Consider the following 54,226-nt stretch of genomic DNA (forward strand, 5'->3'; position numbering starts at 1 on the left):
TAGAACTGGTTCCGGTGCTACCCATGGTAGCGATTTTTTGCCCCGCCTTAACTTCTTGTTGTTCCCGGACCAGCATTGTGTCGTTATGGGCGTAGGCACTCAGGTAATCATCGTTATGTTTGATGATAATCAGATTACCGTAACCGCGCAGCGCGTTACCGGCATACACAACGCGTCCGTCTGCGGTCGCGATGATAGCCTGTCCTTTACTGCCTGCGATATCGATCCCTTTGTTCCCACCCTCAGAGGTTGCGAAGTTCTCGATAATCTTGCCGTCGGTTGGCCAGCGCCATGCGGTGATGGACGAACTGGCATTCTGACTGCTTGCAGTCGGTTCAGTAGAGCTAACCACAGGTGCCGTGGTCGGTGCTGTGACAACAGTCGCAGTCCCTTTATTATTCGGCAACATTTTGTTAGCAGTCTGATCACCTGAATCCTCAGAATACGTAATTACAGGTTGTGAAGCAACCACCGTGGTGGATTTTTGTGCAGGCTTAACGCTGTTATTTTGAGCCGTCACATCGGCCGCTGAAACCGTATTGCCAGGCGTCAGTGGCGTACCCGTTGCGTTGCCCACCTGGAGCGTTTGGCCAACTTCCAGAGCATACGGGGCCTGGACGTTATTGCGCTGCGCGAGGTCACGGAAATCGTTCCCGGTGATCCAGGCAATGTAGAACAGCGTATCGCCGCGCTTCACGGTATAGGTGCTGCCGCCGGTATAGCTGCCTTTCGGAATGTTCCCATACTGGCGGTTATAGACTATGCGGCCATTTTGGGTCTGAACAGGCTGTTCAACTGGCTGAATCTGCGTTGGCTGTGTAACAGGATGTTGCACAGGCTGAATTTGTGGTGTTTGCTGCGGCGCAGCAGTACCCATTTTAGGCGGAGGCGTGATTAACATTCCGCTGGACGTGTTACCGGAGCCGCTGTTTCCCCCGACGGAACTGACGGGCGCAGGCGCGTTGTTGGAACTTGTACAGCCTGCCAGCCAGAGCGAAACCAGTGATAATGCCGCAACACGGCTGATGGTGAATTTAGGGCTTCCCGCGCTCATTTATCCCCCAGGAATGTGTTAACTACCAGTGACTTAAAATTTACCGTGATGACACGAATCTTTCGCGCCACACCATACGCTGAATTTGCCTTAATAACCCTGGATAAATCCGAGTCTCAGGCCAACTCCCCCTTTACCAGAGGCACAAAGCGCACGGCTTCCACGGTGTCAATAATATACTCGCCGCCGCGCCGACGAACGCGCTTTAATAGCTGCTGCTCGTCCCCGACAGGCAGAACAAGAATGCCCCCCTCATCCAGCTGCGACAAGAGCGCTGCGGGAATTTCAGGCGGAGCCGCCGTCACGATGATAGCGTCAAACGGGGCGCGAGCCTGCCAACCCTGCCATCCATCACCGTGTCGTGTCGAAACATTATGTAAATCAAGTTGTTTCAGGCGACGACGCGCCTGCCATTGCAAACCTTTGATCCGCTCTACGGAACAGACATGGTGTACCAGATGCGCCAGGATGGCGGTCTGATACCCCGACCCGGTGCCAATCTCCAGCACGCGTGAGTCGGGCGTGAGCTCCAGCAGCTCCGTCATCCGCGCCACCATATAAGGCTGCGAAATCGTCTGGCCTTGCCCGATGGGCAGCGCTACGTTTTCCCACGCTTTGTGTTCAAACGCCTCGTCTACAAATTTCTCACGCGGGACCTGAGCGAGCGCTTCAAGCACGTGCTCGTCGCGGATCCCCTGTGCGCGAAGTTGTTCCAGAAGAGTTTGTACACGTTTGCTTACCATTGCGCGTTCACTCCTGCGCGATCCAGCCAGCCCGACACCACATCATGCGCGCTATACGCGGTTAAATCTACGTGCAGCGGAGTGACCGAGACATAGCCATCATCCACGGCGGCAAAGTCGGTGTCCGGACCCGCATCGCACTTATCGCCAGGAGGCCCGATCCAGTAAAGGGTGTTGCCGCGAGGATCCTGCTGCGGGATCACCTGATCGGCCGGATGCCGGCTTCCGCAGCGCGTAACGCGAATGCCCTTAATTTCATTGAGAGGAAGATCCGGCACGTTGATGTTGAGAATGCGCCCGGTACGCAGCGGCTCGCGGCCTAGCGCCCGCAGGATCGAGCAGGTTACCGCGGCGGCGGTATCGTAGTGCGTGTGGCCGTTTAACGAGACCGCCAGCGCCGGGAACCCCAGATGGCGCCCTTCCATTGCCGCCGCTACCGTTCCGGAGTAAATCACGTCATCGCCGAGGTTCGGCCCGGCGTTAATGCCGGAGACGACGATATCCGGACGCGGGCGCATCAGCGCGTTCACGCCCAGAAACACGCAGTCCGTCGGCGTGCCCATCTGCACGGCAATATCGCCATTTTCAAAGGTAAAGGTGCGAAGCGACGACTCCAGCGTCAGTGAGTTAGACGCTCCACTGCGGTTACGATCGGGGGCCACGACCTGCACATCCGCAAATTCACGGAGGTGCTTCGCCAGGGTCTGAATGCCCGGCGCGTGGATCCCGTCATCGTTACTCAGCAATATTCGCATAATCACCCGAGGTGTTGATTAGTTCCCTGACAACACTGGTGGCAAAGCTACCTGCCGGCAGCCAGAAGCGTAACTCGACGGTCACGTCATCCCACCAGTTCCAGCTTAACTGCTGCGGATAGAGCAGCATCGCGCGGCGCGCTGCTTCGACTTTTTCCCGCACCAGCAAGGATTGTAATTCCGGCGCATCCGCCACGGCGGACTGCTCAGCGCTCAACGCGTCGCCCTGGGTGCCCCAGTCGCCTGAGCCCGGCAAAGCTGCGGTAATCATCAGCGCTTTGGCATCCACGCGCGACTGCACATCGGCCATTTCTTCGGCCGTTGCCACAAACCAGCTTCCGCGTCCCGCTAATTGTAGCGCATCGCCAACAACAACTTGATTCGCGTCCGGTTTTTTCAGCCTTTCGCTCACAATCTGATTAAACAACGCGCTGCGGGCCGCCGACAACCAAAAACTGCGTTTATTCCTGTCGCGCACCGGCGCATCGCTTTGCGCCCAGCGCAGCGCGCCCTGCAGGTTGCTGCCGCCAATGCCAAAGCGCTGCGCGCCAAAGTAGTTCGGAACGCCGCGTTCATTAATGGCGTTGAGACGTTTTTCAACGTCTTCACGGTTAGTCACTTCGCGCAGCACCAGCGTAAACGCGTTGCCTTTCAACGCCCCCAGGCGCAGCTTGCGCTTGTGGCGGGCGTACTCCAGCACCTTACAGCCTTCAAGCTCAAATTTGCTTAAATCAGGCATCGCATTGCCGGGTACGCGGGCGCAGAGCCACTGCTCGGTGACGGCGTGTTTATCTTTCTGCCCGGCAAAGCTCACTTCCCGGGCGTGAATTTTGAGGAATTTTGCCAGCGCGTCGGCCACAAAGCGGGTGTTGCAGCCGTTTTTCAGAATACGCACCAGGATATGTTCGCCTTCGCCATCGGGCTCAAAGCCCAGATCCTCCACCACGAGGAAATCTTCCGGGCTGGCTTTCAGCACCCCGTTCCCCTGCGGCTTGCCGTGCAGGTATGTCAGATTATCGAAGTCCGTCATTTTACCGCCTTCACCAGCAGCGCCACGGCTTCACAGGCAATCCCTTCGCCACGACCGGTAAAGCCCAGCTTCTCCGTGGTGGTGGCTTTGACGTTGACGTCGTCCATATGGCAGCCCAGATCTTCAGCGATAAATACGCGCATCTGCGGAATGTGCGGCAGCATTTTCGGGGCCTGGGCAATAATCGTCACGTCGACGTTGCCGAGGGTGTAACCTTTCGCCTGAATACGGCGCCACGCTTCGCGCAGCAATTCGCGGCTGTCCGCCCCTTTAAAGGCCGGGTCGGTGTCCGGGAACAGCTTGCCAATATCACCCAGCGCGGCAGCGCCGAGCAGCGCGTCGGTCAGCGCATGCAGCGCCACGTCGCCATCAGAATGCGCCAGCAGCCCTTTTTCGTAAGGAATACGTACGCCGCCAATGATAATTGGGCCTTCTCCGCCAAAGGCGTGTACATCAAAACCGTGTCCAATTCGCATTATGCCTTCTCCTGATGGGTCGAACGGGTAAGATAAAATTCCGCGAGCTGTAAATCTTCCGGGCGCGTCACTTTTATATTATCAGCGCGCCCTTCAACAAGCGTGGGGTGAAAACCGCAATACTCCAGCGCGGAGGCTTCGTCCGTGATGGTCGCGCCTTCATTAAGGGCACGCGTTAAGCAGTCGTGGAGCAGTTCGCGGGGGAAAAATTGCGGCGTCAGCGCGTGCCATAAGTCGACGCGCTCAACGGTGTGGGCGATAGCACGCTTACCCGGCTCGGCACGCTTCATGGTGTCGCGCACCGGCGCGGCCAGAATGCCGCCCACTTTACTGGTTTCGCTCAGCGCCAGCAGGCGTGCCAGGTCGTCCTGATGCAGGCACGGACGTGCCGCGTCATGGACCAGCACCCACTGGGCGCTTCCGGCAGCCTGAATGCCCGCCAGCACGGAATCGGCGCGCTCGGCGCCGCCATCAACGACGGTAATCTGTGGGTGGTTTGCCAGCGGCAACTGCGCAAAGCGGGCATCGCCGGGACTGATGGCGATGACCACGTGCGTCACCCGCGGGTGCGCCAGCAGCGCCGCCACGGCGTGCTCAAGGATCGTTTTATCGCCAATTGAGAGGTACTGCTTGGGACATTCTGTCTGCATGCGCCGGCCAAAACCTGCGGCCGGCACCACGGCACATACGTCCGAAAAAGTTGCTGCCATGTCGTAATCCTGGGCCTGATTATCGATTGTTTTGTGCTGAGCCCTGATTGCGTTTAGACGCATCCGGAACCAGACGATAAAAGGTTTCGCCCGGCTTAGTCATACTGAGTTCATTGCGTGCGCGCTCCTCAATCGCCTCCTGGCCGCCATTGAGGTCATCAATTTCAGCAAAGAGTTGATCGTTACGCGCCTTAAGTTTGGCATTTGTTGCCTGCTGAGCCGCGACGTCATCGCTCACCCGGCTGTAGTCGTGCAGCCCGTTCTTACCGAACCACAACGAATATTGCAGCCAGACCAGCAAAGCCAGCAACAGCAGCGTTAGTTTACCCATCCTGCCCCCTGAAAAAACGGCATCATCATCCCATAACTTTCCGTTCGACTCTACTGCGGGGTTTTAATTATGTCGCAAGTTAGCCCATCAGCCATAAAAACAGCAGGCCAAAGATGACGACAACAGTGGCAATCGTGATAACCGTACTGTACAGGAGCTTGCCGTTGAAAAGGGAGTGCAGCGCAACCCCGACAACGACCGCAACGGGCATCAGCGCCAGGAAGAAGGGCCAGGTGTAGAGAAAGAAGAAAAGGGTGTTACCACCGTAGATCAAAAACGGGATACCCAGCGCCAGTAACCACGACGCAAAGCCGACTATCGCCCCAGGGAAGGACCAGGTCGTCTCATTGTCGGTGGTTAACGGTTCCGACCCGGTGGTGATAATGTAGTTTTCACTGTTGCGCATAGCTAATCCTGTGACCGTGACTCATCGTTCGGGAAGACAGCTCCCGAACGATACCGCCTCAGGATCTGATAATATCGTCCCGTCTGAGCAGGTCTAATAATTGGCTTACTAAATTTGTTACCAATTGTTGACCTTCCAGGTGAATCTCAGGCGATTCAGGCGCTTCGTAAACCGAGTCAATTCCGGTGAAGTTTCGCAGCTCGCCGGCACGCGCTTTTTTGTACAGCCCTTTCGGATCGCGCGCTTCGCAGATCTCCAGCGGCGTATCGACAAACACTTCGATAAAGCGATCCTGACCCACGCGCTCGCGCACCATCTGGCGCTCTGCGCGGTGTGGCGAGATAAACGCCGTCAGCACCACCAGCCCGGCGTCTGCCATCAGGCTGGCGACTTCGCCCACCCGGCGAATGTTCTCTTTGCGGTCGTCGTCGCTGAACCCCAAATCGCTGCACAGGCCGTGACGCACGTTGTCGCCATCCAGCAGGTAGGTACTTACTCCCTGCTGATGCAGCGCCTCTTCCAGCGCGCCCGCCACCGTGGATTTACCGGAGCCAGACAGCCCGGTAAACCACAGCACCACCCCACGGTGGCCGTGAAGCTGTTCGCGCTGGGCGACGGTGACCGGATGAGGATGCCAGACGACGTTCTCATCATGGGCGGCCATTACTTGCCTCCCAACAGATCGCGTGCGCCCCAGTGCGGGAAGTGCTTACGCACCAGCGCGTTCAGCTCCAGCTCAAACGCGCTGAACTCAGAGGTCACGCTCGCCTGCGCGTTAGGCTTGCGCACCATGCCCGCGCCGACGGTAACGTTGGTCAGGCGGTCAATAAAGATCAGCCCGCCCGTCACCGGGTTCTGCTGATACGGATCCAGCACCAGCGGCTCGTCAAAGGTCAGATCGACCAGACCGATGCCGTTCAGTGGCAGCTCGCTCACATCACGGTGGGTCAGGTTGTTGATGTCCACCTGGAACTGAATGCCGTCCACGCGGGCACGGGTTTTCTTCCCGGCAATTTTGATGTCGTAGCTCTGGCCTGCGGTCAGCGGCTGTTCGGCCATCCACACCACGTCCACGGAAGCGCCCTGCACCGCCGCCAGCGTCTCCTGCGCGTCGACCAGCAGGTCACCGCGGCTGATATCAATTTCGTCTTTCAGCACCAGCGTGACCGCTTCCCCCGCACCGGCCTCAGGCAGATCGCCGTCGAAGGTCACGATACGCGCAATTGCTGACTCCACGCCGGATGGCAGTACCTTAACGCGCTGCCCCACCTTCACGGAACCGGAAGCAATAGTGCCGGAGAAGCCGCGGAAATCGAGGTTTGGACGGTTCACGTACTGCACCGGGAAGCGCATTGGCTGAGTGTCGACCACGCGCTGAATTTCAACGGTTTCGAGCACTTCCAGCAGCGTCGGGCCGCTGTACCACGGCATGTTCGCGCTCTGGGAGGCGACGTTATCCCCTTCCAGCGCCGAGAGCGGCACAAAGCGAATATCCAGGTTGCCCGGCAGCTGTTCGGCAAAGGTCAGGTAGCTCTGGCGGATCTCCTCGAATTTTTCTTCGCTGAAGTTCACCAGATCCATCTTGTTGACCGCCACCACCAGGTGCTTGATCCCCAGCAAAGTGGAGATAAAGCTGTGGCGACGGGTTTGATCCAGCACGCCTTTACGGGCGTCCATCAGCAGGATCGCCAGATCGCAGGTGGATGCGCCGGTCGCCATATTGCGGGTGTACTGCTCGTGCCCCGGGGTGTCGGCGATAATAAACTTGCGCTTCTCGGTGGAGAAATAGCGATAGGCCACGTCAATAGTGATGCCCTGCTCGCGCTCCGCCTGCAGGCCGTCCACCAGCAGCGCCAGGTCAAGTTTTTCGCCCTGGGTGCCGTGACGCTTGCTGTCGTTATGCAGGGAAGAGAGCTGATCTTCATAAATCTGGCGCGTGTCGTGCAGCAGGCGGCCAATAAGGGTACTTTTCCCGTCATCCACGCTGCCGCAGGTCAGAAAGCGCAGCAGGCTTTTATGTTGTTGGGCGTGCAGATACGCTTCCACGCCGCCTTCGTTGGCAATTTGTTGAGCAATAGTGGTGTTCATGGCGGCTCCTTAGAAATAACCCTGACGTTTCTTCAGCTCCATGGAGCCTGCCTGGTCGCGGTCAATCACGCGCCCCTGTCGCTCGCTGGTGGTGGACACCAGCATCTCTTCGATGATCTCCGGCAGCGTCTGCGCGTTCGATTCCACCGCGCCGGTCAGCGGCCAGCAGCCGAGGGTACGGAAACGGACCATCTGTTTTTTGATCACTTCACCCGGCTGCAGGTCGATACGATCGTCGTCAATCATCATCAGCATGCCGTCGCGCTCCAGCACCGGGCGCTCGGCGGCCAGGTACAGCGGAACAATCTCGATGTTTTCAAGATAGATGTACTGCCAGATATCCAGCTCGGTCCAGTTAGAGAGCGGGAAGACGCGAATGCTTTCGCCCTTGTTGATCTGGCCGTTGTAGTTGTGCCACAGCTCCGGGCGCTGGTTTTTCGGATCCCAGCGATGGAAGCGGTCGCGGAAGGAGTAGATTCGCTCTTTGGCGCGGGACTTTTCTTCGTCACGCCGCGCGCCGCCGAAGGCCGCGTCAAAACCGTACTTGTTCAGCGCCTGCTTCAGCCCTTCGGTTTTCATGATGTCGGTATGCTTGGCGCTGCCGTGGACGAACGGGTTAATGCCCATCGCCACCCCTTCCGGATTTTTGTGCACCAGCAGCTCGCAGCCGTAGGCTTTGGCGGTACGGTCGCGGAATTCGTACATTTCGCGGAATTTCCAGCCGGTATCCACGTGCAGCAGCGGGAACGGCAGCGTGCCCGGATAAAACGCTTTACGCGCCAGGTGCAGCATGACGCTGGAATCTTTACCGATGGAGTACATCATCACCGGGTTAGAGAACTCGGCGGCCACTTCGCGGATAATATGGATACTTTCCGCTTCGAGCTGCCGCAGATGAGTAAGTCGTTTTTGGTCCATAACCGTTCCTTAAGCCAAATTTACAACAGAAGAACCAAAGCCTTCTGTATCGGTTGTGTGTTGGAACCAGGCGAGGGTGCTGTGCAGCTGCACCACCTCTCCCACCACGATCAGGGCAGGCATCGGGGCGTCTTTCGCCAGGGTTGCAAGGTCTTGTAATGTGCCGATAGCGACATGCTGATCGACGCGCGTACCGCGAGAAATGACGGCAACGGGCGTCGTCGCCTCGCGACCGTGCTGAATAAGCTGTTCGCTGATGTCCGCAGCCTTCATCGTGCCCATGTATATCGCCAGCGTTTGTCGGCTCTGGGCGAGGTGCGACCAGTCGAACGGCGTGCTGTCGGCTTTATAGTGCCCGGTCACAAAGGTGACGCTCTGGGCGTAATCGCGATGGGTCAGCGGAATGCCGGCGTAGGCCGTCACGGCTGACGCCGCCGTGATGCCGGGCACCACCTGGAACGGCACGCCAGCCTCGGCTGCCGCCTGCAGTTCTTCACCGCCGCGACCGAAAATGAACGGGTCGCCCCCTTTCAGGCGCACCACGGTTTTGCCCGCTTTCGCGGCGTCAATCAGCATCTGGTTGGTATCGTGCTGCGGCACGGAGTGTTCCCCCGCCCGTTTGCCGACGCAGATTTGCTCCGCATCGCGACGGATCAGCTCGCGCACGCCATCGGTGACCAGGTGGTCGTAGAACACCACGTCCGCATCCTGCAGAACCTGCAGGCCGCGCAGCGTCAGTAAACCGGCATCCCCCGGCCCGGCTCCCACCAGAATAATTTCCCCGCCCGTTCTGCCGGGGTTATCCAGTTCGTCTTCGAGAATTTTCTGCGCCGCCGTCTCATTGCCCGCCTGCATCAGGCTGGCAAAGCGGCCGCGAAATACGCGCTCCCAGAAGCGACGGCGTTCCGTCACGCTGGTCAGGCGGTTTTTTAAATGGTTGCGCCAGTAGCTGGCTTTCTCCGCCATGCGCCCGAGGCTGGTCGGCAGCAGCGCTTCGATCTTTTCCCGCAGCACGCGCGCCAGCACCGGCGCGGTGCCGCCGGAGGAGATCGCCACCAGCAGCGGCGAGCGGTCAACGATCGACGGGAAGATAAACGAGCATAAAGGCTGGTCGTCCACCACGTTCACCAGACGGTAACGGGCCTGGGCCGCGTCGGAGACCCGCCGGTTAAGTTCCCGATTTTCAGTCGCCGCAATCACCAGCACCACGCTGTCGATCTGTGACTCGTCGAAATCCGCCTCTTCAACAACCCGCACCTGTGCCCCTGCGCGCTGCAAAAACGCGATTTTGCGATCGGCAATTTCTCCCGTGCCGACAACCAGTACCGGTCGGTCTTTTAAGGCGGCAAAAAGGGGCAGATAGTCCACAGGCAACAACTCACTAACAACGAGGAATAGAGGGACTATAGGGGGCGGCTTAGATCGAATGAAATTACGAATTGGAATGAGTAGTTACTCAATGGAATAACGCCGTGAAAAAGCAAATACCAAAAAATGCTTAACACGCGAAATTTCGGGCATTTAAGAGCAATTCAAATTGTGTATGGACGATCACAGTTTCATACTATGCACGTTATTATTTTGCTCTGTTTTTAAGGACTCACTATGTTTTCCGCAACGCGCCACCGTATTGCTGCCCTGGCGCTCGGCGTTTGCTTTATCCTTCCGGCTCAGGCAAAAAATCAACCTTATGGTGAAATCGCCACTATGCAGGCGCGACATATTGCGACGGTTTTCCCCGGCCGCATGACCGGTTCACCCGCGGAGATGCTCTCCGCCGACTATATTCGCCAGCAGTTTGCACAGATGGGCTACCAGAGTGACATACGCTCGTTTCACAGCCGCTACATCTATACCTCACGCAATAAAACGCAGAACTGGCATAATGTGACCGGCAGCACGGTGATTGCGGCGCATGAGGGGAAAGCAGCTGAGCAGATTATTATCATGGCGCACCTAGATACCTATGCGCCAATGAGCGACGCCGATATTGATAATAACCTCGGGGGACTGACGCTGCAGGGCATGGACGATAACGCAGCGGGTCTCGGTGTGATGCTTGAACTGGCTGAACGCCTTAAAAATATTCCGACGAAATACGGTATTCGCTTTGTGGCGACCAGCGGCGAAGAAGAAGGAAAACTCGGCGCTGAGAATCTCCTTAAACGGATGAGCGCTGAGGAGAAGAAAAATACGCTGCTGGTGATTAACCTAGATAACCTGATCGTGGGCGATAAGCTCTATTTTAATAGTGGACAGAGCACGCCGAGCAGCGTGCGTAAACTCACCCGCGACCGTGCGCTGGCGCTTGCCCGTACGCATGGCGTCTATGCCGCAACAAACCCAGGCGGTAACCCGGATTATCCAAAAGGCACTGGCTGTTGTAACGACGGGGAAGTGTTTGATAAGGCAGGCATTCCGGTGCTGTACGTCGAGGCGACGAACTGGGCGCTGGGCAAAAAGGATGGCTATCAGCAGCGCGCTAAATCGAAAGCGTTCCCGGACGGGACCAGCTGGCATGACGTGCGGCTGGATAATCAGCAGCACATTGATAAAACGCTGCCGCAGCGGATTGAACACCGCAGCCGCGACGTGGTGAAAGTGATGCTGCCGCTGGTGAAGGAGCTGGCGAAAGCGGGCAAAGCCTGAGGTTTTTAAGTATAGCGGGGCCTGATGCCCTCACCCCAACCCTCTCCCTGTGGGAGAGGGAGGATAAAGGATCACCCTTCGTGCAGCCCGCACTCGCGCTTCAGCCCGAAGAATCGCGTCTCTTCTTCCGCCATTCCCGGCTCCCATTTGCGCGTGGTGTGGGTGTCGCCCACGGACAGGTAGCCCTGATCCCACAGCGGATGGTACTTGAGCCCGTGTTTTTGCAGGTACTGATACACCGTGCGGTTATCCCAGTCGATAATCGGCAGCACTTTGAACACGCCGCGCTGTACCGCCAGTACCGGTAAGGTTGCGCGGCTCCCGGACTGCTCGCGGCGCAGGCCGGCAAACCACGTCTGGGCGTTCAGCTCTTTCAGCGCCCGATTCATCGGCTCAACTTTGTTGATCTCATTGTATTTTTCAATGCCCTCAACGCCCTGCTCCCACAGCTTGCCGTAGCGCGCCTCCTGCCAGGCCGCGCTTTCCGTTGCGCGGTAGACTTTAAGGTTCAGCCTGAGCTTGTCCGTCAGCTCGTCGATAAACTGGTAGGTTTCCGGGAACAGGTAGCCGGTATCGGTGAGGATCACCGGTATGTCCGGACGGATCTGATTCACCAGATGCAGGCTCACAGCCGCCTGAATACCAAAGCTCGACGAGAGCACATACTCTCCCGGCAGGTTTTCCAGCGCCCACGCCACGCGCCCTTCGGCGTCCAGCTTTTCAAGGTGGGCGTTAGTTTCTGCCAGGGCCAGAATGCGTTCGACTTTTGGCAGGTCATTAAGGGCGTTTAGATCGAGTACGGACATAATTACCTCTCGTGGTTACTCCCAGAAATCCCTGGCGGGATCGAGCACCGGGCGAATGATGCCCGCACGAACCGTAAAGTCGCCGAAGCCTTCACCCGCTTCGCGCTCTTTCGCCCAGCGCCCGACAAGCTCGTCGATGGAATCAAGAATTTCCGGCTCGGTGATGTTCTCGCGGAACATGCGTGGAATACGCGTGCCGATACGGTTACCGCCCAGGTGCAGGTTATAACGACCCGGCGCTTTCCCCACCAGTCCCAGCTCGGCAAGCATCGCGCGACCGCAGCCGTTCGGGCAGCCCGTCACGCGCATAACAATATGCTCGTCCGGAATACCGTGTTTTTCCAGAATCGCTTCCACTTTGTCGGTGAATGACGGCAGGAAACGCTCGGCTTCGGCCATCGCCAGCGGACAGGTCGGGAACGACACGCAGGCCATCGAGTTTTCACGCTGTGGCTTCACCGCATTCATCAACCCGTGCTCGCGCGCCAGTTCCTCAATTTTCGCCTTTTCGCTTTCCGGCACGCTGGCGACGATCAGGTTCTGGTTAGCGGTGATACGGAACTCGCCTTTGTGGATCTTCGCGATTTCCAGCAGACCGGTTTTCAGCGGGCGGCCCGGATAATCCAGAATACGGCCATTTTCAATGAACAGTGTCAGGTGCCAGTTATTGTCGATGCCTTTCACCCAGCCGATGCGATCGCCGCGACCGGTGAATTCGTAAGGGCGGATCGGCTCAAATTTGATCCCCGCACGACGCTCCACTTCCTCTTTGAACGTTTCAACGCCCACGCGCTCCAGAGTGTACTTGGTTTTCGCGTTTTTACGGTCGGTACGGTTACCCCAGTCGCGCTGGGTGGTCACTACCGCTTCCGCCACGGCCAGCGTGTGCTCCAGCGGCAGGAAGCCGAACTCGCTCGCGGTGCGGGCGTAGGTTTTCTTGTTACCGTGCTCAATAGACAGGCCGCCGCCCACCAGCAGGTTAAAGCCAATCAGCTTGCCGTTTTCGGCAATCGCCACGAAGTTCATGTCGTTGGCGTGCAGATCGATGTCGTTCTGCGGCGGGATCACCACCGTGGTTTTGAACTTACGCGGCAGGTAGGTCTGACCGAGGATCGGTTCTTCGTCGGTGGTGGCGACTTTCTCCTGATCGAGCCAGATCTCCGCATAGGCGCGGGTACGCGGCAGCAGGTGCTCGGAAATTTTCTTCGCCCACTCATACGCTTCGGCGTGCAGCTCGGACTCGTACGGGTTCGAGGTGCAGAGCACGTTACGGTTCATGTCGTTGGCGGTCGCCAGCGCGTCCAGACCCACGGAGTGCAGCATCTGGTGCACCGGCTTCACGTTCTTCTTCAGAATCCCGTGGAACTGGAAGGTCTGACGGTTGGTCAGGCGGATGCTGCCATAAATCGTGTTTTCACCCGCAAATTTGTCGATCGCCTGCCACTGTTTGGTGGTGATCACTCCACCCGGCAGGCGGCAGCGCAGCAGCATCGCGTGACGCGGCTCCAGCTTCTGTTCTGCGCGCTCGGCGCGGATATCGCGGTCGTCCTGCTGATACATGCCGTGGAAACGGATCAGCAGGAAGTTGTCGCCTTTGAAACCGCCGGTCAGGCCGTCATTCAGATCTTCAGCAATGGTGCCGCGCAGATAGTTGCTTTCCAGCTTCATGCGCTCGGCGTCTGTCAGTTTACCTTCGACCACCAGTGGCCCTGGATGTTTTTCGCTCATTAGTAGACATCTCGCTGATAACGGCGCTCAACGCGCAGCTCACTTAAAAATTCATCCGCCGCTTCGGCATCCATACCGCCGAATTCGGCAATCACTTCCAGCAGTGCCTGCTCAACGTCTTTCGCCATGCGATTGGCGTCGCCGCAGACATAAATGTGGGCACCGTCATTGATCCAGCGCCACAGCTCTGCGCCCTGTTCGCGCAGTTTGTCTTGTACGTATACTTTTTCTTTCTGATCGCGGGACCAGGCCAGATCGATGCGGGTCAGTACGCCCTCTTTGACGTAGCGCTGCCACTCAACCTGGTAGAGGAAATCTTCGGTAAAGTGCGGGTTGCCGAAGAACAGCCAGTTTTTACCCGGCGCGTCGTCCGCGGCACGCTGCTGCATAAAGGCGCGGAACGGCGCGATGCCGGTGCCCGGGCCAATCATGATCACCGGGGTCTCCGGGTTCGCCGGCAGGCGGAAGTTGTCGTTGTGCTCGATAAAGACGCGCACCTCGCCCTCTTCTTCCACGCGGTCCGCCAGGAAGCTTGATGCCCCACCCGCGCGGGCGCGGCCTTCGATGTCATAGCGCACCACGCCGACGGTAACGTGAACTTCGCTTTCCACTTCCGCCTGGGAAGAGGCGATAGAGTACAGGCGTGGGGTCAGCGGACGCAGCAGACCGATCAGCGCATCGGCATCCAGCTGTGCCGGAGAGAAACGCACCATATCGACAATCGGCGTCGTCGCGGCGTAATGCTGCAGCTTCGCTTTGTCGCCCACCAGCGGCAGCAGGGATTCGCTGCGCGTTAGGGTGGCATAATTCTCGACGATATTCGGGGTGTTCACCGTCAGCTCGAAATGCCACTGCAGCGCCTCTGAAAGTGGCTGGGTTTTGCCGTCAACGGTGACGGGCTCGTCACCCTTCAGCCACAGCAGTTCCACCAGCTCTTTCACCAGCGCCGGATCGTTCTGATACCAGACGCCCAGCGCATCGCCAGGCTGATAGCGCAGGCCGGAGTCGCCAAGATCGATTTCAATATGGCGCACGTCTTTTTCCGAGTCGCGGCCCGTAATTTTCTGGTTCACCGACAGGCTCGCCGTCAGCGGCGACTCTTTGGTGTACGGGCTGGTGTGGATCTCATTGATGGTGCCCGCAGCGGTCACCGCGGCCTGTGCTGGCGTCTCTTTCGGGACGCGGGCTTTCAATACCTCAACGATGCGCGCACGCCATTCAGCGGCGGCAGTCTGGTATTCCACATCCGCGTCCACGCGGTCCAGCAGGCGCTCCGCGCCCAGCTCCGCCAGCTTGCTGTCGAAGTCTTTACCGGACTGGCAGAAGAATTCATAGGAGGTATCGCCCAGGCCAAAGACGGCAAACGCCGTGCCGTTCAGCTTCGGCGCTTTTTTCGAGAACAGGAACTTATGCAGCGCCACCGCTTCTTCAGCGGGTTCACCTTCACCCTGGGTCGAGGCGACCATCACCAGCAGTTTTTCTGACGCGATTTGTTTGAATTTATAATCCCCGGCGTTGACCAGGTTCACGTTCAGTTTGGCGGCCAGCAGATCATCACGCAGCGCTTCGGCCACGCGGCGGGCGTTGCCCGTCTGCGAGGCGCTAATCAGCGTAATGGCAGGAATTTCCACGGCCGTTGCCGGTGCGCCAGCCACAGCGCCAGGCTGCTGATTGAGCATTCCCCAGAAATAACCGGAGACCCAGGCAAGCTGAGTGGGAGAAAAATCAGAGGTGGCAGCCTGAAGGCGCGCCAGTTGCTCCGGGTTAAGGGGAAGCAAATTTGAAGGTGGGGCCTGTGTTGTCATGCGTCGTTATGTTCCAGTAGCCAAGCGGACTTTAAGCGAATAAATCCAAACTGAAGATAAGGTTAACGGCGTGGATAATAACAATTAAAGAAGGGATGGAAATAATAAATAACCAAATGGACTAACCTGTTTTAGTTATCGTTCTTAGCGATAAAAACGATTGAATAACCATTTGAAATAAAAGAATAAAAACCAATAATCACCCTGAATACCGGGCGTTCACCGTTCAGAGCCGTTTTAGTTAATGCTAAAAATTGTGCTTTCCGGTACTATGCGGCGGTTTTTTCCGCATTACTGAGAGCGATCATGTCCACCACACTGTTTAAAGATTTCACCTTCGAAGCCGCCCACCACCTTCCGCACGTTCCTGCAGGACATAAATGCGGCCGCCTACACGGGCATTCGTTTATGGTGCGTCTTGAGATCACCGGTGAAGTTGATCCGCATACCGGTTGGATCATGGACTTTGCCGAGCTGAAGGCCGCGTTTAAGCCGACCTACGATCGTCTGGATCACTACTATCTCAACGATATTCCGGGTCTGGAAAACCCGACCAGCGAAGTGCTGGCAAAATGGATCTGGGATCAGATGAAGCCGCTGGTACCGCTGCTGAGCGCGGTGATGATCAAAGAAACCTGCACGGCAGGCTGCGTGTATCGCGGAGAGTAAAAAAAGCCCGGCAAAACCGGGCTTTTTTCTAGGCAATATTCAGATACTTGTGCGTCTGCATCGACAGGCGCCAGTTGCGCGCAATGCAGGTTTCAATGCACAGGCGCGTCGCATCCTCTTTCTGGCTGATCGGCTGCAGGGCGATTACCCGCTGCTTCTCGTCCGTCAGCGTCGCCAGCAGTTCATCCAGCGCTTCGATATCACGTACGCGTCCTACCGGATGCTTAATTTCATCCGCGCGCTCCAGCGCCTGAGACAGCACGTCATACCCGCCACGCATATTCACTTTTGGCGATACCGTCACCCAGGTGGTGTGTGAACAGCGCACTTCATGGGTGCCGCTGGTCTCAATCTGGCAGCTGTAGCCGTTCTTTTCGAGCAGCTCGGTCAGCGGCGTCAGATCGTGAATGCAGGGTTCGCCGCCGGTGATGACGACGTGGCGAGCCGTCCAGCCCTGGCGACCAATAATGGCCAGCAGGTCTTCTGCACTGCCCGCGCCCCACTTATCGCTCTCTTTGGTTTTCGCCAGAATGCTAAACAGCGACACTTCCCGATCTGCGAGCTTATCCCACGTATGTTTGGTATCACACCAGGCACAGCCAACCGGGCATCCCTGTAAACGAATAAAGATAGCGGGAACGCCGGTAAAGTAACCCTCGCCTTGCAGGGTCTGGAACATCTCGTTAATCGGGTACTGCATAGTCATCTCAGTAAAGGGGATAAACGATAAGTATCGCAGATCCCCGTCGGATGGTCATGCTCCATCGGTGCTTTGCGCGCTTATCGCCGCCATAAAGCGCGCGGTAATTTGCTGTGGGCGGGTGATCGCCCCGCCGACAACGACCGTATGCGCGCCCAGCGCCAGACACCGGGCCGCGCGCTCGGGCGTATCCACGTTGCCTTCGGCAACCACGGGGACCGTCACGGCCGCCAGCACCGCTTTCAGGAACGCACAGTCATTCTCCGGAAGCGTATGGCCTGCCGTTTCCGCCGTATAGCCGTACAGCGTGGTGCCAACGCAGTCAAAGCCAAGCGTCTGCGCCGTCACGGCTTCGTCTACGGTGGAAATATCTGCCATCAGCAGTACCGAGGGGTAACGTGAGCGGATGGCCGTGACCAGTGTTTCCAGGGATTCACCGTCAGGACGTTCCCGCGCCGTCGCATCAAGGGCAATGATTTCCGGAGAGACGGCCATGAGCTCATCCACCTCTTTCATCGTAGCGGTGATAAATACTTCGCTCCCTGGATAGTCCCGTTTGATGATGCCGATAACCGGTAAAGACACCTGCTGTTTAATGGCCTCGATATCCACCACGCTGTTGGCGCGAATGGCGAAGGCTCCACCCTGTGCCGCCGCCAGCGCCATTCGCGACATGATAAACGGGCTGTGCAGCGGTTCGTTTTCCAGCGCCTGACAGGAGACGACCAGTTTTCCCTTCAGGTTATCCAGTACATTTTTCATTACGATAAGATCTCTTCCACTTCGTTTTTGATAATTGTGACGTGCGGGCCATAAATGACCTGTACACCGTTACCGCGCACGATAACGCCTCGCGCGCCGGTGGCTTTCAGCGCCGCGTCATTCACTTTGCTGCCGTCTTTGACCGTCACGCGAAGGCGCGTGGCGCAGCAGTCCACCTCTTCCAGATTGTCTTTTCCGCCCAACCCGGCGATCACCGCCGCAGCGCGCTCGCTTTGCGGCAGGCTGACGTCATCAACCATCGCCTCCTTTTCACGGCCCGGCGTGGCGAAATCAAAGCGGTTAATCAGGTAGCGGAAAGTGAAGTAGTAGAGGAAGAACCACGGCACGCCGACCAGCGGAACGAACATCCAGTTGGTTTTGGCCTCCCCCTGCAAAATGCCAAACAGCACGAAGTCAATAAAACCGCCGGAGAAGGTCTGCCCGATGGTGATGTGCAGCATGTGCGCGAGCATAAACGCCAGCCCGTCAAACAGCGCGTGAATGACGTAGAGCACCGGGGCAATGAACAGGAAGGAGAACTCGATGGGCTCGGTAATTCCCGTCAGGAATGAGGTTAACGCCGCGGAGAGCAGCAGCCCGGCAACGCGCTTTTTGTTCTCCGGTTTCGCCGTATGATACATCGCCAGGCAGGCACCGAGCAGGCCAAACATCATCGTGATAAAGCGCCCGGACATGAAGCGTGACGTGCCTTCATAGAAATGCTGCGTGTTCGGGTCGGCGAGCTGAGCGAAGAAGATCCGCTGCGTGCCCTCAACCAGGTGGCCGTTGACGATCTCGCTGCCGCCGAGCGCGGTGGTCCAGAACGGCAGATAGAAGATGTGATGCAGACCAAACGGGCCAAGCATGCGCAAAATAAAGCCGTACAGCAGCGTGCCAAGATAACCGGTGGCATCCACCAGCCCGCCCAGACCAAAAATAAGCTTCTGGAAATGCGGCCAGACCACGGTCATGATCGCGCCAACGAGTATCGCCGCCAGCGAGCTGATAATCGGGACAAAGCGCGAGCCGCCAAAAAAGCCCAGGAACTGCGGAAGCGCGATCTTGTTAAACCGATGATGCAGCGCGCAGGTCACGAGACCAATCACCACGCCGCCAAACACCCCGGTTTCCAGCGTCTGAATACCCAGCGTCATGCCCTGCCCTACAGCGCCCGGGTTCTCGTGCGCCAGTTTGCCGGTGAGGATCAGCAGCGCGTTGATGGTGGCGTTCATCACCAGAAACGCGAGTAGCGCTGCCAGCCCCGCCGTGCCCTTATCGTTTTTTGCCAGCCCGACGGCCACCCCAACCGCAAACAGCACCGAGAGGTTCGCAAACACAATCGAACCCGCACTGCTCATGATGGTGAAAATGGCCTGCAGCCAGCCCACATCTAAAAACGGATAGGCCGCCAGCGTATTAGGGTTCGATAACGCCCCGCCGATACCGAGCAGCAGACCCGCCGCGGGCAATACGGCGATAGGCAACATAAAGGATTTGCCAAAGCGCTGCGCTTTTTCAAACCATCCACCCGACGAAGCGCCACTGAATATTTGCATCATTTTTTCATCCCCCCATTAAAAGATGAAAATTTTTACCATATAAATATTTTATAGTGAAAATTATCATCACAAACCAGGAGGCCGATCATACTTTTTTAAAATGACTGGCATCTTTCCCCCGCTTTCCGCCACACTAGTCGCAGTGAAACACATTAAGGACGTGGCATGTCGGACCATGAAAACCTGCTGCTGAAGCTCCGCCAGGAGGCTTCCGGGTACAGCCCAACGCAACAAAAACTCGGTGAGTTTGTCCTCAGCGACCCTGCCCGGGTGCTCTACCTGACCATCACCGAACTGGCGCGAGAGAGCCACACCAGCGAGGCCAGCGTGACGCGTCTTTGCCGGACGCTGGGGTGCAAGGGGTATAACGAATTCAAAATGGCGCTGGCGCTGGATATTCAGCAGGGTCAGCCCGCGCGTCAGGCGGGGGATGAGATTGACAGCGTGGTGGATGAATCGGTGCAGGCTCTGCAGGATACCGCGAGACTCCTCGACCGCGCGCTGCTTGAAAAAGCCGCACTGGCGCTGCATCAGGCGCAGTCCGTGCAGATTTATGGCGTCGCGGCCAGCGCAATCCTCGGGGAGTATCTGCATTACAAGTTATTAAGGCTGGGTAAATCCGCACAGCTGTTTAGCGATATGCACCGCGCAGCCATGAATGCGACCACGCTTTCGGCAGAGACGCTGGTGGTGGCGATCTCCAGCTCCGGTTCAACGCGAGATTTACTTCACGTGGTGAAACTTGCCCGCAAGCGCGGGGTGAAGGTTCTGGCGCTCAGCAACACGCCCCGCAGCCCGCTGGCGTCTCTTAGCGATATGCTGCTGGTGGCCGCCAAGCCAGAAGGCCCTCTTAGCGCGGGCGCGCTCAATGCCAAAGTTGGGGTGATGCTGCTGGTCGAATTACTTACGACATCCATGATTGCGCTGGATGGTCATTACGCTGACGTCAGCCAGCAAACGGCCAGCGCCACGCTTCCTCTTCTGCTCTGAAAACCCTTCGCAGGCTAAATAAAATAGCCTGCGTTTTATTTTGCTCAATTTTACTTAAGCAGGGCTCAATTCATTTATATGATAAATGTTTGGTGTAACAAATTATTTTGTTTATTACAGTTTGAATTATTTCCATCGCGCTACCCAAGAGACAAAAACAGATTAAAATCATTAAGTTAAAATAAAAACATGAATAAATTGAATTTTTCCGCCTTCTGCAATGTCCAATATTTTCACCTGATTTCCTTTCCTTAAAATAAGCTTAAGACGCTGTCGGTCCCGGCGTTTTATTATTTAAACGCCGTTTACTTTTGCGCGCCTACAATCCGCCTCATCAATCATAATGAGACGGTAATAATGAAGATGTTATTAATTACAGGCGTGACCGGGTTTCTGGGCGGTGCAGTACTTGAAAAAATCCTGACCAGCGATCAATCTGTAAAACTCCTTTTGCTTGCCCGTGCCGGCGATCCGCAAAGCGGGCTGGCGCGCGTGCAGGAGAACATGCGTAAGTTCAAAATTTCAGAGGAGAAACTGGCCTCCCTGAGCGTGGATAATATCCTCATCGGCGACCTCAGCCAGCCGGAAGCCTTTCTGAACGATCCCCGTCTGGACCAGGTTACGCATGTCGTTAACTGCGCGGCAGTTGCGTCTTTTGGCAATAACCCGCTGATCTGGAAGGTGAACGTAGAGGGTACGCTAGCGCTGGCGCGCCGCATGGAGCAGGTCGCAGGGCTGCAGCGTTTCCTGCATGTAGGCACCGCAATGTCATGCACGCCGGAGCAGGATTCGCTGGTCGCCGAAAGTGCGGAATTCAGAGAAAACGCTGAGCACCTGGTGGAATATACGTATTCGAAGTCAACCATCGAAAAGCTGATGCGCCAGGAATGTCCTAACCTGCCGCTGCTCATCGCCCGTCCGTCCATCGTCGTCGGCCATACCCGCCACGGCTGCACGCCGTCGAGCAGTATCTTTTGGGTCTTCAGCATGGGCCTGATGCTGCAGAAGTTCATGTGCTCGATGGAAGACCGGATCGACGTTGTCCCGGTAGATTATTGCGCCGACGCAATGTTAATGCTGCTGAGCAGCAACGCGCGTCCGGGGGAAGTGGTACACATTTCTGCCGGGGAAGAGAACAGCGTTCGCTTTGCGGATATCGATCGGGCAATGGCGCAGGCGCTGGAGAAAGCGCCCGTTGGCGATAAGTACGCGCAGGTCAGCTACGAAACGCTGGTCAAAATGCGCCGTGAACTGAAAACCATTTTTGGTCCGTGCAACGAACGTCTGATGCTGAGAGCGATGCGCTTATACGGTGCCTTTGCCACGCTGAACGTGCGCTTCAGCAACGATAAGCTGCTCAGCATGGGGATGCCGAAGCCACCTCGTTTTACGGATTATATCGCCCGCTGCGTGCAAACCACCCGGGGACTAACCATTCCCGAGCAGATGGCGGTCGATTTTAAATAACCAAAAAAAATGCCAGTCATTCGACTGGCATTTTCATGTTAAGGCTTAAGCAATTATGCCTGGCCTTTGATCTCTTTACGACCGTTGTAAGGTGCTTTTTCACCCAGCGCTTCTTCGATACGAATCAGCTGGTTGTATTTAGCAACACGGTCAGAACGGCTCATAGAACCGGTTTTGATCTGGCCAGCAGCGGTACCAACAGCCAGGTCAGCAATGGTCGCGTCTTCAGTTTCGCCAGAACGGTGAGAGATAACAGCGGTGTAGCCAGCGTCTTTCGCCATTTTGATCGCAGCCAGCGTTTCGGTCAGAGAACCGATCTGGTTGAATTTGATCAGGATGGAGTTAACGATGCCTTTCTCGATGCCTTCTTTCAGGATCTTGGTGTTGGTTACGAACAGATCGTCACCAACCAGCTGGATTTTGTCGCCCAGTACTTTGGTCTGGTATGCAAAACCATCCCAGTCAGACTCGTCCAGACCGTCTTCGATAGAAACGATTGGGTACTGTTTGGTCAGGTCTTCCAGGAAGTGAGTGAACTCTTCGGAGGTGAACGCTTTGTTGCCTTCGCCAGCCAGAACGTATTTACCGTCTTTGTAGAATTCAGATGCTGCACAGTCCATCGCCAGGGTGATGTCTTTGCCCAGCTCGTAGCCTGCTGCTTTAACCGCTTCAGCGATAACAGCCAGTGCTTCTGCGTTAGAACCCAGGTTTGGCGCGTAGCCACCTTCGTCACCAACAGCAGTGTTCATACCTTTAGCTTTCAGAACTTTAGCCAGGTTGTGGAACACTTCAGAACCCATACGAACCGCTTCTTTCAGGGTTTTCGCGCCAACTGGCTGAATCATGAATTCCTGAATATCAACGTTGTTGTCTGCGTGCTCACCACCGTTGATGATGTTCATCATTGGTACAGGCATAGAGTATTTGCCTGGGGTGCCGTTCAGTTCAGCGATGTGCTCGAACAGTGGCATACCTTTAGCAGCGGCTGCTGCTTTGGCGTTCGCCAGGGAAACGGCCAGGATTGCGTTCGCACCGAAGTTAGATTTGTTTTCAGTACCGTCCAGATCGATCATGATCTTGTCGATGCCAGCCTGATCTTTGGCATCTTTGCCAACGATAGCCTGAGCAATAGGACCGTTAACAGCGCCAACCGCTTTCAGTACGCCTTTGCCCATGAAACGGGATTTGTCGCCATCACGCAGTTCCAGCGCTTCACGGGAACCCGTAGAAGCACCTGATGGAGCAGCTGCCATACCGACGAAACCACCTTCCAGATGAACTTCGGCTTCAACGGTCGGGTTACCACGGGAGTCGATGATTTCACGACCGATGACTTTAACGATTTTGGACATTAGATTTTCCTCAGTACAAGTTAAACTAAAACTCCAGACAAACAACGCGTACCGTTGGTACGCGTTGCCGTTCTAACTTTTTTACTTCGCCTGACGCTTCTGGTACTCGCTGGCGGCTTTCACGAAGCCTGCAAACAGCGGATGTCCATCACGCGGCGTTGAAGTAAATTCCGGGTGGAACTGGCAGGCAACAAACCACGGATGGTTTGGCACCTCGATGATCTCGACTAACTGATCGTCCCCGGAGCGACCCGCAACACGCAGGCCCGCGGCTTCAATTTGTTTCAACAACATATTGTTGACTTCATAGCGGTGACGATGGCGCTCGGTGATGACCGGCTCGCCGTACAGCTTGCGAACCACGCTATCGTCGGACAGCTGGCAGGCCTGCGCGCCAAGACGCATAGTGCCACCCAGATCGCTCTTCTCGGTACGGACTTCGACGTTACCGTCTTCGTCGCGCCATTCCGTAATCAGCGCCACGACAGGGTACTTACAGTCTGGCACAAATTCCGTAGAGTTCGCGTTTTCCATTCCCGCTACGTTGCGCGCAAATTCGATCAGCGCAACCTGCATACCCAGGCAGATGCCGAGGTATGGAATATTGTTTTCACGCGCATAGCGTGCAGTGGCGATCTTGCCTTCAACACCACGGTAGCCGAAGCCGCCAGGGATGAGGATAGCATCCAGATCTTTCAGAATTTCAACGCCACGTGTTTCAACATCCTGCGAATCAATCAGCTTGATGTTCACGGAGACGCGGTTCTTCAGACCACCGTGCTTCAGCGCTTCGATAACGGACTTATAGGCGTCCGGCAGTTCGATGTACTTGCCGACCATACCGATAGTCACTTCGCCTGCCGGGTTCGCTTCTTCATAAATAACCTGTTCCCATTCAGACAGGTTAGCTTCCGGACAGTTCAAGCTGAATCGTTTACAAATATAATCGTCCAGACCCTGTGATTTCAACAGGCCCGGGATTTTATAAATGGAATCGACATCTTTCATTGAAATAACGGCTTTTTCAGGCACGTTACAGAACAATGCAATTTTCGCACGTTCGTTCGCTGGAATGGCACGATCGGAACGGCAAACCAGGATGTCAGGCTGAATACCGATGGAGAGCAGTTCTTTAACGGAGTGCTGAGTCGGTTTGGTTTTCACTTCACCTGCCGCCGCCATGTAAGGCACCAGCGTCAGGTGCATGAACAGCGCGTGTTCACGACCAATGTCTACCGCCAGCTGACGAATCGCTTCGAGGAACGGCAGGGATTCGATATCACCCACGGTACCGCCGATTTCAACCAGCACAACGTCATGCCCTTCGCCACCGGCAAGAACACGCTCTTTGATGGCGTTAGTGATGTGTGGGATAACCTGCACGGTCGCGCCCAGGTAGTCACCGCGGCGCTCTTTACGCAGAACGTCAGAGTAGATGCGGCCAGTCGTAAAGTTGTTACGACGGGTCATTTTGGTACGAATGAAACGCTCGTAGTGGCCAAGATCCAGATCGGTTTCAGCGCCGTCTTCAGTAACGAACACTTCCCCGTGTTGGGTTGGGCTCATGGTGCCAGGATCGACGTTGATATACGGATCCAGTTTCATCATGGTCACATTGAGGCCACGGGCTTCAAGAATGGCTGCGAGGGAGGCTGCGGCAATGCCTTTACCCAGAGAGGATACGACCCCGCCGGTCACAAAAATATAGTTCGTTGTCATGCTGAACCTGAGAAGTTAGGGTGAAACGATGGAATAACCAGGACGGGAAAGTAGTATACCCGAACACGGCGAGCGCCACAAACTTTCATTCTCCGTCTCCATTCCAGGCCATGACAAACATAAGGAGTGAGAAAATAGCCCCTTTTGGGTAAATGTTTTTGACGCAAATCAAGCGCTTGTCATTTAAAAAATCACACAAATTGCGCTTGATCGCAAAATTCCGTTAGAGATCAGATTCCTGGCGTTTTACTTCCTGCCAGACTTCTTCCATCGCGTCGAGGTCAATTCCGGTCATTTCCAGGCCGCGCGAGGCCACAATCCGCTCGACTTCACGAAAGCGTCGTTCGAATTTCAGGTTGGCTTTTTGCAGCGCGGTTTCCGCTTTTACCCCTAGATGGCGAGAAAGATTAACGGTGGCGAACAGCAGGTCGCCCATCTCTTCCTCCAGCTTTGCTTCATCGACCACCGCCTGCTGCGCTTCGTGCATCACTTCGTCGATCTCTTCATGCACTTTATCCAGCACGGGTCCCAGGGAATCCCAGTCAAATCCTACCGCCGAGCAGCGCTTTTGAATTTTGTGGGCGCGCATCAGCGCGGGCAGGCTCAGCGGGATGTCGTCCAGCGCAGAGTGTTGGGACTTTTCAGCGCGCTCGGCGCTTTTAATCTGCTCCCAGCGGGCCAGCACCTCTGCGCTGTTTCCTGCGGTGGCATCGCCAAAGATATGCGGATGGCGGCGCTCCAGCTTGTCGCTGATAGCGGCACAGATATCGTCAAAGTTAAAGCGCCCTTCCTCCTGCGCCATCTGGGCGTAGAACACTACCTGGAACAGCAGGTCGCCGAGCTCACCGCGCAGGTCATCGAAATCCTCGCGTGAAATGGCGTCCAGCACCTCATAGGTCTCTTCGAGGGTATAGGGTGCGATGGTCGCGAAAGTCTGCTCCTTGTCCCACGGGCAGCCGTTTTCCGGGTCGCGCAGGCGTTTCATGATGCCGAGCAGGCGGTCGATTTGAGTCATAGTTCTGTCCTGATGAAAAAATGCCGGGTGGCGGCGTTGCCTTACCCGGCCTACGGAAGAGGATGTTTAGCCGCCGTGCAGACGACGCGCGTCAATCACATCCGGCACCTGGTTCAGTTTGCCCAGCACGCGGCCGAGCACCTGCAGGTTGTAGATTTCGATGGTCATATCGATGGTGGCAAGCTGCTCGCGGGTATCGCTGCGGCTGGCGACGCCCAGCACGTTGACCTTCTCGTTGGCGAGAATGGTGGTGATGTCGCGCAGCAGCCCGCTGCGATCGTTGGCAGTGACACGCACCACCAGCGAGTAACCGGCGGAGTAGCTCTCCCCCCAGACCGCTTCCACGATACGCTCCGGCGCATGGGACTGCAGCTCGGCAAGCTGGTCGCAGTCGGAGCGGTGGATCGAGATCCCGCGCCCCTGGGTGATAAAGCCGACGATATCGTCCCCCGGAATCGGCTGGCAGCAGCGGGCAATATGGTGCATCAGGTTACCCACGCCCTCGACCACCACGCGGCCGTTGTCTTTGCTGCGCTGCTGCGGGGCATAGGTTTTCTGCTGCAGCTGCTTCAGCGCCGCCGCGTCCTGCTCTTCCGCGCTAGGCTTGTTGAACTGGGCCTGCAGGAAGTTGACCATCTGATTCAGACGGATATCACCGCCGCCAATCGCCGCCAGCAGCTCGTCCAGCTCGTTGAAGTTGTAGCGCGGCAGCAGGAATTTCTCTGCTTCTTTCAGGCTGATCCCGATATGCTCCAGCTCGTCGTCAAGGATCTGGCGACCGGCAAGAATGTTTTTGTCACGATCCTGCTTGCGGAACCAGGCGTGAATTTTGGAGCGTCCGCGGCTGGTAGTGACGTAACCGAGGTTCGGGTTAAGCCAGTCGCGGCTCGGGTTTGGCTGCTTCTGGGTAATGATTTCAATCTGGTCGCCCATCTGCAGCTGATAGGTAAACGGCACGATACGTCCGCCGATCTTCGCCCCGATGCAGCGGTGCCCCACGTCGCTGTGGATGTGGTAGGCAAAATCGAGCGGCGTGGAGCCAGCCGGCAGGTCGACAACGTCCCCTTTCGGGGTAAAGACGTAGACGCGGTCATCAAAGACCTGACTGCGCACCTCGTCGAGCATTTCGCCGGAGTCGGCCATCTCCTCCTGCCACGCAATCAGCTTGCGCAGCCAGGCGATGCGGTCTTCGTGGCCGGAGCGTGCCCCACCAGAAGTGCCCTCTTTGTACTTCCAGTGCGCGGCTACGCCCAGCTCGGCGTCTTCGTGCATCTGTTTGGTGCGGATTTGAATCTCGACCGTTTTGCCGCCGGGGCCAAGCACCACGGTATGAATGGACTGGTAGCCGTTCGGTTTTGGGTTCGCGACATAGTCGTCAAATTCATCCGGCAGGTGGCGGAAGTGAGTATGTACTATCCCCAGCGCGGCGTAGCAGTCCTGCAGACGCTCCGCCACGATACGCACGGCGCGCACGTCAAACAGCTCGTCAAAGGCGAGGTGTTTCTTCTGCATTTTGCGCCAGATGCTGTAGATGTGCTTAGGCCGACCGTAAACTTCGGCACGCACATTCTCTTCTTTCATGGCCTGGCGCAGCCCGCTGACAAACTCGTCGATGTAGTGCTCACGATCGATACGGCGCTCATGCAGGAGTTTGGCAATGCGCTTGTATTCTGCCGGATGCAGATAGCGGAAGCAGTAATCTTCCAGCTCCCATTTCAGCTGACCAATACCTAAGCGGTTCGCCAGCGGCGCATAGATGTTCGTACACTCTTTGGCGGCCAGCACGCGCTCGTCTTCCGGCGCATCTTTCACTTCACGCAGATGGGCAATACGCTCGGCCAGCTTGATGACCACGCAGCGAAAATCATCCACCATGGCCAGCAGCATCCGGCGGACGTTATCAACCTGCTCAGAGGAGACGGAATCGGTATGCGCGGCTTTTAGCTGGCGAATGGCCGCCATATCGCGCACGCCGTGGATCAGCGCAACGACGGATTTGCCGACGCTGTCGCGCAGCACATCCTCGCTGACCACATCCGCATCCGCGAGGGGGAACAGCAGCGCGGCCTGCAGCGTTTCGATGTCCATGTTCAGCATGGACAAGATTTCAACCATCTCCACGCCGCGCCATAAGAGCAGATCGGCATCCGGGTGTCCCTGCGTGGTGCGCAGACAGTAGGCCCAGGTTTCGGTTAAGCGTTCACACGACTGCTGGCTGGAAATTCCCAGACTTGCGATCCATTTTTGTGGGTCAAACTCCCCAGCTTTATTGAGATGTGCACTTCTTACCGCAACCATTGTCCTCTCCTTTAGGGACCAGGGCCTGTCGAAGTCGACAAGCCAAACAAATTAGATGTGCTCGAACAACGCCATCGATTCCAGATGTCCAGTGTGCGGGAACATGTCCAGCATTGCCAGACGCCGAATCTGGTAACCCGCGCTGTTTAACGCCTCACTGTCACGGGCAAGCGTTGCCGGGTTACAGGAAACATAGACCACACGCCTGGGCGCGAGTTTAATAATATGCGCCATGACGCCTGGGGCACCTGCACGCGCCGGGTCGAGCAGGATTTTGTCGAAACCCTGCTTTGCCCACGGCTGTTGAGTGACATCTTCCTCAAGATTTTGATGAAAGAATGTCACATTTTGCAAGCCGTTCTGCTCTGCGTTTTCCTGGCCTTTGACCACCAGCGCCTCAACACCTTCCACCCCGACCACGCTTGCCGCTCTGCGCGCCAGCGGCAGGGTAAAGTTACCCATGCCGCAGAACAGATCGAGCACACGGTCAGTGGGCTGTACGTCAAGCCATTCCAGGGCCTTCGCCACCATTTGCTGGTTTATGCCGTCGTTGACCTGGATAAAATCACGCGGACTGAACGTTAAGCGTAGCCCGTCTGACGCATACCAGGGAGCTTCGCCCGATACCTGTTGAAGTATCTCGCTTTGAGGCGCGAGGAAAAGCGCAAGCTCATGAGAATGCGAAAAGCGTTCCAGTTTTTCGCGATCTTTTTTCGACAGCGGCACGGTGTGGCGCAGCACCATCAGCGGGCCGTTGTTCGCCAGCACCAGTTCAACGTGGCCCAATGAACGCACCCCGTCGAGCGATGCAAGACAGCGGTGCACGTCCGGAAGTAACGCCTCAAGATGGGGCACCAAAATGGGGCACCGCTTCACGTCAACAATATCGCTGGAGGCCGCTTTGCGAAAACCCATCTCCAGCCGCTCCGTTTTGGGCTGATAGCTCAGGCTCAGGCGCGCGCGGCGGCGATAGCCCCAGGGCTCATCGGCGATAATCTCGTTAACTTCGTGTTTAAGAAGGCGCGCCAGCGCGCGGCTTTTACTTTTTTGCTGTAATTCTGTGCTCGCATGCTGTTGCTGGCAGCCTCCGCACACGCCAAAATGTGGACAGCGGGGCTCCACGCGCTCCGGGCTCGCGTTGAGGCGACGCTTCACCTGTCCGCGCGCGTACTGACGCTTGTCTTCCGTCAGCGTAATTTCTGCTCGTTCTCCTGGCAGCAAACCTGTTATAAACAGAGTCTTACCGTTGTGACGAGCCACTCCCTGACCAAACGGATCAAGGTCCGTGGCTTCAACAGTAATGATTTGACGCGTCGTCACGCGTCGCTTTGCAGAGTAGAATTGCGCCATCGCCGAGATTTTTCTCACATAAACATAATTATCTTAATTGTCCCATAACGGAACGCCATGACCAACTACAGCCTGCGCGCGCGCATGATGATTTTGATCCTCGCCCCCACCGTTCTCATCGGTTTGCTGCTGAGTATCTTCTTTGTGGTGCACCGCTATAACGATTTGCAGCGACAGCTGGAGGACGCGGGCGCCAGCATTATCGAACCGCTCGCCGTCTCAAGCGAGTACGGGATGAACCTGCAAAACCGTGAATCCATTGGGCAGTTAATCAGCGTGCTCCACCGCCGCCACTCGGATATCGTCCGCGCCATTTCCGTCTACGACGAACATAACCGCCTGTTTGTCACCTCAAACTTTCATCTCGATCCGGCGGCCCTGAAAATCCCGGACGGAACGCCATTCCCGCGCCACCTCACCGTACTGCGGCGCGGCGATATCATGATCCTGCGCACGCCGATCGTGTCGGAAAGCTATTCACCCGATGAGTCTGCGCAATCCGATGCCAAATCCAGCAATAACATGTTGGGATATGTAGCGCTTGAGCTGGATCTCAAGTCGGTACGGCTGCAGCAGTACAAAGAAATTTTTATCTCCGGCGTGATGATGCTGTTCTGCATTGGTATTGCGCTGATCTTCGGCTGGCGTCTGATGCGCGACGTCACGGGCCCCATCCGCAACATGGTTAATACCGTTGACCGCATCCGCCGGGGACAGCTCGACAGCCGCGTGGAAGGGTTTATGTTGGGCGAGCTGGATATGCTGAAAAACGGCATTAACTCGATGGCGATGTCGCTTGCGGCCTATCACGAAGAGATGCAGCATAACGTTGACCAGGCCACCTCTGACCTGCGCGAAACGCTGGAGCAGATGGAGATCCAGAACGTTGAGCTGGATCTGGCGAAAAAGCGCGCTCAGGAAGCGGCGCGTATTAAGTCTGAGTTTCTGGCCAATATGTCGCACGAGCTGCGTACGCCGCTCAATGGCGTGATCGGCTTTACCCGCCTGACCCTGAAAAGCGAGCTGAATCCTACTCAGCGCGATCACCTGCACACCATTGAACGTTCGGCCAATAACCTGCTGGCGATCATTAACGACGTGCTGGACTTCTCCAAGCTGGAGGCCGGCAAACTGATTCTGGAGAGCATCCCGTTCCCGCTGCGCAGTACGCTCGATGAAGTAGTGACTCTGCTCGCGCACTCGTCGCACGACAAGGGCCTTGAGCTAACGCTCAATATTAAAAACGACGTGCCGGACAACGTTATTGGCGATCCGCTGCGCCTGCAGCAGGTCATTACCAATCTTGTCGGAAATGCGATTAAATTCACCGAAAGCGGCAACATCGACATCCTGGTAGAAAAACGCGCCATCAGTAATAACAAGGTGCAGATTGAGGTTCAAATCCGCGATACCGGTATCGGCATTCCGGAGCGGGATCAGTCGCGTCTGTTCCAGGCGTTCCGTCAGGCGGACGCCAGCATCTCCCGCCGTCATGGCGGCACCGGTCTGGGGCTGGTGATCACGCAGAGGCTGGTAAACGAGATGGGCGGCGATATCTCTTTCCACAGCCAGCCAAACCGCGGCTCAACCTTCTGGTTCCATATTAACCTCGACCTCAATCCGAACGTGCTGACCGACGGCCCGGTGACGGACTGTCTGAAAGGTAAGCGCCTGGCCTACGTCGAGCCTAACGCGGCAGCGGCGCAGTGCGCGCTGGATATCTTAAGCACCACGCCGCTGGAGGTGGTTTACAGTCCAACCTTCTCAGCCCTGGCCGTTGATCATTACGACATTCTGCTGATGGGGATCCCGGTGACCTTCACCGGCGAGCTGACCATGCAGCAGGAGCGGCTGGCGAAAGCCGCGTCGATGACCGACTATCTGCTGCTGGCGCTGCCCTGCCACGCCCAGCTTAATGCGGAAGAGTTGAAAAACGACGGGGCGGCCGCGTGCCTGCTTAAACCACTCACCGCGACCCGCCTGCTGCCCGCCCTTACGGAGTATTGCCGTCTTAGCCAGCACGCACTGCCGTTGATTAACGACGAGCAAAAACTGCCCATGAGCGTGATGGCGGTGGATGATAATCCGGCAAACCTGAAGCTAATCGGCGTATTGCTGGAAGACCAGGTTCAGCATGTTGAGCTGTGTACCAGCGGCGCCCAGGCGGTTGAACTGGCTAAACAGATGCAGTTCGATTTAATTCTGATGGATATTCAGATGCCGGGTATGGATGGCATTCGTGCCTGCGAGCTGATCCACCAGCTCCCGCATCAGCAGCAAACCCCGGTGATTGCGGTCACAGCGCATGCGATGGCCGGTCAGAAAGAGAAGCTGTTGAGCGCCGGGATGAATGATTACCTGGCGAAACCTATCGACGAAGAGAAGCTTCATAACCTGCTGTTACGCTATAAGCCGGGGCACATTGGCGGAACATATACGGTTTTCAGCGAGCCGGTTGAGGTTAGCGTTAATCAAAATGCGACCTTTGACTGGCAGCTGGCGCTGCGCCAGGCGGCAGGGAAACCCGATTTAGCACGCGAGATGCTGCAAATGCTGGTCGCGTTTCTGCCGGAGATCCGTAATAAGGTTGAAGAACAGCTGGTGGGCGAGAACCCGGAAGAGCTGCTGGAAGCGATCCACAAGCTGCATGGCAGCTGCGGCTACAGCGGCGTGCCGCGGCTGAAAAACCTCTGCCAGCTGCTGGAGCAGCAGCTGCGCGCGGGTACGCCGGAATCGGAGCTTGAACCGGAGTTCCTGGAACTGCTGGATGAGATGGATAACGTGACGCGGGAAGCGATGAAGGTGTTGGGTAGCTGAGGTAAAAGCCCGGTAGCGCTACGCTTACCGGGCCTACAGGTGCGCTAACGTAGGCCGGGTAAGGCGAAGCCTCCACCCGGCAATCACAGTTAAAATGCCTGCCCTACTTTCAGCACCGCCGCGATATTCCTTGCGGCCATCTGTACATTCGCGCTGGCATTTTCCAGCGCGTCCTCCAGCGAGCAGATGGTGTAGATCACGCTAAACACCGCGTCTAAGCCGTGATCGTGTACCACGCCAACATCCGCCGTCAGGCTACCTGCAATGCCGATAACGGGCTTATTAAAGCGTTTCGCCACTTTCGCCACCCCTACCGGCACTTTGCCGTGGATCGTCTGACTGTCGATGCGGCCTTCCCCGGTGATCACCAGATCCGCATCGGCCACCTGGTCGGCCAGGTGTAGCGCATCGGTCACAATCTCAATGCCCTGGCGCAGCTGTGCACCACAAAAAGCGTACAGCGCCGCGCCCATGCCACCCGCCGCACCGCCGCCAGCAAGGTTGAGCACATCAATGTCCAGATCCCGGGCAATGACTCTCGCATAGTGCGCAAGCGCGTTGTCCAGGGTGACGATCATCTCGGGTGTGGCGCCCTTTTGCGGGCCAAATACCGCTGACGCGCCATCCTTACCGGTGAGCGGATTCGTCACATCGCAGGCGACTTCTATCCGGCACTCCGCCAGACGCTGGTCGAGGCCGCTCAGGTCGATCCGCGCAAGCTTATCCAGCTCGCCCCCACCCTGCCCCAGCGGCTGTTCATTGTCGTCCAGCAGCTTCGCCCCCAGCGCCTGCACCATCCCGGCGCCGCCGTCATTGGTGGCGCTGCCACCGATACCGATGATGATATGCTTAACGCCCGCATCCAGCGCGTGGCGGATAAGTTCCCCCGTGCCCCAGGAGGTCGTTTTCAGAGGGTCACGCAGTGAAGGGGCTACCAGTTCCAGACCGCTTGCCGCCGCCATTTCAATAAAGGCGCTCTGCTCGTCACCGGATATCCCAAAAAACCCATCCACGCGCTCGCCCAGCGGACCGGTCACCGGAACGTGCACAATGCGTCCCCGGGTTGCCGCGATCATCGCCTCAACCGTGCCTTCACCGCCATCAGCGACCGGCAGTTTGACGTACTCCGCCTCAGGGAAAATCTCGCGAAAACCGCGCTCGATCGCTGTCGCAACCTCAAGCGCACTCAAACTTTCCTTATACGAGTCCGGTGCGATAACAATTTTCATAAGCCATCCTTACGCATAGTCGTTACGTTAAGCATACACCACGTAGGAAACCGCTCATGGGAGCGGTCCCAATGCGTTTATCGTACCATGCACGGACGTTTATTGTCGAATGTCCAGTCAGGGATCAGGTACTGCATCGCCATCGCGTCGTCGCGCGCGCCCAGACCGTGTTTTTGATACAGCTCGTGTGCTTTCATTACCTGATCCATATCCAGTTCAACGCCCAACCCCGGCGTGGACGGCACCTGCACCATGCCACCTTTGATCTCAAACGGCTCTTTGGTGAGGCGCTGGTTACCCTCCTGCCAGATCCAGTGCGTGTCGATAGCGGTAATGGTGCCCGGCGCGGCGGCGGCGACGTGGGTAAACATCGCCAGCGACACGTCAAAATGGTTGTTGGAGTGCGAGCCCCAGGTCAGGCCAAACTCGTGGCACATCTGCGCCACGCGCACCGAGCCCTGCATTGTCCAGAAGTGCGGGTCCGCCAGCGGGATATCCACCGATTGCAGAGAGAGCGTGTGCCCCATCTGACGCCAGTCGGTGGCGATCATATTGGTCGCGGTCGGTAGCCCCGTAGCGCGACGGAATTCCGCCATGACTTCGCGGCCCGAAAAGCCTTGCTCAGCCCCGCACGGATCTTCCGCGTACGCCAGCACGCCTTTCAGCTGCTTGCCAATATCGATCGCTTCATCAAGCGACCACGCGCCGTTCGGATCCAGCGTCACGCGCGCCTGCGGGAAACGTTTTGCCAGCGCGGTAATGGCTTCCGCCTCCTCTTCCCCCGCCAGCACGCCGCCTTTCAGTTTGAAATCATTGAAGCCATATTTTTCGTACGCGGCTTCTGCCAGCCGCACCACCGCATCCGGGGTCATCGCTTCTTCGTGACGAACGCGGTACCAGTCGCATTGGTCATCTGGCTGGCTCTGATACGGCAGCGGCGTCAGCTTGCGGTCGCCGACAAAGAACAGATAGCCGAGCATCTCCACTTCACTGCGCTGCTGGCCCTCGCCCAGCAGCGACGCGACGTTAACGCCCAGGTGCTGGCCCAGCAGATCCAGCATCGCGGCTTCAATGCCGGTCACCACGTGGATAGTGGTACGCAAATCGAAGGTTTGCAGACCGCGGCCGCCGGCATCGCGATCGGCAAAGGTGTTGCGCACGGTGTTGAGGACATTTTTGTACTCACCCAGCGTTTTGCCCACCACCAGCGGAATGGCATCCTCCAGCGTTTTGCGGATCTTCTCCCCGCCCGGAATTTCACCCACGCCGGTATGGCCGGCATTGTCTTTGATAATGACAATATTGCGCGTGAAGAACGGCGCATGCGCCCCGCTCAGGTTCATCAGCATGCTGTCATGACCTGCGACCGGAATGATTTGCATGGAGGTGACGACAGGGGTCGTAAAAGTACTCATCGTGTAATCCTTTTATCAGTGACGTCCAAAAACAGGGCGCTTACGGTCAAATGTCCAGCCGGGGATAAGGTACTGCATCGGGCCCGCGTCGTTACGCGCGCCGCCCGGTAGCTTTTTATACGCCTCATGGGCTTTATGAACCTGATCCCAGTCAAGCTCCACGCCCAGCCCCGGCGCATCGGGTACGGCAATTTTACCTTTTTTGATCTCCAGCGGATTTTTCGTCAGGCGAGCTTCGCCTTCCTGCCAAATCCAGTGGGTGTCGATGGCGGTCGGGTTACCCGGCGCCGCCGCGCCAACGTGGGTAAACATTGCCAGCGAGATATCGAAATGGTTGTTGGAGTGGCAGCCCCAGGTCAGGCCCCAGTCATCGCACAGCTGCGCCACGCGCACCGCGCCGGAGAGCGTCCAGAAGTGCGGGTCTGCCAGCGGAATGTCGACGGCGTTTAGCATCACCGCGTGGCCCATTTCGCGCCAGTTGGTGGCGATCATATTGGTCGCAACCGGCAGCCCGGTTGCGCGGCGGAATTCGGCCATCACCTCGCGGCCTGAGAAGCCCTGCTCGGCGCCGCACGGGTCTTCCGCGTAGGTCAGCACGTCCCCGAGACCTTTACACAGCCTAATCGCCTCATCCAGCAGCCAGGCGCCGTTCGGGTCAACGGTGATGCGCGCCTCCGGGAAGCGTTTTTTCAGCGCCCGGGCCGTTTCAATCTCCTGCTCGCCGGGCAGCACGCCGCCTTTCAGCTTGAAATCCTTAAAGCCGTAGCGATCCTGCGCAGCTTCAGCCAGCCGGACCACCGCCTCGCCGGAGAGCGCTTCCTGATGGCGCAGCTGATACCAGTCGTGGTCGCCCGGTGAGCGAGCCAGATAGGGGAGATCGGTTTTATTGCGATCACCAACGTAGAACAGATAGCCCAGCACGGTGACCGCATCGCGCTGTTTGCCTGGCCCCAGCAGTTCACAGACCGGAACGTTAAGGGCTTTACCGAGTAAATCCAGCAGCGCCGCTTCCAGGGCGGCGACCGCATTGACGCGCAGTTCAAACGTCCACGCGCCCTTGCCGAAGGTATCAAAGTCCGCCGACTGATTGCCCTTATGCACCCGCTGAACCACCTTGTTCAGACGAGCCATTTCCTGACCCACGACCTGTGGAATAGCCTCTACCAGGGTCTGGTAGATCACTTCCCCGCCGGGGGCTTCCCCTACCCCGGTATTGCCTGCACTATCGGTGAGCACCACGATATTGCGGGTAAACCATGCGTTATGCGCGCCGCCAATATTGAGCAGCATGCTGTCCTGACCGGCCACCGGGATAACTTTCATTTCCGTGACGACAGGGCTTGATTGTGTTGTCATCATCCGTGCTCCACGACAGGTTTAAGTTCGACGCGTTTAATATCGCCCACCAGCACCAGGTAACTCAGCACCGCCACCAGGGCATGCACACCAACGTAGATCAGCGCGCCGTTGAAAGACCCCGTGGTGCCGACGATGTAGCCGATAGCGATAGGTGTAACAATCCCGGAAACGTTGCCGAACATATTGAACAGACCGCCGCTCAGGCCGCTGATCTCTTTCGGTGCCGTATCCGCCATCACCGCCCAGCCCAGCGCGCCAATCCCTTTGCCGAAGAAGGCCATCGCCATAAAGCCGATAATCATCCACTCGGCACTGACGTAGTTACAGAACACCATGGTCATGGAAAGCAGCATGCCGAGCACAATCGGCGTTTTACGCGCGATGTTCAGCGAACCCGTGCGGCGCATCAGCCAGTCGGAAATGACCCCGCCAAGCACGCCGCCGATGAAGCCGCAGATTGCCGGGACCGAGGCAACAAACCCCGCTTTGAGGATCGACATGCCGCGCGCCTGCACCAGATAAACCGGGAACCAAGTGATAAAGAAGTAGGTTAAAGCGTTGATACAGTACTGGCCGAGATAGATACCGATCATCATGCGCGAGCCGACGAGCTGCTTGATCTGCGCCCATTTCTGGCTGAAGGGGACTTTTGCTTTGTCAGATTTCTGATCCATATTGATCAGCGCCCCGCCCTCAGCAATGTATTCCAGCTCCTTCTTGTTCACGCCAGGGTGCTGATTCGGTTCGTGGATCACTTTCAGCCAGATAAAGCTGATGACGATCCCAAGCCCGCCCATAAAGAAGAAGACGTGCGACCAGCCCACCTCATGCGTCAGCCAGCCCATAATGGGTGCAAAGATCACCGTTGCGAAATACTGGGCGGAGTTAAAAATTGCCACCGCTGTTCCCCTCTCCTGCGCAGGAAACCAGGCCGCGACAATGCGGCTGTTGCCCGGGAAGGAAGGGGCTTCCGCCAGGCCTACCAGAAAGCGCAGCGTAAAGAGCGCCACGATAATGCCAAAGCCGCTGAAGATATCGACGAAACCTTGCAAAAGGGTAAAAGCAGACCAAATAAAGATGGACCAGAAATAGACGCGTTTAGAGCCAAAACGGTCCAGCAGCCAGCCGCCAGGAATTTGGCCGATGACGTAGGCCCACGAGAATGCAGAGAAAACGTAACCCATGCCCACCGGATCAAGGCCGATGTCTTTTGCCATCTCCGAGCCGGCAATCGACAGCGTGGCGCGGTCACCATAGTTAAAGGACGTGACGATAAACAGCATCACCACTATCCAGTAGCGGGCGTTAGTGCGCTTTTCAGCGCTGCTCGCTGCGTGGCTTAATGTACTCATTGTTGCACTCCTGAAACATAGCTTTCGCCTGTTCATTCTGTACAGCACCGGTAGGGTAATCAGAATGAGATAAGTTTTGTCGTTTTAGTACGGCGTGAAGCCGTTTTATTGTGACCGGAAAAGTATATGAAGGAGTGACAGGTTCGCTCACCGTGCAGAAACACAACATTGAGGAGTGTGGGGAACGTGGTTTGAGGCATAAGCCCAAAGCAGTGGAAGATACTTCACGGAATTGAGGATTTGATGCGGCTTTGTTGCCGGGTGGCGGCTACGCCTTACCCGGCCTACGAAACTATTTAAGAAGCGTTGCCCAGTGTTCAACCCACGGGTTCGACTCGCTTTCGGGTTCAGGATGCTCACCGGCATCAATCAACAGCATCTCGCCGACGCGCTGGGCGCTCTGTTCCTGAAGAAGCGCATCGAACTGCTTGCCGCCGCCGCAGAAGTTGGCGTAAGAGCTATCGCCGAGGGCAATAATGCCGTAGTGAACGTCCGGCTGGTAGCCAAGCCGATCTTTAATGCCCTGGAAAAGCGGCACGATACTGTCCGGGAGATCGCCCTGACCGGTGGTGGAGGTCACTACCAGAATGTATTTATCTTTATACTTTTCCCAGTCCGCCAGTTCCGGGTCTTCATAGACCGTGGCTTTATGGCCCTGGCTTGTCAAAATCGCCTCAGCCTCTTCCGCTACCAGCAGCGAGTTGCCATACATCGTGCCGACAAAAATGCCTACTTCAGCCATGCTTTGCTCCCGTAATTATTGCGCTTACCGTTCATCCTGAACGTTGCCTGATACAAACTCAACCCTTTCATTTTCGGGGAGTTGTCCCCGCCAGCCAAACTGTGACAACGCCTGCATCCAGACGTCGTCCAGCCCGGCACGAATAATCAGTGCTTCACCGGTAAACGGGTGAGTCAGGCTAAGCTCGCTGGCGTGAAGCATCAGTCTGTTACAGCCAAAATGCTCTGCCGCGCTGCGGTTCTGGCGCAGATCGCCGTGCTTGCTGTCGCCAATAATCGGGTGGCGCAGGTGCGCAAGATGACGGCGAAGCTGGTGCTTGCGTCCGGTTTTGGGCAAAAGCTCAACCAGGCTGTAGCGTGTGGTGGGGAATTTGCTGGTTGCTACCGGCATTTCCGTTGTCGCCATGCCGCGATAATCCGTCACCGCGGGCTGCGGGCCTTTGTCATCGCGGGCAAATTTATCGGCGATTTTGTCCAGCTCCTCCACCAGCGGATAGTCCAGCGTGGCGGATTCGGTCAGCCAGCCACGAACGATCGCGTGGTAGCGCTTCTGGATCTGGTGCTGTTCGAACTGCTGCGCCAGCAGGTGGCCCGCCTCGCTGGAAAGCCCCATCAGCAGCACGCCGGAAGTCGGTCTGTCGAGGCGGTGCGCGGTAAACACATGCTGACCAATCTGGTCGCGCACGGTTTGCATCACCACCACTTTCTCATCGCGATCCAGCCAGCTGCGGTGCACCAGCCAGCCAGACGGTTTATTCACCGCCACCAGCCACTCGTCCTGATAGAGGATTTCCAGCGTCATGCCTCTTCACCGGCAAACAGGGCGTCCAGTTTTTCCAGCTCAACCAGCATCACATCGCGCGCAGGGTGCGTCGCCTCAAGCGCCATTTCATAGTAGGGAGAAACGGCGAACGCCTGCGGCAAAGGGTGGCCGCCTTCCAGCAGCGCGTGCATGCGCGGAATTAATACCCACTGGAGCCACTCGAACGGTGCCAGCGTATCCAGGCAGAATGGCTGGGTACTGGCAAACGCTTCCGGATTCGGCGCGGTCTCCTGCCACAGCTGATGCTGGCGCAAAAGGGCTTCGATGGCGTGCAACTGAGCACGAACGCTATCGTGTTGCGTCATAGTAACCTCAACTGAAAAAGTGAACGGCGCGCAGCATAGCATTGCGGAAGACAGAAATAAAAAAGGGAGCACTGTAAAAACAGTGCTCCCGGTTCGTTTCGCAGCATTCCAGCTACAATTCGTGCTCCCTGCTCTTCCGTGACAACTTTTCCTGATGCCCGAAGGCCTGGTCATCCTTATACCTTTTGCATCCTGCACACATCTTCCTGACGTGTTTGTTTCATCCTGAAACGTCCTGGCCTTCCTGACCCACCGACCATCCTGTTCGGTTCTCGTTCTCCTTCCTGGAGGTGTCCCTTACGCGTCCTGCGTTATCCTTTTGCTTCATCCTGAAGCCTTCCTGCAGCGCCATCCTGACGTGTCCTGAGTAAGAAACGCCATCATCCTGATGTTCGTTTCTCGTGTCGGCGTCCTGTCGACGGAGATAGAATCCGCTATTCCGCTTCGTCTTACAACCCACCCTTGCAGCACTGTAAGCCGTAAGAAATCCCTAAAAAAGATGCGATGAACAACTAATTCTTTGAAAAACAGAGTGATATTAATCTGAATTAAATAAGGCAATACTGAATGATCCAGCGATCTCTCACAAACCTTGTAAGAGATCTCTCACACGCGTCGTAGCATCATGGATTACAGAAGTGGCTCAAGCCGGGTAAGGAAATCCGCAAGAGAGGGGGCGAGCGTTTCGCGATTGCGGGTACCGATGGTCTCTTTAATCACTTCCCCGGACAGGTTGCAGACGGATATCACATCCAGTTCGCTGTCCAGCGTGGCAATAAAGAGCGTCGGAGAAAGCTTAAGGCGTTTTTGCGTGACCAGATGACCAATCAGGTTTTCCTGAACACGCTGCAGATCGTCTTCGCTCCAGGTCTGCAACAGCGTCAGCGTCAAATCACCCAAGCGCGCGGGCATATCCCCTGCAAACTGCGTGGCATAAAACGCGTGAACCGCTGGTTGTACCACAAGGTCCATAGCCCGTTCAACCGCATTTACATTTTGCTCAGCGGTATTGGGCTTCGGCTGCCAGATAACATAGTCATCCTGCGAAGAGATAATGCACGGCGACGGCACGCCATATAAATCAGCGCTTTGCGGCCATGTTCCGTGCTTTTCATGCCACGCGTTGCAATAGCGGGTTGTGAAGGTAGTAAGGGCATTTGCAGTTTCGATGTCCACCGATTTCTCTCTTCTTGTAAGACAGGATAAACTCTGCCCATAAGTGTACCTGTAAAGTGGCTATGAAACATGTCTTACGAAAATCATCAGGCGTTAACCGGCCTAACGCTGGGTAAATCGACCGATTACCGCGATACCTACGATGCAAGCCTGCTGCAGGGCGTGCCGCGCAGCCTGAACCGCGATCCTCTTGGACTGCATGCGGACGCATTGCCGTTTGTCGGCGGCGATATCTGGACGCTGTACGAACTCTCCTGGCTTAACGCGCGCGGTCTGCCACAGGTGGCCGTGGGCCACGTTGAGCTGGACTATGCCAGCGTGAATCTGGTCGAGTCCAAAAGCTTTAAGCTCTATCTCAACAGCTTCAACCAGACCCGATTCAACAGCTGGGACGAGGTTCAGCAAACGCTGGAGCGGGATTTAGCCGCCTGCGCGCAGGGGAACGTGTCCGTCTCGTTATACCGCCTGCACGAGCTGGAAGGACAGCCCATCGCCCACTTCCACGGAACCTGCATCGACGAGCAGGACATCGAGGTGGAGAATTATGAATTCAGCGCCGATTACCTCGAAAACGCGGCGAGCGGAAAAGTGGTTGAAGAGACGCTCGTCAGCCATTTGCTGAAGTCCAACTGCTTGATTACCCACCAGCCGGACTGGGGTTCGGTGCAGATCCAGTACCGCGGCCCGAAAATTGACCGGGAGAAACTGCTGCGCTATCTGGTGTCGTTCCGCCATCACAACGAATTTCACGAGCAGTGCGTGGAGCGTATTTTTAACGATATTCAGCGTTTCTGCCAGCCGGAGAAACTGAGCGTTTATGCACGCTATACCCGCCGTGGCGGGCTGGACATTAACCCGTGGCGCACCAACACCGATTTTGTGCCAGCAACGGGCCGGCTGGTGCGTCAATAATATAAATATTTTCACAATATGCGTGCGGTATTCCGCCGAAGTGTTGTGAAACGTCACGCGCCAGGGCTATTGTAATCAAAGGGAATGACGATAATCGTCCCATAAGGAGCTCACTTGATTACACATATTAGCCCGCTTGGCTCAATGGATATGTTGTCGCAGCTGGAAGTGGACATGCTTAAACGCACGGCCAGCAGCGATCTTTATCAACTGTTTCGTAACTGTTCACTTGCCGTACTGAACTCCGGAAGCCTGACAGATAACAGTAAAGAACTGCTGTCCCGCTTCGAAAGCTTTGATATTAACGTGCTGCGCCGCGAGCGTGGCGTGAAACTGGAAGTGATCAACCCGCCGGAAGAGGCCTTTGTCGACGGACGTATCATTCGTTCCCTTCAGGCCAACCTGTTTGCCGTCCTGCGCGACATCCTGTTTGTTAACGGGCAGATTCACAACGCGGGCCGCTTCCAGCATCTCGACCTGGAAAGCTCCGTTCATATCACCAACCTGGTGTTCTCTATTCTGCGCAACGCCCGCGCCCTGCACGTTGGCGAAGCACCAAACATGGTCGTCTGCTGGGGCGGCCACTCGATTAACGAAACCGAATATCTCTATGCCCGTCGGGTCGGAACGCAGCTTGGCCTGCGCGAGCTGAATATCTGTACCGGCTGTGGTCCGGGTGCAATGGAAGCACCAATGAAAGGTGCAGCCGTGGGTCATGCGCAGCAGCGTTACAAAGAGGGGCGGTTTATCGGCATGACCGAGCCGTCAATCATCGCCGCTGAGCCGCCTAACCCGCTGGTCAATGAGCTGATTATCATGCCGGATATCGAGAAGCGTCTTGAGGCGTTTGTTCGTATCGCTCACGGGATTATCATCTTCCCGGGCGGCGTGGGAACGGCGGAAGAGCTGCTCTATCTGCTGGGGATTCTGATGAACCCGGCCAACAAAGATCAGGTTCTGCCACTGATCCTGACCGGCCCGAAAGAGAGCGCCGACTACTTCCGCGTGCTGGACGAGTTTATCGTGCATACGCTGGGAGAAGCCGCGCGTCGTCACTATCGCATCATCATTGATGATGCGGCGGAAGTGGCGCGCCAGATGAAAAAAGCGATGCCGCTGGTGAAAGAGAATCGTCGTGATACCGGTGATGCGTACAGCTTTAACTGGTCAATCCGCATTGCGCCTGACCTGCAGATCCCGTTCGAGCCGACCCATGAAAATATGGCGAACCTGAAACTCTACCCGGACCAGCCGGTGGAAGTGCTGGCCGCCGACCTGCGTCGCGCCTTCTCCGGGATTGTGGCGGGCAACGTGAAGGAGATGGGCATCCGCGCGATTGAGCAGTATGGTCCGTACAAGATCCACGGCGACCCGGAGATGATGCGCCGTATGGACGACATGCTTCAGGGCTTTGTGGCTCAACACCGCATGAAGTTGCCGGGTTCAGCCTACATTCCGTGCTACGAAATCTGCACGTAACGCTCAGTTTCTTCTCCTCAAAGCCGGGGCACCCTGTAGCGGATCCCGGCTTTTTTATTAACGAATCAATTCATAGGCCTCACTTATAACTTTAACAAACTTACGGCGAACGCAATCGATTACCTCCATTTAACAACCGTAATTTATCAGCCTTAAACTAAATTACCCGCAAGAAAATCCTAAAAACCCATATCTTTACAGCGGAAGACACCTATATTGCGGGCCACTCTTTTAGCCCACATGTCGTTGGTGGTAGCCTTCGCGCCCGTAAATTCTATTTGATGTTTTTTTAACAGATAAATGGTCTAAAGATGCCCACATCATAAGTGGATTATTGCATTTGGGATCGCGATCACTGATAGATTCATAACGAGAATGTATCTTTCCGCCCGCCAATAGTTACGGGCGAAAATTATTAAAAAACCGTCACTGAACGAATTTCATATTACCGTCAGGCACTTTTTCATCGGATTTGACTAAAAACCTGACAATTTGCTTCCTCCAGGAGATACAGATGGAAACCACTCAAACCAGCACCGTTGCTTCGATTGAATCCCGAAGTGGTTGGCGCAAAACGGATACCATGTGGATGCTGGGCCTTTACGGCACGGCAATCGGCGCTGGTGTACTGTTCCTTCCTATCAACGCAGGCGTCGGCGGTCTGATTCCGCTGATCATCATGGCCATCATCGCCTTCCCGATGACCTACTTCGCACACCGCGGTCTGACCCGCTTCGTGCTGTCCGGTAAAAACCCGGGCGAAGACATCACCGAAGTGGTTGAAGAACATTTCGGCGTTGGCGCAGGTAAACTGATTACCCTGCTCTACTTCTTCGCGATTTACCCAATCCTGCTCGTCTACAGCGTGGCGATCACCAACACCGTTGAAAGCTTCATGACGCACCAGCTGCACATGACGCCGCCACCGCGTGCCATTCTGTCTCTGATCCTGATCGTCGGCATGATGACCATCGTGCGCTTCGGCGAGCAGATGATTGTTAAGGCCATGAGCGTGCTGGTCTTCCCGTTTGTGGCTGCGCTGATGCTGCTGGCCTGCTACCTGATCCCACAGTGGAACGGTGCAGCGCTGGAAACCCTGTCCCTGAGCAGCGCGTCTGCAACCGGTAACGGCCTGCTGATGACCCTGTGGCTGGCGATCCCGGTAATGGTCTTCTCCTTCAACCACTCCCCAATCATCTCCTCTTTCGCCGTGGCGAAACGCGAAGAGTACGGTAATGGTGCAGAGAAGAAGTGCTCCAGCATCCTGGCCCGCGCTCACGTGATGATGGTGCTGACCGTGATGTTCTTCGTCTTCAGCTGCGTACTGAGCCTCTCCCCGGCGGACCTGGCGGCAGCGAAAGAACAGAACATCTCTATTCTGTCTTACCTGGCGAACCACTTTAACGCACCGCTGATTGCGTGGATGGCACCGATCATCGCGATGATCGCCATCACCAAATCCTTCCTGGGCCACTACCTGGGCGCGCGTGAAGGCTTCAACGGTATGGTGATTAAATCTCTGCGCGGTAAAGGCAAGAGCATTGAAATCAACAAGCTGAACAAAATCACTGCACTGTTCATGCTGCTCACCACCTGGGCGGTAGCGACCCTGAACCCAAGCATCCTGGGCATGATTGAAACCCTGGGTGGCCCGGTTATCGCGATGATTCTGTTCCTGATGCCGATGTACGCGATTCAGAAAGTGCCTGCCATGCGCAAGTACAGCGGCCAGGTCAGCAACGTGTTTGTGGTTATCATGGGCCTTATCGCTATCTCTGCGATCTTCTACTCCCTGTACACCATGTTCTGATGAACGCCCGCGCCGCCTTCGGGCGGCGCACTCCTCCCCCTCTGACTGAAAGCAATGGACGCATCATGATTAGCGTATTCGATATTTTCAAAATCGGTATTGGTCCTTCCAGCTCTCACACCGTCGGACCAATGAAAGCCGGTAAGCAGTTCACGGATGACTTGATTGCACGCGGCATTCTGCACGACATCACCCGCGTGGTTGTCGATGTGTACGGCTCGCTTTCCCTGACCGGGAAAGGCCACCATACCGATATCGCCATTATCATGGGCCTGGCGGGAAATCTGCCGGATACCGTTGATATTGACGCGATCCCTGGCTTCATCCAGGACGTGAACACCCACGGTCGTTTGCTGCTGGCAAACGGTGAGCATGAGGTTGAATTCCCGGTTGACCACTGCATGAATTTCCATGCGGACAACCTGTCGCTGCACGAAAACGGCATGCGCATTACCGCGCTGGCCGGCGACAAAGCGGTTTACAGCCAGACGTATTACTCCATCGGCGGCGGCTTTATCGTCGACGAAGACCACTTTGGTCAAACCACCACCTCTTCTGTTGAGGTGCCGTATCCGTACAAAACCGCGGCGGATCTCCAGCGCCACTGCCAGGAGACGGGGCTTTCCCTCTCTGGCCTGATGATGAAAAACGAGCTGGCCCTTCACAGCAAAGAGGAGCTGGAACAGCACTTCGCTAGCGTCTGGGAAGTGATGCGCGGCGGCATTGAGCGCGGGATCACCACCGAAGGCGTTCTGCCGGGCAAGCTTCGCGTACCGCGTCGTGCGGCGGCGCTGCGTCGTATGCTGGTGAGCACCGACAAAACGACAACGGACCCGATGGCCGTCGTCGACTGGATCAACATGTTCGCCCTGGCGGTGAACGAAGAGAACGCCGCAGGGGGCCGCGTCGTCACGGCGCCAACCAACGGTGCCTGCGGTATCGTTCCGGCCGTGCTGGCGTACTACGACAAGTTTATCCGTGAAGTGAACGCTAACTCCCTGGCGCGCTACCTGCTGGTCGCCAGCGCGATTGGTTCTCTGTACAAGATGAACGCCTCCATTTCCGGTGCGGAAGTAGGCTGTCAGGGCGAAGTCGGCGTGGCATGCTCCATGGCGGCGGCGGGCCTGGCGGAACTGTTGGGCGCAAGCCCGGCGCAGGTCTGCATCGCTGCGGAAATCGGCATGGAACATAACCTGGGGCTAACCTGCGATCCGGTTGCCGGACAGGTACAGGTGCCGTGCATCGAGCGTAACGCCATCGCCTCCGTCAAAGCGGTGAACGCGGCGCGTATGGCGCTGCGCCGCACCAGTGAGCCGCGCGTCTGTCTCGATAAAGTTATCGAAACCATGTACGAAACCGGTAAAGATATGAACGCCAAATACCGCGAAACCTCTCGCGGCGGCCTGGCGATGAAGATCGTAACCTGCGATTAAGCCTCTCAGGAAGCCTCGTTTTGCGAGGCTTCTTCCTGTTTTCCCTCACGCTATTCGTTTCATCCTGCCGACAGTGATACCCTTTACCCATTAGATTTAAGGGAGAATATCTGTGGCTGTTCATTTGCTTATCGTCGACGCGCTCAATCTGATTCGCCGAATCCATGCGGTACAAGGCACGCCCTGCAAGGACACCTGCCTGCACGCGCTGGAGCAGCTTATTCGCCACAGCGAGCCGACGCACGTCGTGGCCGTGTTTGATGACGAAGCGCGCAACAGCGGCTGGCGACATCAGCGCCTGCCCGACTACAAGGCTGGACGCGCGCCGATGCCGGACGATCTCCATGCCGAAATGCCCGCTCTGCGTGCCGCCTTTGAGCAGCGTGGCGTCCCCTGCTGGGGTGCACAGGGCAATGAAGCCGACGATCTCGCGGCCACCCTGGCCGTAAAAGTGGCAAGTGCCGGGCATCAGGCCACTATCGTTTCAACTGACAAAGGCTACTGCCAGCTGCTCTCCCCAACTATCCGCATTCGCGACTATTTTCAAAAACGCTGGCTGGACGCGCCGTTTATTGCCAGCGAGTTCGGCGTCTTGCCTGAGCAACTGCCGGATTATTGGGGTCTGGCAGGCATCAGCAGCTCTAAGGTTCCGGGTGTCGCCGGTATTGGACCAAAGAGCGCCGCCCAGTTGCTGACCGATTTTCAGAGTCTGGAAGGGATTTACGCCCGTCTGGATGAGGTGCCTGAAAAGTGGCGCAAGAAGCTGGAGGCGCATAAAGAGATGGCGTTTATCTGCCGCGAGGTGGCGACGCTACAGACAGATTTACAGCTGGACGGGAATTTACAGCAGTTGCGGTTAGAACGTTAAAACGTCAACACCGTTTTGTAGGCCCGGTAAGCGCAGCGTCACCGGGCAAAACAAAGCACGCACTATCGCTCGTCGCGACGTCCGCCTACAGCCGCCCACCAGCGACGAATGTGTACCGTCACCTCTTCGCGGTCGTGGTACAACTGACGCGCCTGGATCTCCACGTTAATACCGTGCTCATCCAGCTGTGCCTGAATATAGGCCAGGTTCTGGGATACCTCCTCGTAGCGCTTTTTCATCGGCAGCTTGAGGTTGAAAATGGTCTCACGGCACCAGCCGTTCACCAGCCAGGAGGCCATCAGCGCGGCCACTTTCGCCGGCTTCTCCACCATGTCGCACACCATCCACGAGATGTTGTTGCGGGTTGGGCGATAGCGGAAACCGTCTTCTCGCAGCCAGGTGACCTGCCCTGTGTCCATCAGGCTTTGCGCCATTGGACCGTTATCCACAGACGACACCCACATGTTGCGTTTCACCAGCTGATAGGTCCAGCCGCCCGGGCACGCGCCAAGGTCGACGGCATACATGCCGTTAGCCAGACGCTCGTCCCACTCATCTGCCGGGATAAAGACGTGAAACGCCTCTTCCAGCTTCAGGGTTGAACGGCTCGGCGCATCTGCCGGGAACTTCAGGCGCGGGATGCCCATAAAGAATGGCGAATTGTTATTGGTGTACGAATAGCCCGCATAGCAGCAGCCCGGTGCGATAAAGAAGATATGCACCACCGGACGCTTCGGCGTTTCGTAGTTTGTCAGTATGCCCGCGTCACGCAGCGCTGCGCGCAGCGGCACGGTGAACTTACGGCAAAACTTCATCAGCTCTTTGCTTTCGTTGGTATCGGCAACCTCAACGCGCAGGTCGCCGCCCTTCTCCACCACGCCCTGCAGCATTCCCACAATCGGCGTGATGCGATCTTCCGGCGGAAGATCTTTCAGCAACTCACCCGCGACGAACATCTGGCGGGCGAAGATCAGCGAGCTGAACGGCAGCTCGCGCGCCAGCTTATCGGCGTCTTCAGGCTGATAACATTCGAATACCACATAGCCCGCATTTTCTTTTACGCGAGCAAAGCCGAAGACTTCGCGCTTCGCCGCTTTATCGGTAATTTCCGCGGCGCACTCTTTCTCAAACCCCGGGCGACAATATAAAACAACCTTATTCATGAACAACGCCCTTGCGTTTCAGACGGATAGCTCCGATAAACATTAATACCCAACCCGCCAGGAAGCTCACGCCGCCGACAGGTGTAACAAACGCCCATAGGCGCAAATGCGAGAGGGCCAGACAATAAAGGCTGCCGCTAAACAGCACGGTACCCAGCGCCATAAATACGCTACTCCAGTAAAACCAGATGCTTATCCGGCGCTGCATCGCTACCGCCAGCCCAAAAATAGCCAGCGTATGAAACGCCTGGTATTCAAGGCCGGTCTGGATCCAGCCCATCTCGACGGCGCCCAAAGACTTGCTCAATACGTGCGCGCCAAAGGCGCCCAGTGCAACAAAAATAAAGCCACTCACCGCGGCAAAAATCAGCATGAATCGGCTGGTCATGTTTAAGTCCTGAATTAATGCGTGCCCGGCACACAAACGTTATTGTTCATACCTGAAGCGGAATTTTTCTTGCTCGCTTGCCGCTTTCGCCAGTATCCACTGCCGGAAGGCGGCTATTTTACCCAGTTCTGCCTGACTGTCATGACAAACCAGATAAAATGCATTCTTGCTGACCAGTACATCATTAAAAGGGCAAACCAGACGGCCTGCCTCAATTTCGGACTGCGCCATCACGTTGTTCGCCAACGCCACGCCTTGTCCGTGAATGGCAGCCTGTAGCACCATCGCACTATGGCTAAAAATGGGGCCCTGCTGCACGTTTATATGACTAAGACCTAATTGACGGGTATAAGTTTGCCAGTCGCGGCGAGAGGCATCATGTAAAAGCGTATGCTGCGCCAGGTCAGCGGGTGTTTTCAGCGCCTTGTCGCCTGTTAAAAGCAGAGGCGAACAGACCGGCAGCAGATATTCTGCGTATAATTTCTCGACACGCAAGCCCGGCCAGTTGCCGCGACCATAAAAAATGGCGACATCCACATCATCGGCCAGCTTGTCTTCCTGACGATCCACCGCCTGGATTCGAACGTCGATCCCCGGATAAGCTGAGTTAAAGCTTGAGAGTCTAGGCACCAGCCACTGAATGGCAAAACTGGGCAATAAACTAACAGTCAGGGCACCTTTTGCACTACGGGCCTGCAGCTTACGCGTGGCTTCCGTGAGCTGGGAAAAAATCTCTTTAATATCCTGAAAATAGCTCTGCCCCTCTTCGGTCAACAGCAAGGAACGATTGCGTCGGCGGAACAGCTTAAGGCCCAGGAAATCCTCCAGGGACTTGATTTGGTGACTTACTGCGGCCTGTGTCACAAAAAGCTCATCTGCCGCACGGGTGAAGCTCAGGTGACGTGCTGCTGCATCAAAAACGCGTAATGCATTAAGGGGTGGCAATCGCTTTGACATGGTTATCTGGCTTAGATGTTAACGGAATTTAACAAACAGGAAACAACGTTTAACCTATTAGTTTTTTTTATCTGAGCCATTATAATTTGTCCGTTGAGGAACTACCAGCAAATACCTATAGTGGCGGCACTTCCTGAGCCGGAACGAAGAGCTTTTTTCGGAATGCGTGTTCTGAAGGGCTTTTGGCTTACGGTTGTGATGTTGTGTTGTTGTGTTTGCAATTGGTCTGCGATTCAGACCACGGTAGCAACGCTACCAATTTTTCACTTCCTGTACATTTACCCTGTCTGTCCATAGTGATTAATGTAGCACCGCCAATTTGCGGTGCTTTTTTTTCGCCTGCGATCGGTTAATGCTCGATCTCTTTCATCTCTTTCACGTCCGTGCGGTTGATCTGCTGCTTGTTCCCGTTAGCATCTTTGTACGAAATCATCCCGGTATCGTTATCGGTAGTCGGTTTCCCTTCCGAAACGATAGAACGACCATCGTTTGTGTGCATCACGTAGTTGTTACCAGAACAGGCGCTCAGGGCAAAAGTAAACGCACAGGCAGAAATGATTGCAGCTGTCTTATTCATGATTATTCTCCTTTAGCAATTAATGCTATTCAAACCTCGATTTATAACAGGCTAAAACATCCGCCTAACACTATTTAGCATAACCTGCTTTTTCGAGGTCGCCAGGATAAGCAGACAAATCTGATAGATATCAACCTCCTTGCCCTGCCGCTGAAATTGCGCGACGATCTCTCTATCGACACGAGGAATTCCATGAACGCTTTCAGTCCTGCGCAGTTTCGCGCACAGTTTCCGGCGCTGGCCGATGCCGGTATTTATCTTGATAGCGCCGCCACGGCCCTGAAGCCCAAGGCGGTGATCGAGGCCACGCAGCAGTTCTACAGCCTGAGCGCCGGCAACGTACATCGCAGCCAGTTTGCCGAAGCGCAGCGCCTGACCGCGCGCTATGAAGCCGCACGCGATCAGGTTGCACGCCTGATCAATGCCGAAAGCGGAAAAAACATCGTCTGGACGCGCGGTACGACTGAAGCCATCAATATGGTGGCCCAGTGCTATGCCCGCCCGCTGCTGCAGCCAGGGGACGAAATCATTGTCAGCGAAGCAGAGCATCACGCTAACCTGGTGCCGTGGCTGATGGTGGCTGAGCAAACGGGCGCGCGCGTTATTAAGCTCCCGTTGAGTGCAGACTTTCTGCCTGACGTGGCCCGTCTCCCTGAGCTGATTACCCCCCGCAGCCGTATTCTGGCGCTGGGGCAGATGTCCAACGTCACCGGCGGCTGTCCAGATCTGGCTCGCGCCATTGAGATTGCCCATGCCAGCGGCGTGGTGGTGATGGTCGACGGTGCTCAGGGCGTGGTTCATTTCCCCGCTGATGTGCAGGCGCTGGATATCGACTTCTACGCCTTCTCCGGGCACAAACTCTACGGGCCAACCGGGATTGGCGCGCTGTACGGTAAACCGGAACTGCTGGCAAAAATGACGCCGTGGCTCGGCGGCGGCAAAATGATTACCGAAGTGACCTTCGACGGTTTTAAAACGCAGGAGGTGCCTTACCGTCTGGAAGCGGGCACGCCGAACGTGGCCGGGGTCATCGGCCTCAGCGCCGCACTTGAATGGCTGGCGGAAACGGACGCGGTTCAGGCGGAAAGCTGGAGCCGAGGGCTGGCGACGCTGGCTGAGGAAGAACTGAAAAAACGCCCGGGTTTCCGCTCGTTCCGCGTTCAGGATTCCAGCCTGCTCGCCTTTGATTTTGCTGGCGTGCATCATAGCGATATGGTGACGCTGCTGGCCGGATACGGCATTGCCCTGCGCGCAGGACAGCACTGCGCCCAGCCGCTGCTGGCGGCGCTCGGCGTCAGCGGTACGCTGCGCGCCTCGTTTGCGCCCTATAATACCCAAAGCGATGTCGACGCGCTGGTTAGTGCCGTTGACCGCGCCCTTGAAATACTGGTGGATTAATGACTAGCGCTGCTTTAGCCGGACATCCGTTTGGCACGGTCATCACTGAAGAGACCTTAAAACAGACCTTCGCCCCGCTCCAGCAGTGGGAAGATAAATATCGTCAGCTGATCCTGCTGGGTAAACAGCTCCCAGCTCTTTCCGACGATCTTAAAGCGCAGGCGAAAGAGATTGCGGGCTGTGAAAACCGCGTCTGGCTGGGCGTGAGCGTCTCCGGCGAGAAGCTGCATTTCTTCGGCGACAGCGAAGGGCGCATCGTCCGGGGCCTGCTGGCGGTCCTGTTAACCGCCATTGAGGGGAAAAGCGCGGCGGAATTGTTAACGCACTCGCCGCTGGCGCTGTTCGACGAGCTGGGGCTGCGCGCACAGCTTAGCGCCTCGCGCGGTCAGGGCCTGATCGCGCTCAGCGACGCGGTGCTGGACGCAGCACGTCAGGCTCAGGCCTGACGTTCCGCCTTCGCCATCATCTTCTTCAGGGCGTGAGAGACCGCCACAAAGCCAAAAGAGGCGGTTACCATGGTGGCCGCCCCAAAGCCTGACGCGCAGTCCATGCGTTTTGGCCCTTCCGCCGTGCTTTTCATCGCACAAACTGAACCATCCGCCTGCGGGTAGACCAGCGCTTCGGTGGAGAACACGCAGTCGACGCCCAGCTTGCCCTTGCTGTTCTTCACCACATTGAAGTCGCTCTTCAGGCGTTCACGCAGCTTGGCAGCCAGCGGATCCTGAATGGTTTTCGCCAGATCGGCAACCTGGATCTGCGTGGGATCGATTTGCCCGCCCGCGCCGCCGGTCGTGACCAGCGGCACCTTGTAACGACGGCAGTATGCGATCAGCGCCGCTTTAGGCCGCACGCTGTCGATGGCATCAATCACATAGCTGTAGCCTTTGCTCATGTACTCCGCGACGTTATCTGCCGTCACAAAGTCGTCGATCACCGTCACCCGACACTCCGGATTGATGAGGCGAATGCGCTCCGCCATCACCTCGGACTTCGCCAGGCCGACGTTATCACGCAGGGCGTGGATCTGACGGTTAGTGTTGGTCACACAAACGTCATCCATATCAATCAGCGTGATTGCGCCAATCCCGGTTCTCGCCAGCGCTTCCGCCGCCCAGGAGCCGACACCGCCAATGCCCACGACGCAGACGTGCGCATCCGCAAACAGCTGCAGGGCTTTTTCACCATAGAGACGTGCCGTGCCGCCAAAACGCTGGCGCCAGGCATCGCTGATTACCACAGACATAAAACCTCAGATGTAAAAAGGGTGAGGTTTTCCTCACCCTGAACAGTAATCCGTATTGCGCTCAGAATACCACAATCAGCCGCTGAATACGTTTCCGGTGCCCGGCGCGGCCTTCAGCACCCATACGCGTCCGTAGTGGTTATACCAGCCTGCACGGTGACCGGCATCCGGGCCAATGCCCTGATAGATATCAAAGTGCTGTCCCTTAATCGCTCCGCCCACATCCAGGGCTACCATCAGACGCAGCTCATATTTGCCGTTGAACTTGCCGTTGTTGTCGAGCAGAGGGACTTCCGCCAGCAGCGTGGTACCCGCAGGAATGATAGAACGATCCGATGCCACCGACGCGCGGCCAATCAGCGGCACGGCGCTGGCCCCTTTCACCGGGGCGAAGTTTTGCGGCTTGAAGAAGACGAACGATGGGTTCTGCTCCAGCAGCTCGCGTACCTCGGCTTCACTGTGCTTTTCGCCCCACTCGCGGATCGCCTGCATCGACATATCTTCTTTTTTCACTTCGCCGCGGTCAATCAGCACCTTACCGATGCTGCGGTAGGCATGGCCGTTTTTCCCGGCATAGCTGAAGAAGTTAAGCGGTGAACCGTCGCCAAAATCAATGTAGCCGCTGCCCTGCACGTCCATGATGAAATTATCCATCAGGGAGTTGCTGTAGGCCAGGACGTAGTTTTCGCTCAGCGCACCGGCGTAGATTTCGGCACGGGACGGCAGACGGCCGCGTTTTGGCGGCATACGGTAGATAGGGTACTGGAACTCGCCCTGGCGCGTGTGTCGCGCCTGAACCACGGGCGTGTAATAGCCGGTGAACTGGACGTTGCCGTAGTTATCCGCCCCTTCCATTTGCCAGGCATCAATACCAAACTGGCGCATGTTGCGCGTATCGCCGCCCGCCTTCAGCCAGTCCTGTACCGCGCTATAAACATTGTTCTGTGAGCTATACAGACGCGGCGACGCATTGCGGATCTGGTAGACCTGCTCGGAGAAATCACCGGCGTTGATCGGCGCGCCAACGGCGTCAGGCTGATTAACTAAAGAGAAAGGCTGGGATAACTTCCCGTCTTTATACTGCTGACCGCGATCGGTCGGTTTGGAAGAACAGGCCGCAAGAATCGCTACCATTGCGCCCGCCATCAGATACTTCGCCCAACGTCCTTTCATTATATCTCGTCTTTAAGTTGCCCATTTCCGCGTGATGAAGATAACAAACCGACAAAGCGAATGAAATGCGATCGCATGCCCTTTGGCAAATTCAGAGCAAAAAACAGTCTAAATGTCGCAATGCCGTTCACTTTACATACAAAGTTAATGATTTATGTGAAAAAGGGGTTGCATCACAAACCTATCCGAGTATAGTGCGCTTCCACGGACGCGGGGTGGAGCAGCCTG

The 54,226-nt window shown here is 56.5% G+C and carries 49 protein-coding genes (1 of these 49 running past the window's edge); 12 read left to right on the top strand and 37 right to left on the bottom strand.

What is annotated here, in order from left to right; all coding sequences use genetic code 11:
• The 12 genes from nlpD to cysG form a co-directional block, all read right to left on the bottom strand.
• Positions 1–1,054, bottom strand: the 5' portion of a protein-coding gene (gene nlpD / locus INF77_RS04955) for a murein hydrolase activator NlpD (RefSeq protein ID WP_041908436.1). 71 nt of this gene lie to the left of the window's left edge; only the first 1,054 of its 1,125 coding nucleotides appear in the window; the start codon lies at positions 1,052–1,054; its stop codon lies beyond the left edge, outside the window.
• A gap of 116 nt (positions 1,055–1,170) precedes the next feature.
• Complete coding sequence (locus INF77_RS04960; protein WP_028014237.1) at positions 1,171–1,797, bottom strand: protein-L-isoaspartate(D-aspartate) O-methyltransferase; 627 nt, start codon at positions 1,795–1,797, stop codon at positions 1,171–1,173.
• The gene (surE, locus tag INF77_RS04965; RefSeq protein WP_041908434.1) at positions 1,791–2,552 is read right to left on the bottom strand and encodes a 5'/3'-nucleotidase SurE; all 762 of its coding nucleotides are present in this window, start codon (positions 2,550–2,552) and stop codon (positions 1,791–1,793) included. Before surE ends, INF77_RS04960 begins: the two co-directional genes overlap by 7 nt.
• The gene (gene truD / locus INF77_RS04970) at positions 2,533–3,582 is read right to left on the bottom strand and encodes a tRNA pseudouridine(13) synthase TruD (protein WP_045261236.1); all 1,050 of its coding nucleotides are present in this window, start codon (positions 3,580–3,582) and stop codon (positions 2,533–2,535) included. The genes surE and truD overlap by 20 nt, the downstream gene beginning before the upstream one ends.
• Positions 3,579–4,058: a 2-C-methyl-D-erythritol 2,4-cyclodiphosphate synthase gene (ispF, locus tag INF77_RS04975; protein WP_048959481.1), complete on the bottom strand. Its 480-nt coding sequence runs from the start codon at positions 4,056–4,058 to the stop codon at positions 3,579–3,581. Before ispF ends, truD begins: the two co-directional genes overlap by 4 nt.
• Positions 4,058–4,768 carry a 2-C-methyl-D-erythritol 4-phosphate cytidylyltransferase gene (gene ispD / locus INF77_RS04980; protein ID WP_028014240.1) on the bottom strand — a complete coding sequence of 237 codons (711 nt, stop codon included), beginning with the start codon at positions 4,766–4,768 and terminating at the stop codon, positions 4,058–4,060. Before ispD ends, ispF begins: the two co-directional genes overlap by 1 nt.
• A 19-nt stretch (positions 4,769–4,787) precedes the next feature.
• The gene (gene ftsB / locus INF77_RS04985) at positions 4,788–5,099 is read right to left on the bottom strand and encodes a cell division protein FtsB (protein ID WP_003862095.1); all 312 of its coding nucleotides are present in this window, start codon (positions 5,097–5,099) and stop codon (positions 4,788–4,790) included.
• Positions 5,100–5,178: 79 nt separating this feature from the next.
• Entirely contained in the window at positions 5,179–5,505 is a 327-nt protein-coding gene (locus tag INF77_RS04990) for a DUF3561 family protein (protein WP_028014241.1), read from the bottom strand.
• Positions 5,506–5,563: 58 nt separating this feature from the next.
• Entirely contained in the window at positions 5,564–6,169 is a 606-nt protein-coding gene (gene cysC, locus INF77_RS04995; RefSeq protein WP_028014242.1) for an adenylyl-sulfate kinase, read from the bottom strand.
• Positions 6,169–7,593 (bottom strand): sulfate adenylyltransferase subunit CysN, encoded by a 1,425-nt coding sequence (gene cysN / locus INF77_RS05000; RefSeq protein WP_193532040.1) that lies wholly within the window; start codon positions 7,591–7,593, stop codon positions 6,169–6,171. The genes cysC and cysN overlap by 1 nt, the downstream gene beginning before the upstream one ends.
• Before the next feature lie 9 nt (positions 7,594–7,602).
• Positions 7,603–8,511 carry a sulfate adenylyltransferase subunit CysD gene (gene cysD, locus INF77_RS05005; RefSeq protein WP_008499613.1) on the bottom strand — a complete coding sequence of 303 codons (909 nt, stop codon included), beginning with the start codon at positions 8,509–8,511 and terminating at the stop codon, positions 7,603–7,605.
• Between the two features lie 9 nt (positions 8,512–8,520).
• Positions 8,521–9,870, bottom strand: coding sequence for a siroheme synthase CysG (cysG, locus tag INF77_RS05010; RefSeq protein ID WP_193532116.1), 1,350 nt, complete (start codon positions 9,868–9,870; stop codon positions 8,521–8,523).
• A 246-nt stretch (positions 9,871–10,116) separates the two neighbouring features.
• Here cysG and INF77_RS05015 point away from each other — a divergent pair, with 246 nt between their 5' ends.
• On the top strand, positions 10,117–11,160 hold the full coding sequence (locus INF77_RS05015) for an aminopeptidase (protein ID WP_028014245.1): 1,044 nt from the start codon (positions 10,117–10,119) through the stop codon (positions 11,158–11,160).
• Positions 11,161–11,231: 71 nt separating this feature from the next.
• Here INF77_RS05015 and cysH read toward each other — a convergent pair whose 3' ends face one another.
• The 3 genes from cysH to cysJ are packed head-to-tail and all read right to left on the bottom strand — an operon-like array spanning position 11,232 to position 15,499.
• Positions 11,232–11,966, bottom strand: a complete 735-nt coding sequence (gene cysH, locus INF77_RS05020; RefSeq protein ID WP_008499616.1) for a phosphoadenosine phosphosulfate reductase — start codon at positions 11,964–11,966, stop codon at positions 11,232–11,234.
• A 15-nt stretch (positions 11,967–11,981) separates the two neighbouring features.
• Positions 11,982–13,694: an assimilatory sulfite reductase (NADPH) hemoprotein subunit gene (gene cysI, locus INF77_RS05025; RefSeq protein WP_045261277.1), complete on the bottom strand. Its 1,713-nt coding sequence runs from the start codon at positions 13,692–13,694 to the stop codon at positions 11,982–11,984.
• On the bottom strand, positions 13,694–15,499 hold the full coding sequence (gene cysJ, locus INF77_RS05030; RefSeq protein WP_193532041.1) for an NADPH-dependent assimilatory sulfite reductase flavoprotein subunit: 1,806 nt from the start codon (positions 15,497–15,499) through the stop codon (positions 13,694–13,696). Before cysJ ends, cysI begins: the two co-directional genes overlap by 1 nt.
• Positions 15,500–15,805: 306 nt before the next feature.
• Between cysJ and queD the strand changes: the two genes are divergently transcribed.
• Positions 15,806–16,168 carry a 6-carboxytetrahydropterin synthase QueD gene (gene queD, locus INF77_RS05035; protein WP_003862700.1) on the top strand — a complete coding sequence of 121 codons (363 nt, stop codon included), beginning with the start codon at positions 15,806–15,808 and terminating at the stop codon, positions 16,166–16,168.
• Between the two features lie 28 nt (positions 16,169–16,196).
• On the opposite strand, the gene queE is transcribed toward queD, so the two are convergent.
• Genes queE through INF77_RS05050 form a run of 3 tightly spaced genes read right to left on the bottom strand, consistent with a single transcriptional unit; the run spans position 16,197 to position 19,189 of the window.
• Positions 16,197–16,868 carry a 7-carboxy-7-deazaguanine synthase QueE gene (gene queE, locus INF77_RS05040; RefSeq protein ID WP_028014249.1) on the bottom strand — a complete coding sequence of 224 codons (672 nt, stop codon included), beginning with the start codon at positions 16,866–16,868 and terminating at the stop codon, positions 16,197–16,199.
• Positions 16,869–16,922: 54 nt separating this feature from the next.
• Entirely contained in the window at positions 16,923–17,630 is a 708-nt protein-coding gene (locus INF77_RS05045) for an N-acetylmannosamine-6-phosphate 2-epimerase (RefSeq protein WP_069732762.1), read from the bottom strand.
• A complete protein-coding gene (locus INF77_RS05050) occupies positions 17,630–19,189 on the bottom strand; it encodes a maltose/glucose-specific PTS transporter subunit IIC (protein WP_069732761.1) in 1,560 nt (519 codons plus the stop codon). Before INF77_RS05050 ends, INF77_RS05045 begins: the two co-directional genes overlap by 1 nt.
• A gap of 165 nt (positions 19,190–19,354) precedes the next feature.
• Here INF77_RS05050 and INF77_RS05055 point away from each other — a divergent pair, with 165 nt between their 5' ends.
• Together INF77_RS05055 and INF77_RS05060 are read left to right on the top strand one after the other, a co-directional pair.
• On the top strand, positions 19,355–20,179 hold the full coding sequence (locus tag INF77_RS05055) for a MurR/RpiR family transcriptional regulator (RefSeq protein ID WP_028014252.1): 825 nt from the start codon (positions 19,355–19,357) through the stop codon (positions 20,177–20,179).
• A gap of 357 nt (positions 20,180–20,536) precedes the next feature.
• Complete coding sequence (locus INF77_RS05060) at positions 20,537–21,646, top strand: SDR family oxidoreductase (protein ID WP_193532042.1); 1,110 nt, start codon at positions 20,537–20,539, stop codon at positions 21,644–21,646.
• 53 nt (positions 21,647–21,699) lie between these two features.
• Here INF77_RS05060 and eno read toward each other — a convergent pair whose 3' ends face one another.
• From eno to rlmD, 5 genes are all read right to left on the bottom strand, one after another.
• The gene (gene eno / locus INF77_RS05065; protein WP_006811784.1) at positions 21,700–22,998 is read right to left on the bottom strand and encodes a phosphopyruvate hydratase; all 1,299 of its coding nucleotides are present in this window, start codon (positions 22,996–22,998) and stop codon (positions 21,700–21,702) included.
• An 81-nt stretch (positions 22,999–23,079) separates the two neighbouring features.
• On the bottom strand, positions 23,080–24,717 hold the full coding sequence (gene pyrG / locus INF77_RS05070) for a glutamine hydrolyzing CTP synthase (RefSeq protein ID WP_028014254.1): 1,638 nt from the start codon (positions 24,715–24,717) through the stop codon (positions 23,080–23,082).
• A gap of 223 nt (positions 24,718–24,940) precedes the next feature.
• A complete protein-coding gene (gene mazG, locus INF77_RS05075; protein WP_045261274.1) occupies positions 24,941–25,732 on the bottom strand; it encodes a nucleoside triphosphate pyrophosphohydrolase in 792 nt (263 codons plus the stop codon).
• A gap of 66 nt (positions 25,733–25,798) precedes the next feature.
• Positions 25,799–28,030, bottom strand: a complete 2,232-nt coding sequence (relA, locus tag INF77_RS05080) for a GTP diphosphokinase (RefSeq protein WP_028014256.1) — start codon at positions 28,028–28,030, stop codon at positions 25,799–25,801.
• 51 nt (positions 28,031–28,081) lie between these two features.
• On the bottom strand, positions 28,082–29,380 hold the full coding sequence (rlmD, locus tag INF77_RS05085) for a 23S rRNA (uracil(1939)-C(5))-methyltransferase RlmD (RefSeq protein WP_193532043.1): 1,299 nt from the start codon (positions 29,378–29,380) through the stop codon (positions 28,082–28,084).
• A gap of 57 nt (positions 29,381–29,437) precedes the next feature.
• Here rlmD and barA point away from each other — a divergent pair, with 57 nt between their 5' ends.
• Complete coding sequence (gene barA, locus INF77_RS05090) at positions 29,438–32,197, top strand: two-component sensor histidine kinase BarA (RefSeq protein ID WP_048998526.1); 2,760 nt, start codon at positions 29,438–29,440, stop codon at positions 32,195–32,197.
• An 89-nt stretch (positions 32,198–32,286) separates the two neighbouring features.
• Here barA and INF77_RS05095 read toward each other — a convergent pair whose 3' ends face one another.
• The 8 genes from INF77_RS05095 to syd form a co-directional block, all read right to left on the bottom strand.
• The gene (locus tag INF77_RS05095) at positions 32,287–33,426 is read right to left on the bottom strand and encodes a glycerate kinase (RefSeq protein ID WP_192978903.1); all 1,140 of its coding nucleotides are present in this window, start codon (positions 33,424–33,426) and stop codon (positions 32,287–32,289) included.
• A 77-nt stretch (positions 33,427–33,503) separates the two neighbouring features.
• The gene (gene gudD / locus INF77_RS05100; protein ID WP_028014260.1) at positions 33,504–34,841 is read right to left on the bottom strand and encodes a glucarate dehydratase; all 1,338 of its coding nucleotides are present in this window, start codon (positions 34,839–34,841) and stop codon (positions 33,504–33,506) included.
• 15 nt (positions 34,842–34,856) lie between these two features.
• Complete coding sequence (locus tag INF77_RS05105) at positions 34,857–36,197, bottom strand: enolase C-terminal domain-like protein (protein ID WP_193532117.1); 1,341 nt, start codon at positions 36,195–36,197, stop codon at positions 34,857–34,859.
• Positions 36,197–37,552 (bottom strand): galactarate/glucarate/glycerate transporter GudP, encoded by a 1,356-nt coding sequence (gene gudP, locus INF77_RS05110; RefSeq protein WP_193532044.1) that lies wholly within the window; start codon positions 37,550–37,552, stop codon positions 36,197–36,199. Before gudP ends, INF77_RS05105 begins: the two co-directional genes overlap by 1 nt.
• Before the next feature lie 292 nt (positions 37,553–37,844).
• A complete protein-coding gene (locus INF77_RS05115) occupies positions 37,845–38,294 on the bottom strand; it encodes a flavodoxin (protein ID WP_028014263.1) in 450 nt (149 codons plus the stop codon).
• Positions 38,295–38,318: 24 nt separating this feature from the next.
• Positions 38,319–39,095 (bottom strand): tRNA pseudouridine(65) synthase TruC, encoded by a 777-nt coding sequence (gene truC, locus INF77_RS05120; protein WP_193532045.1) that lies wholly within the window; start codon positions 39,093–39,095, stop codon positions 38,319–38,321.
• Positions 39,092–39,421 (bottom strand): YqcC family protein, encoded by a 330-nt coding sequence (locus INF77_RS05125; protein WP_028014265.1) that lies wholly within the window; start codon positions 39,419–39,421, stop codon positions 39,092–39,094. Before INF77_RS05125 ends, truC begins: the two co-directional genes overlap by 4 nt.
• 630 nt (positions 39,422–40,051) lie before the next feature.
• On the bottom strand, positions 40,052–40,597 hold the full coding sequence (gene syd / locus INF77_RS05130; RefSeq protein WP_150144998.1) for a SecY-interacting protein: 546 nt from the start codon (positions 40,595–40,597) through the stop codon (positions 40,052–40,054).
• 69 nt (positions 40,598–40,666) lie between these two features.
• On the opposite strand from syd, the gene queF reads away from it, so the two are divergent.
• The 5 genes from queF to xni all read left to right on the top strand — a co-directional run bounded on the left by queF (position 40,667) and on the right by xni (position 47,099).
• A complete protein-coding gene (gene queF / locus INF77_RS05135) occupies positions 40,667–41,509 on the top strand; it encodes an NADPH-dependent 7-cyano-7-deazaguanine reductase QueF (protein WP_028014267.1) in 843 nt (280 codons plus the stop codon).
• A 114-nt stretch (positions 41,510–41,623) separates the two neighbouring features.
• A complete protein-coding gene (ppnN, locus tag INF77_RS05140; protein WP_023309027.1) occupies positions 41,624–42,988 on the top strand; it encodes a nucleotide 5'-monophosphate nucleosidase PpnN in 1,365 nt (454 codons plus the stop codon).
• 514 nt (positions 42,989–43,502) lie between these two features.
• Positions 43,503–44,798, top strand: coding sequence for an HAAAP family serine/threonine permease (locus tag INF77_RS05145; protein WP_028014268.1), 1,296 nt, complete (start codon positions 43,503–43,505; stop codon positions 44,796–44,798).
• 65 nt (positions 44,799–44,863) lie between these two features.
• Entirely contained in the window at positions 44,864–46,231 is a 1,368-nt protein-coding gene (gene sdaB / locus INF77_RS05150) for an L-serine ammonia-lyase II (RefSeq protein ID WP_028014269.1), read from the top strand.
• Between the two features lie 112 nt (positions 46,232–46,343).
• On the top strand, positions 46,344–47,099 hold the full coding sequence (gene xni, locus INF77_RS05155) for a flap endonuclease Xni (protein WP_028014270.1): 756 nt from the start codon (positions 46,344–46,346) through the stop codon (positions 47,097–47,099).
• Between the two features lie 62 nt (positions 47,100–47,161).
• Here the strand turns inward: xni and rlmM are convergent, their stop codons facing one another.
• The 4 genes from rlmM to INF77_RS05175 form a co-directional block, all read right to left on the bottom strand.
• Positions 47,162–48,262 (bottom strand): 23S rRNA (cytidine(2498)-2'-O)-methyltransferase RlmM, encoded by a 1,101-nt coding sequence (rlmM, locus tag INF77_RS05160; protein WP_028014271.1) that lies wholly within the window; start codon positions 48,260–48,262, stop codon positions 47,162–47,164.
• The gene (locus INF77_RS05165; RefSeq protein WP_028014272.1) at positions 48,255–48,650 is read right to left on the bottom strand and encodes a DUF423 domain-containing protein; all 396 of its coding nucleotides are present in this window, start codon (positions 48,648–48,650) and stop codon (positions 48,255–48,257) included. The genes rlmM and INF77_RS05165 overlap by 8 nt, the downstream gene beginning before the upstream one ends.
• A 39-nt stretch (positions 48,651–48,689) precedes the next feature.
• Complete coding sequence (gcvA, locus tag INF77_RS05170; protein WP_014885066.1) at positions 48,690–49,607, bottom strand: glycine cleavage system transcriptional regulator GcvA; 918 nt, start codon at positions 49,605–49,607, stop codon at positions 48,690–48,692.
• A 349-nt stretch (positions 49,608–49,956) separates the two neighbouring features.
• On the bottom strand, positions 49,957–50,184 hold the full coding sequence (locus INF77_RS05175; RefSeq protein WP_008499648.1) for a YgdI/YgdR family lipoprotein: 228 nt from the start codon (positions 50,182–50,184) through the stop codon (positions 49,957–49,959).
• Between the two features lie 192 nt (positions 50,185–50,376).
• Between INF77_RS05175 and csdA the strand changes: the two genes are divergently transcribed.
• Together csdA and csdE are read left to right on the top strand one after the other, a co-directional pair.
• Positions 50,377–51,582 (top strand): cysteine desulfurase CsdA, encoded by a 1,206-nt coding sequence (csdA, locus tag INF77_RS05180; protein ID WP_126817252.1) that lies wholly within the window; start codon positions 50,377–50,379, stop codon positions 51,580–51,582.
• A complete protein-coding gene (csdE, locus tag INF77_RS05185) occupies positions 51,582–52,028 on the top strand; it encodes a cysteine desulfurase sulfur acceptor subunit CsdE (RefSeq protein WP_047364461.1) in 447 nt (148 codons plus the stop codon). Before csdA ends, csdE begins: the two co-directional genes overlap by 1 nt.
• Here the strand turns inward: csdE and tcdA are convergent.
• Positions 52,019–52,825 (bottom strand): tRNA cyclic N6-threonylcarbamoyladenosine(37) synthase TcdA, encoded by an 807-nt coding sequence (gene tcdA / locus INF77_RS05190; protein ID WP_006811804.1) that lies wholly within the window; start codon positions 52,823–52,825, stop codon positions 52,019–52,021. The two genes, csdE and tcdA, sit on opposite strands and share 10 nt — an antisense overlap.
• Positions 52,826–52,900: 75 nt before the next feature.
• On the bottom strand, positions 52,901–53,998 hold the full coding sequence (gene mltA, locus INF77_RS05195; protein ID WP_028014275.1) for a murein transglycosylase A: 1,098 nt from the start codon (positions 53,996–53,998) through the stop codon (positions 52,901–52,903).
• Between the last annotated feature and the right edge of the window lie 228 nt (positions 53,999–54,226).

Origin of the sequence: Enterobacter cloacae complex sp. P1B (genome assembly GCF_014982345.1) — a bacterium.
In the GTDB taxonomy this organism is placed as follows: domain Bacteria; phylum Pseudomonadota; class Gammaproteobacteria; order Enterobacterales; family Enterobacteriaceae; genus Enterobacter; species Enterobacter bugandensis.

Coding starts and splice junctions, on each gene's coding strand:
- pyrG (WP_028014254.1), bottom strand. CDS start 24,717: ATGACAACGAACTATATTTTTGTGACCGGCGGGGTCGTATCCTCTCTG.
- ispF (WP_048959481.1), bottom strand. CDS start 4,058: ATGCGAATTGGACACGGTTTTGATGTACACGCCTTTGGCGGAGAAGGC.
- cysI (WP_045261277.1), bottom strand. CDS start 13,694: ATGAGCGAAAAACATCCAGGGCCACTGGTGGTCGAAGGTAAACTGACA.
- gudD (WP_028014260.1), bottom strand. CDS start 34,841: ATGAGTACTTTTACGACCCCTGTCGTCACCTCCATGCAAATCATTCCG.
- INF77_RS05060 (WP_193532042.1), top strand. CDS start 20,537: ATGAAGATGTTATTAATTACAGGCGTGACCGGGTTTCTGGGCGGTGCA.
- cysN (WP_193532040.1), bottom strand. CDS start 7,593: ATGAACACCACTATTGCTCAACAAATTGCCAACGAAGGCGGCGTGGAA.
- ftsB (WP_003862095.1), bottom strand. CDS start 5,099: ATGGGTAAACTAACGCTGCTGTTGCTGGCTTTGCTGGTCTGGCTGCAA.
- INF77_RS05175 (WP_008499648.1), bottom strand. CDS start 50,184: ATGAATAAGACAGCTGCAATCATTTCTGCCTGTGCGTTTACTTTTGCC.
- barA (WP_048998526.1), top strand. CDS start 29,438: ATGACCAACTACAGCCTGCGCGCGCGCATGATGATTTTGATCCTCGCC.
- truD (WP_045261236.1), bottom strand. CDS start 3,582: ATGACGGACTTCGATAATCTGACATACCTGCACGGCAAGCCGCAGGGG.
- INF77_RS05115 (WP_028014263.1), bottom strand. CDS start 38,294: ATGGCTGAAGTAGGCATTTTTGTCGGCACGATGTATGGCAACTCGCTG.
- INF77_RS05165 (WP_028014272.1), bottom strand. CDS start 48,650: ATGACCAGCCGATTCATGCTGATTTTTGCCGCGGTGAGTGGCTTTATT.
- gudP (WP_193532044.1), bottom strand. CDS start 37,552: ATGAGTACATTAAGCCACGCAGCGAGCAGCGCTGAAAAGCGCACTAAC.
- INF77_RS05045 (WP_069732762.1), bottom strand. CDS start 17,630: ATGAAAAATGTACTGGATAACCTGAAGGGAAAACTGGTCGTCTCCTGT.
- rlmD (WP_193532043.1), bottom strand. CDS start 29,380: ATGGCGCAATTCTACTCTGCAAAGCGACGCGTGACGACGCGTCAAATC.
- INF77_RS04960 (WP_028014237.1), bottom strand. CDS start 1,797: ATGGTAAGCAAACGTGTACAAACTCTTCTGGAACAACTTCGCGCACAG.
- mltA (WP_028014275.1), bottom strand. CDS start 53,998: ATGAAAGGACGTTGGGCGAAGTATCTGATGGCGGGCGCAATGGTAGCG.
- INF77_RS04990 (WP_028014241.1), bottom strand. CDS start 5,505: ATGCGCAACAGTGAAAACTACATTATCACCACCGGGTCGGAACCGTTA.
- truC (WP_193532045.1), bottom strand. CDS start 39,095: ATGACGCTGGAAATCCTCTATCAGGACGAGTGGCTGGTGGCGGTGAAT.
- INF77_RS05145 (WP_028014268.1), top strand. CDS start 43,503: ATGGAAACCACTCAAACCAGCACCGTTGCTTCGATTGAATCCCGAAGT.
- rlmM (WP_028014271.1), bottom strand. CDS start 48,262: ATGAATAAGGTTGTTTTATATTGTCGCCCGGGGTTTGAGAAAGAGTGC.
- csdE (WP_047364461.1), top strand. CDS start 51,582: ATGACTAGCGCTGCTTTAGCCGGACATCCGTTTGGCACGGTCATCACT.
- gcvA (WP_014885066.1), bottom strand. CDS start 49,607: ATGTCAAAGCGATTGCCACCCCTTAATGCATTACGCGTTTTTGATGCA.
- sdaB (WP_028014269.1), top strand. CDS start 44,864: ATGATTAGCGTATTCGATATTTTCAAAATCGGTATTGGTCCTTCCAGC.
- cysD (WP_008499613.1), bottom strand. CDS start 8,511: ATGGACCAAAAACGACTTACTCATCTGCGGCAGCTCGAAGCGGAAAGT.
- INF77_RS05105 (WP_193532117.1), bottom strand. CDS start 36,197: ATGACAACACAATCAAGCCCTGTCGTCACGGAAATGAAAGTTATCCCG.
- queD (WP_003862700.1), top strand. CDS start 15,806: ATGTCCACCACACTGTTTAAAGATTTCACCTTCGAAGCCGCCCACCAC.
- ispD (WP_028014240.1), bottom strand. CDS start 4,768: ATGGCAGCAACTTTTTCGGACGTATGTGCCGTGGTGCCGGCCGCAGGT.
- INF77_RS05125 (WP_028014265.1), bottom strand. CDS start 39,421: ATGACGCAACACGATAGCGTTCGTGCTCAGTTGCACGCCATCGAAGCC.
- INF77_RS05095 (WP_192978903.1), bottom strand. CDS start 33,426: ATGAAAATTGTTATCGCACCGGACTCGTATAAGGAAAGTTTGAGTGCG.
- tcdA (WP_006811804.1), bottom strand. CDS start 52,825: ATGTCTGTGGTAATCAGCGATGCCTGGCGCCAGCGTTTTGGCGGCACG.
- cysC (WP_028014242.1), bottom strand. CDS start 6,169: ATGGCCGCCCATGATGAGAACGTCGTCTGGCATCCTCATCCGGTCACC.
- INF77_RS05055 (WP_028014252.1), top strand. CDS start 19,355: ATGTCGGACCATGAAAACCTGCTGCTGAAGCTCCGCCAGGAGGCTTCC.
- surE (WP_041908434.1), bottom strand. CDS start 2,552: ATGCGAATATTGCTGAGTAACGATGACGGGATCCACGCGCCGGGCATT.
- csdA (WP_126817252.1), top strand. CDS start 50,377: ATGAACGCTTTCAGTCCTGCGCAGTTTCGCGCACAGTTTCCGGCGCTG.
- queF (WP_028014267.1), top strand. CDS start 40,667: ATGTCTTACGAAAATCATCAGGCGTTAACCGGCCTAACGCTGGGTAAA.
- INF77_RS05050 (WP_069732761.1), bottom strand. CDS start 19,189: ATGATGCAAATATTCAGTGGCGCTTCGTCGGGTGGATGGTTTGAAAAA.
- cysH (WP_008499616.1), bottom strand. CDS start 11,966: ATGTCCGTACTCGATCTAAACGCCCTTAATGACCTGCCAAAAGTCGAA.
- mazG (WP_045261274.1), bottom strand. CDS start 25,732: ATGACTCAAATCGACCGCCTGCTCGGCATCATGAAACGCCTGCGCGAC.
- queE (WP_028014249.1), bottom strand. CDS start 16,868: ATGCAGTACCCGATTAACGAGATGTTCCAGACCCTGCAAGGCGAGGGT.
- cysJ (WP_193532041.1), bottom strand. CDS start 15,499: ATGACAACACAGGCCCCACCTTCAAATTTGCTTCCCCTTAACCCGGAG.
- INF77_RS05015 (WP_028014245.1), top strand. CDS start 10,117: ATGTTTTCCGCAACGCGCCACCGTATTGCTGCCCTGGCGCTCGGCGTT.
- relA (WP_028014256.1), bottom strand. CDS start 28,030: ATGGTTGCGGTAAGAAGTGCACATCTCAATAAAGCTGGGGAGTTTGAC.
- eno (WP_006811784.1), bottom strand. CDS start 22,998: ATGTCCAAAATCGTTAAAGTCATCGGTCGTGAAATCATCGACTCCCGT.